Here is a 56,225-nt window from a genome sequence, read left to right as displayed (position 1 = left end):
GTGGGAGGAGGAGGGCAACCGGCTCACGCTGAGCGTCCTCGCCGCCCTGCCCACCGGCATCACCGCCCAGCGCTTCGTCACCGCGCCGGGTGAGACGGTGCTCGGCTTCACCGACCCCGACGAGGTGCAGCGCACCCTCCCGCTCTCCTACGGCGAGGAGGAACGCGACGTACCCCCGGTGGTCTGGCGTACCGGCAGCCGCTCGCCCGAGCCGCATCTGCTGATCATGGGCCAGCCCGGCAGCGGCACGTCCACGCTGGTGCGCTCCATCGCCCTCCAGGCGCTGCGGCACGGCGACGTCATGATCGTCGACGGCGGCGGCACGGGTGAGTACTCCTGCCTGATCGGCCGGGAGGGCGTGCTGGCCGTGGAATGCGCCCCGGCGGGGGCGGTGACCGGCCTGGAGTGGGCCGCGCAGGAAACCGAGCGGCGGCTGGTCGCGGTCAACCAGGCCCGGCAGGCGGGCAGTCCGCCGCCGGAGGACACCACACGTCCCCTGTGGGTCCTCCTGGACCGCCCGACCGTCTTCACCCACCTCGCGGAGGCGGAGCACCGCACCGACCCGCAGGCCCTGCTGCAGGTCCCGCTGCGGCACGGGCGGGCGGCGGGGGTGACGGTGGTGGTGGCCGAGCAGTTCGACAGCGCGGACAACCTGAGCGAGGCGATCGGCCAGCACACCCGCGCGCGGGTGGTCCTCGGCCCGTCGTCCCCCCAGCAGGTCGCCGCGTTCCTGGGCGCGCCCCCGCACACCACCCCGCCGGACCAGATCCCCCCGGGCCGCGGCTACGCCCGTCTGGGCTCCGGCCCGGTCCACCGCCTCCAGGTCCCGGCCACCCCGGACCCCTACGACGAGGCGACGCCGGAACCCGCCCGCCAGGCGGTCCTGTCCCTGCTGCCCGCCCGTACGACGCCCGCGGACGGGGAACCGGCCCGCTCGGCGGAGGTGGTCGCCCCCGCCGAACCGGCCGAGGCGATCCCGGCGGACCGCGCCTGACCCCGTACGGCGAACGTGCCCGCTCCGACCCCTCGGAGCGGGCACGTTGACGTCCGGCTGGGCTTCTACGCCACGAACGCCCCCGGCGCCTCGCCGCTCCCATTGACCCCGCTGACCCCCGACTCCACCAGCCGGGCCGCCGACGCCAGCCGGGCCGCCGCCTCGTCCGCCACCGCGCCCCCCACGGTGAACGGCAGCCGCAGGTACCCCTCGAAGGCGCCGTCCACGCCGAAGCGGGGGCCGGAGGGGACGCGGACGCCGACGCGCTCGCCCACCTCGGCGAGCCGGGAACCGGAGAGGCCACCGGCGCGGACCCAGAGGGTCAGACCGCCGGACGGCACCTCGTACTCCCAGTCGGGCAGCTCGCGGCGCAGCGCGGTGATCAGGGCGTCACGGTTCTCGCGGGCCTGGGCGCGGCGGAGCGCCACCGCCTGCTCCCAGCCGCCGCTGCTGAACAGCCAGTGCACGGCGAGCTGTTCGAGGACGGGGGTGCCCATGTCGGCGTAGGCGCGCGCGGAGACCAGGCTGCGGATGACGTCCGGGGCGGCGCGCACCCAGCCGATGCGCATCCCGGCCCAGAACGCCTTGCTGGCCGAGCCGACCGTGATGACGGTGGAACCGGCCGGGTCGAAGCCGCACATCGGGCGCGGCATGTTCCGGCCCAGCTCCTCCTCGAACCACAGCTCGCTCATCGTCTCGTCCGCCACCAGCACGGTCCCGGCCGCGCGGGCCGCGTCCACGAGACGGCGCCGCTGGTCCTCGTCGGCCAGCGCGCCCGTCGGGTTGTGGAAGTCGGCGACGACATAGGCGAGCCGGGGCGCGGCCTCGCGCAGCACCTGGCGCCAGCGGTCGAGGTCCCAGCCGCTGAGCCCCTCGGCCATGGCGACCGGCACGAGCCGGGCGCCCGCCTCCCGCATCAGCTGGAGGATGTTGGCGTAGGAGGGCGACTCCACGGCGATCCGCTCGCCCCGGCCCGCGAAGAGATGGCAGATCGCGTCGATGGCGCCCATCGCACCGGTGGTCACCATGATCTGCTCGGGCATGGTCGGGATGCCCCGCGCGGTGTACCGCTCGGCGATCATGGCGCGCAGCGCGGGCAGTCCGGCCGGATAGTCGCCGTGGGTGTGGGCGTAGGGCGGCAGGTCCTCCAGCGCGCCGGTGACCGCGCGGGTGAGCCAGGGCTCGGGCGCCGGGAGGGCCGCGCAGCCCAGGTCGATCAGGGAGCCGAGCGTCTCGGGCGGGAGGGGTTCCAGTCCGCGCGCGGGCAGCGGGTTGCCCGCCGGGACGGCCGTCCAACTGCCCGCCCCGCGCCGGGACTCCAGGAAGCCCTCGGTGCGCAGGGTCTCGTAGGCGGCGGCGACGGTGGTGCGGCTGACGGAGAGGGCGAGGGCCAGTTCGCGTTCGGCGGGCAGCCGCGCGGCCACGGGGACGCGGCCCTCCAGCACGAGCAGCCGGATGCCGTCGGCCAGGGCGCGGTAGGCGGGCGGGCGGCGCGTGCCGGGGCCGCCGGGGCGGTCCTGCTGGGAGCCGAGGAGCCGGGCGAGCTGCGCGGCACCCACCGCTGAGGTCCAATGTGCCATCGAGATCAGTCCACCTTCCCCGGATTGGCCATGGATGGCCCTCCGTCCCACGCCACAGAGTGGCACGAGTCAGGCCACCGTCACCACCCAGGGGGGTATCCCATGGCCACTCCGGACCGTCTCACCCGCCGGTTGTTCCAGCTGTACGCCGGACTCGCGCTGTACGGGGCGAGTTCCGCGCTGCTCGTCCGGTCGGGCCTCGGCCTGGAGCCGTGGAACGTGCTGCACCAGGGGCTCGCCGCCCGCACCGGCCTCAGCATGGGCGTGGTCCTGACCCTGCTCGGCGCCGCGATCCTGCTGCTGTGGATACCACTGCGCCAGCGCCCCGGCCTGGGCACGGTCTCCAACGTGCTGGTGATCGGCTTCGCCATGGACGCCACCCTGTCCATACTGCCCGGCGCGCACGCCATGGCGGCGCGGATCGCGCTGCTGGTCTCCGGGATCGTGCTCAACGGCGCGGCGACCGGCCTGTACATCGCGGCGGACTTCGGCCCCGGCCCGCGCGACGGCCTGATGACCGGCCTGCACCGCCGCACCGGCCGCTCGATCCGGCTGATCCGCACCTGTGTGGAGGTCACCGTGGTGGCGACCGGCTTCGCCCTCGGCGGCACGGTCGGCGTCGGCACCGTGCTGTACGCGCTGGCGATCGGCCCGCTCGCCCAGTTCTTCCTGCGCCTCTTCGCGCTGCGCCCGGCGCCCGCGACGACCAGGGTGGTTGCCTCCGGTGCGCCGGAGCGCGCGATACTGCGCCGGTGACCGAGCCGACACGCCATCCGTACCTGGACCATCCCGGCCCCATCGCCTTCGCCCACCGGGGCGGGGCGGCGGAGGGCACCGAGAACACCGTGGCGCAGTTCCGCCGGGCGGTGGAGCTGGGCTACCGCTACATCGAGACCGACGTCCACCTCACCGCGGACGGCACGCTCGTCGCCTTCCACGACGACTCCCTGGACCGGGTCACCGACGGCACCGGCCGCGTCGCCGACCTGCCGTGGGCGGAGGTCCGGCAGGCGCGGGTGGGCGGCAAGGAACCCGTACCGCTCTTCGCGGAGGTGCTGGAGACGTTCCCCGAGGTCCGCTGGAACGTGGACGTGAAGGCGGAGGCGGCGCTGCTGCCCTTCCTCGATCTGGTCGGCCGCGCGGACGCCTGGGACCGCGTCTGCCTGGGCTCCTTCTCGGAGGCGCGGGTGCGGCGCGCGCAGCGGCTGGCGGGGCCGAGGCTGGCCACCTCGTTCGGCACCCTCGGTGTGCTGGGGCTGCGGCTGCGCTCCTGGGGGCTGCCCGCCCCGGTGCGCGGCTCGGCCGTGGCGGCACAGGTGCCCGAGGCCCAGTCGGGCGTCCCGGTGGCCGACCGGCGCTTCGTGCGGGCGGCGCACGCGCTGGGGCTCCAGGTGCATGTGTGGACGGTCAACGAACCCGAGCGGATGCACCGGCTCCTGGATCTGGGAGTCGATGGCATCATGACCGATCACATCGACACGTTGCGCGAGGTCATGGAGGACCGCGGCGTCTGGGTCTGACCCGGTCCCGTGCCGCCTCCGCCGCCTTGGCACGGCACTGCGGCGGGGAAGCGAGGGCGCGGGGTGGGGATCGACACCGTGCGGGCGGGGGCGTCCGACGAGACGGCGGGGCTTCGGCGCGAGCAACGCGGCTGGTACTGGTACGACTGGGCGTGCTCGGTCTACTCCACGAGCGTCCTGACCGTGTTCCTCGGCCCGTACCTCACCGCGGTGGCCCGGCACGCGGCCGACGCCGACGGCTATGTGCACCCGCTCGGGATACCGGTGCGGGCGGGCTCGTTCTTCGCCTACACCGTGTCCCTGTCGGTGATCGTCGCGGTGCTGGTGATGCCCCTGGTGGGGAGCCTGGCCGACCGTACGGGCCGTAAGAAGCCGCTGCTGGCGGCGGCCGCGTACACCGGGGCGGCCGCGACCACGGGCATGTTCTTCCTGGACGGCGACCGCTATCTGCTCGGCGGGCTGCTGCTGGTGGTGGCCAACGCGGCGCAGTCGGTCGGGATGATGCTCTACAACTCCTATCTGCCGCAGATCGCCCCGCCCGCCGACCGCGACGCGGTCTCCTCGCGCGGCTGGGCCTTCGGCTACGCGGCGGGCTCCTTGATGCTGGTCGTCAACCTGGTGCTGTACTCGGCCCACGACTCCTTCGGGCTCTCCGAGACGGCTGCCGTGCGGATCTGTCTCGCCTCGGCCGGGCTGTGGTGGGGCGCCTTCGCGCTGATCCCGCTGCGCAGACTGCGCGACCGGCACGCGCGCGTGGAGGGCGCCGCCCCGACCGGCCTGCGCCAGCTCGCGGCGACGGTGCGGGACATGCGCCGCCACCCCCACACCCTCGCCTTCCTGCTGGCGTACCTCGTTTACAACGACGGCATCCAGACGGTGATCACCCAGGCGTCGGTGTACGGCTCGGAGGAGCTGGGCCTCGGGCAGTCCACGCTGATCGGCGCGGTGCTGCTGGTGCAGGTGCTGGCGGTGGCGGGCGCGCTGGCGATGGGCCGCCTGGCGCGGACCCACGGCGCCCGGCGCACGATCCTCGGCTCCCTGGTGGCCTGGACGCTCACCCTGGCCGCCGGGTACTTCCTGCCCGCCGGGGCGCCGGTGTTCTTCTACGTCCTGGCGGCCGCGATCGGGCTGGTGCTCGGCGGCAGCCAGGCGCTGTCCCGCTCGCTGTTCTCGCATCTGGTGCCGCCGGGCAAGGAGGCGGAGTACTTCTCCGCGTACGAGCTGAGCGACCGGGGCATGAGCTGGCTCGGTCCGCTGCTGTTCGGGGTGACCTACCAGCTGACCGGGAGCTACCGTTCCGCGATCGTCTCGCTGGTGGCCTTCTTCGTGATCGGCTTCGTCCTGCTGGCGCGGGTGCCGGTGCGGCGTGCGATCGGCGAGGCGGGGAATCAGGTCCCGGAGAGAATTTAGTGTTCAACACGAAAGGGCGGTAGTGTACGCGTTTGGCCTGCCAGGCGTACCGTTACTGCGCGTCAAAGACAGTGAAACGCTGGGTCATATCTGCGAGCAGATGTGACAAACCGGACGCCTGTGGGTAGAACAAGGGGCGGCTACGACGGCGACGCGCGGCCCGGAACGGGACTCCGGACGGGAATCTTTACCGCCGACCGGACGTTGACCGGATGACGACGACAGCGACACCTGTCCTGTGGGCGACAAGCCCGGGAGGCACGATTCATGAGTGAGCGAGCTCTTCGCGGTACGCGCCTCGTGGTGACCAGCTACGAGACGGACCGCGGTATCGACCTGGCCCCGCGCCAGGCCGTGGAGTACGCATGCGAGAAGGGGCATCGTTTCGAGATGCCCTTCTCGGTCGAGGCGGAGATTCCGCCGGAGTGGGAGTGCAAGGTCTGCGGGGCCCAGGCACTCCTGGTCGACGGCAACGGCCCTGAGGAGAAGAAGGCCAAGCCCGCGCGTACCCACTGGGACATGCTGATGGAACGGCGCACCCGCGAGGAACTCGAAGAGGTCCTCGAGGAGCGTCTGGCGGTGCTGCGTTCGGGCGCGATGAACATCGCGGTACACCCGCGCGACAGCCGCAAGTCCGCGTAGCTCTTCAGGGGCTGCGCCGGATCGAGCGCACAAAATAAGAACCGCGGGCGCCGTACATCCACACGATGTACGGCGCCCGCGGTTCTGTGCTGTCCGGGGCCGCTCAGCGGCTCAGCGGCGGCCGGGGCTCGTCGGTGGGGTCGTCGCGGCGCTCGTGGATGACCTCGCCCCGCACCACCTTGCCGTCCGGGCGGTGGATACGGGCCTGCTGGAAGGCGTCACCGAGGGAACCCTGCCTGGCCCCGCCCAGCTTGCGGCTCACCAGGTGCTCGGTGCGGCGGCGTACGAGGTGCTGCACCGGGGGCAGCAGCAGGAGCAGTCCGGCCACGTCGGAGAGCATGCCGGGGAGCATCAGCAGGAGCCCGGCGAGCATCAGCAGGCCGTTGCTGCCGCCGCCGGAGGAGGGCGCGGTGCCGCGGCGCAGCGCCTCGTCCAGGTTGCGGAAGGCGCGGCGGCCCGCCCGCTTCACCACGACCGCGCCCGCGACGAAGCCCGCGGCCAGGATCAGGAACACGGCGAGCCCCCCGGCCGCGTCCGCGACCAGGATGAGCAGCCAGATCTCCAGCACCAGCCACGCGGCGAGGGCGAGCGGCAGATACCTGCGCAGTGCCGAACGCTTGGGCCGCCCGGTCTGCCCGGTCCGCGGAGGGATGGATGCGCCAGTCGTCATGCTTCCAGTGTGCCTGGGCCCGGCTCAGTGCCGCACAAGGGGTGGATCATCCCCGCCCGCCGGGCCCGTACGGGTACTACTTGCCCCTGGCCTTGATCTTGCCGACGCGGTCGCCCACGCCCCACGCGGTGACCCGCCACAGGGCCTCCACGAGGATGTCCTTGCTCATCTTGGAGTCGCCGAACTCGCGCTCCACGAAGGTGATGGGGACCTCCACCACGTGATACCCGGCCTTGACCGCGCGGCGGGCCAGGTCGACCTGGAAGCAATAGCCCTGCGAGGCGACCTCCTCCAGACCGAGCCCCTGGAGCGTCTCGGCGCGGAAGGCGCGGTAGCCGCCGGTGATGTCGCGCAGCGGCAGGTCGAGCGCGATACGGGAGTAGAGGCTGCCGCCGCGGGAGATGACCTCGCGGGACCTGGGCCAGTTCACCACCCGGCCGCCGGGCACCCAGCGCGAGCCGAGCACCAGGTCGGCGCCCTTGAGGGCGGTCAGCAGACGGGGCAGTTCCTCGGGCTGGTGGGAGCCGTCGGCGTCCATCTCGACCAGCACGCCGTAGCCGTGCTCCATGCCCCAGCGGAAGCCCGCGAGGTAGGCGGCGCCCAGGCCCTCCTTGCCCTTGCGGTGCAGCACCTGGACGTGGTCGTCCGCGGTGGCCAGCTCGTCGGCCAGCTTGCCGGTGCCGTCCGGGCTGTTGTCGTCCGCCACGAGGATGTGCGCCTCGGGGACCGCCTTGCGTACCCGGCCCACGATGGCCTTGATGTTCTCCGCCTCGTTGTAGGTCGGAATGATCACCAAGGCCGTGCCGAGCGGACCGAACTGCCGCCCTCTGGCCTTGGCGGAGAGGGTCCCGTCGCCGTCGTTCACTGCTGCCCCTTCATGTCGTGCGCAGGCGTCCACCATAGTGGTCACGGCCTGCGCTGACGCCGCGGCACGGGCCGCGGGTGGTTTCGGAGGCCGACGACCGGGGCAGGAGCGTGCTTTCCGGCGACGGATGGGGGCCCGCGCCGCCCTTCGGGCCGGCCTGGGACCCGCTGGCTGCGGGTCGACCGAGAGCCGTTGTCTACTGAGCGCGCGGGCCCCATCCGGGTCACACCTTGCCGACCGGCCGGAGCGCTCCCTCGTCGGCGCGAGCACTGCGCCTGGCTGCCGTCGACGGTGCCCCGGTACGGCACACCGTCCTGACCCAGTGGCGCTGCGACGAGTGCGCGAACACTCCCCGGTCGAACGTCCGTTGGTGGACTCGGCCGAACCTACCGGCCCGCCGCCGTCGGCTGTCAACAGCCCCCTGGCCTGCGCGTACACCGGCGGGGGCACGGAAACGGCGGGGATGCGCAGGTCGGACGCCCGAGCGGGGCCACCCGTTCGGCGGGACGGCGGGACGGGAGATCACTCGCCCGGCCGTACGAACACCGTCCGCCCCCCGACCACCGTCCGCAGGCAGACCGGAAGTCCGCTGCCGGGGGTGAGGTCGGGCAGGCCGGGGGTGCCGGAGCGCGGATCGGTGGACCAGCGGGCCACCCGGTCGTCGGGGGCCTGCACGATCAGGTCGCCGGTGTGCCAGACCGCGTAGTCGGCGGGCGCGCCCGGCACCAGGACGCCCGCGTCGTCCCGGCCGACGGCGCGCCAGCCGCCGCGCGTGTGCGCGGTGAACGCGGCCCGCACCGAGACCCGGTGCTCGGGCGTGCGGTGGAAGGCGGCGGCGCGGACGGTGCCCCAGGGGTCGAGCGGGGTGACCGGGCTGTCGGACCCGAAGGCCAGCGGCACCCCGGCCCGCAGCAGGGCCGCGTACGGGTTGAGGGTACGGGCCCGCTCGACGCCCAGGCGGTCGGCGTACATGCCGTCGTCGCCGCCCCAGACGGCGTCGAAGGCGGGCTGCACGGAGGCGATCAGGCCCAGCTCGGCGAAGGCGGCGACGGTGTCCGGGGTGAGCATCTCGGCGTGCTCGACCCGGTGCCGGGCGGCCCGGACACGGGCGAGGCCGAGCTTCTCGGCGGCGGCGCGCACGCCCTCGACGACGGCGGTGACGGCGGCGTCGCCGATGGCGTGGAAGCCCGCCTGGAGCCCGGCCTCGGTGCAGGCGACGACGTGTTCGGCGACCGCGTCGGCGTCCAGGTAGGCGGTGCCGGTGTGCGGGGCGTCGGTGTACGGCTGCTGCAGGCAGGCGGTGTGGGAGCCGAGAGCGCCGTCCACGAAGAGGTCGCCCGCCGCGCCGACGGCGCCCAGTTCGCGGGCCCGGTCGACGTCCCGGTCGGCCCAGTAGCCGACGACGCGGGGGCCGGGCAGTTCGGCGGCGAGCTTCAGCAGGCCGGTGAAGTCGTCCTCGGAGGAGATCTGCGGGCCGCCGCACTCGTGCACCGAGCCGATGCCGAGGGAGGCCGCGTGGGCGAGCGCGGTGCGCTGGGCCTCGGCGCGCTGGGCCGGGGCGAGCGCGCCGAGGGCGGCCTCGCGGACGGCGTGGTGGTCGTCGGCGGTGAGCGGGGCGTCGGCGCGGCTCACCCCGGCCGGGACGAGGTCCAGCAGGGCGGTGCTGACGACGGCGGAGTGCACGTCGGCGCGGGAGAGGTAGAGCGGGCGGCCCCCGGTGGCGGCGTCCAGTTCCGCGCGGGTCGGCGGGCGGCCGCCGGGCCAGCGGGCGGCGTCCCAGCCGTGGCCCAGCAGGACCCGGTCGGCGGGGCGGGCGGCGGCGAACTCCCGGACCTGGGCGAGGGCCGCCTCCAGCGTCGGCGCGCCGGAGAGGTCGAGCCCGGTCAGGGCCAGTCCGGTGGCGGTGGTGTGGACGTGGGCGTCGGTGAAGGCGGGGGTGACCAGGGCGCCGTCGAGGTCGATCACCTCGTCCACCCCGTCGGCGAAGGCGTCTGCGGCGCCCTCGGAGCCCACCCAGGCGACCTGGCCGCGCTCCACCACCATCGCGGTGGCGAAGGGGTCGGCGGGGCTGTGGACCTCTCCTCGGCGCAGGAGGACGGTCTGGGGGTCGGCGGGCTGCTCACTCATGCCCACCAGTCTCTCCCGTTCGCCCGAGGCGCCCGGAACCGGGGCGCGTGTCGGGCGGGCTCAGGAGATCTTCGGCGGGCGTGCCTCGTACGGCGTGGACAGCACGACCGTGGTCCGGGTGGAGACCCCGGCCAGGGAGCGGAGCCGGGCGAGCAGCTCCTCCAGTTCGTGCGGGGTGGCCACCCGCACCTTGAGGATGTAGTTCTCGTCCCCGGCGACGCTGTGGCACGCCTCGATCTCGGGGACGCCCGCGAGCCGTTCGGCGATGTCGTCGGGGGCGCTGGGGTCGAAGGGCTTCACGGAGATGAACGCGGTCATCGGCAGCCCGACGGCCTCGGGGTCGACGACGGCGGCGTAGCCGCGGATGACGCCCCGCTGTTCCAGCCGCCGCACCCGCTGGTGCACGGCCGACGTGGACAGGCCCGTGGCCTTGCCCAGGTCCGTGTAGCTCATCCGCCCGTCCTTGACGAGCAGCTGCACGATCTGACGATCCAGCTCCTCCATGCCGCCAAAACCTACCGTGCCGTCCCGCGCGCGTGCGCGCGGGCGGGGTTCGGGAATCTTTGATGGCGCGGCTCGCGGCATCTGGGCGGATATCCACCGTTAGCCTGTGACGAACGCCACACCACGTGAACGCGCTGCGTGAGGTTCTCACGATTACCGCCGAGAACCTGCGGGAAGTGCTTGCTGTGGTCGAGGCCGCAGTGCCTTCACGGCCCAGCCTTAGGGGGAGAATCCCATGCAGAGTGTCAAGCGCCCCGTGCGTTCCGCCGCCAAGCGGCAGCAGTCGGTCGTCGAGCCCGAGCCGGAGGGCGTCGAACCGGATTCCGGTGACGCCTACGGTCTCGACGCCGACTACGACACCTTCGAGATGTACCGGGTGATCTGCCCGGACTGCGCGCAGGCCATCGCGCTGCTGGCGGACGAGGAGTCCCTGCCGGAACACGCGCTGTGCGCCTCGCCGTGGAACCCGTTCGGCCTGACGGCCTGTGCCGGTACGGGCCGCGCGGCGGCGGACGCCCGCCCCGCCGACGAGTCCTTCGAGCCGCAGGAGCAGGACACCGCCCTGCTGCTCACGCTCCCCCAGGGCCTGGACTGGCGTACGCAGCCGTTCTCGCACGTGGGCGGTCCGGGTTCGCGCCCGCTGCGGCTGCCGTTCATGCGCGGTCAGGCCGCCGCCTGAGCCCGTCGGGGCCGCAAGTCTTCCGGTGACCCCGCGGCGCGCTCGCGTCGCGGGGTCGGCGCTTTCCGGGCGGGGTGAGGACGGCGCTGAACTGACGCTCGATTCCCCGCGCCGGTGACCCGTCCCGGCGCGCTCGCGTTGGCCAGGCATGACTCCCACTCAGACGGCCACCGGGCGTCAGCGCCGCGTCTACCTGCCCCGGCCCGCGGATTCGGCTTCGTCGCCGCAGCACCCGGACCCGCCCATCTACACCGAGCTGATGCGGATCTGGGCCGACCGGGGCCGCACACTGCCGGGGCGCCATGACCCGGAGTGGGCCGCGCTGGCGGCCCCGATCGTGCGCAGGGGGCAGTTCAGCGACTCTCCGGCCCCGCCAGGTGACGAGCGATGACCATCCGCTGGATCTGGTTGGTGCCCTCGACGATCTGGAGCACCTTGGCCTCGCGCATGAGCCGCTCGGCCGGGAAGTCGGCGGTGTAGCCGTACCCGCCGAGGATCTGCACGGCGTCGATGGTGACCCGCATGGCGGTGTCGGTGCAGTGCAGCTTGGCCATGGCGGCCTGCTTGGCGAACGGCCTGCCCGCGTCCTTCAGCCGGGCCGCGGCCAGGTACAACGCCCGCCCGGCCTCGATCTGGGTGGCCATGTCGGCCAGCATGAAGCGCAGTCCCTGGAAGTCCGCGATCGGGTGGCCGAACTGCCGCCGCTCGGCCGCGTAGGACACCGCCTGGTCCAGGGCCGACTGGGCGACGCCGATGGCACAGGCCGCTATGCCGAGCCGCCCCGAGTCGAGGGCGGACAGGGCGATGCCGAAGCCCTGGCCTTCCTCGCCGATGCGGCGCTCGTCCGGGACGCGTACGCCGTCCAGGTGAACCTGGGCGGTGGGGCTGCCCTTGAGGCCCATCTTCTTCTCCGGCGCGGCCGCGCTGAGGCCCTCGGCGTCGCCGGGCACCAGGAAGGCGGTGATGCCGCGCGGGCCGTCCTCGCCGGTGCGGGCCATCACGGTGTAGAAGTCGGCGATGCCGCCGTGGGTGATCCACGCCTTGGTGCCGCTGAGCACCCAGTCGTCGCCGTCCCGGACGGCCCTGGTGCGCAGCGAGGCCGCGTCGGAGCCGGAGGACGCCTCGGAGAGGCAGTAGGCGCCGAGCAGGCCGCCGCCGAGCATGGCGGGCAGGTGCTCGACCTGCTGCTGCTTGGTGCCGTGGGTGGCGAGCGCGTACGAGGCGAGGGTGTGCACGCTGACGCCGAGACCGACGGTGAGGCGGGCCGCGGCCAGCTCCTCCAGCACCTGGAGGTAGACCTCGTAGGGCTGCTCGCCGCCGCCGTGCTCGGGGTCGTAGGGCAGGCCCAGCAGGCCCGCCTCCGAGAGCAGGGTGAAGACCTCGCGGGGGAAGCGTCCGGCGTCCTCCTCCTCGGCCGCCTTCGGCGCGATCTCGCGCTGTGCGATGTCCCGGACCAGGGCGAGCAGATCCCTCGCCTCGTCCGTGGGCAGTTGACGCTCCACCGGCTGCGTTTCGCGGTCGGACATGGCGTCGGACTCCTCCCTGTGCGGGCACATCGGCGGATGTGCGCCTTGGGTGGGGCGGCTCCGCGCGATCGCTCCGGTTGCGCCGAGGGTGCGCCTCCGGGTCTCGGAAGCGGCTGACCAGCGGCTTGTGCCGTGAGTATGCCCGATCGGGGACCTCCCGTCACCAGTTAACGACCGCTTACTTGAAGAATCCAGCCGGGACCGTTCCGGGGGTTCCGTCAGCCGTCGCGGCGGGCCGGTGGCGGGGCCGGGCAGGAGGGGTCCAGCTCCTCGATGGCGCGCAGGGTGCCGCCGAGCGTCTTCACCAGCAGCTCGCCGAGGGCGGCGCGGGTCAGCTCGGGGCGGCCGATCCACTCGAGCGTGGTGCCCTCGACGCTGCACACCCAGGAGAACAGTCCGGTACGGGCCAGCGGGCCGATGTCGGTCCTGCCGTACGCGCCGTCGGCGATGGTGGCGACGATGGCCTCGCGCACCCCGTCCCGGATGGCGTGCACCTCGGCGTCGAAGCCGACGCCGCCGCTGACGATGGTGCGGTACGCGGCCTGGTGGTGCTCGGCGAAGCGGAGGTAGCCGTCGATGGTGCGCTGGAGGCGGTCCACGGCGGGCAGCTCGGCACCGCTGGCGGCGAAGGCGACCAGCTCGGCGACGGAGTCCTGGACGATCGCCAGGTAGTAGCCGCGCTTGGAGCGGAAGTAGTAGTAGATCAGGCCCTTGGCGACATGGGCCTGGCGGGCGATGTCGTCCATGGACAGCGCGTCGTACGAGGTGTCCGCGAACAACGCGCGCCCGATGGCGAGGAGTTCGGCACGCCGGGCCGCGGAGCGGTCGGTGCCGCGCGCCCGGACGGGGGCGGCCGCTTGTTGCTGACGCACGCTCACAGTCTGCCCTGGTCTCGGCGTTCGGCGGGACCCGCGCAGTATGGCAGAGGGGGCGGCCGGGCCGGAGCCCGACCGCCCCCTCTGCGGGGTCAGCGCACGCCCACCGCCGCGAGCGCGCGGAGCTGGCGCGGGGTCGGGCGGGCCGGGAAGTACAGGTAGCAGACGCCGCCCGTACCGCTCTTGACCTGGCCGTTCGCGTCGTAGCGCTTGGTGCGCAGCCAGATGTTCTCCCACTCGCGCCGGGCGTAGACGCGGCGCACCTCGGGGTCGCTGGGTGAGGCCGGGTCGTTGGCGATGATGTCGCCGTCGGCGGTGAAGCCGATGACGGTCATCAGGTGGCCGGAGGTGCCGTAACCGGCGCCGGTCAGCTCGGTCTTGAGGAAGGACTGGGAGGTGATGGCCGGGATGCCCGCCGCGATCAGGGTCTCCAGGTCGGTGAGCGAGGTCAGCCGGGTCACCACGCCCTGGATGCCGGGGAAGGTCGCCGCGTAGGCGGCGTTGAACGGCCAGTTGCCGCAGCCGGTGTACTGGTGGTCGTAGGTGTACCGGGCCGCGTGGTCGACCTGCGGGTCGGCGTAGGAGGGGTCGACCCAGGCGAGCTGCTCCGGGGTGAGGCGGCCGCCCCAGTACTCGACGATCATCTGCGAGGAGGTCGGGCTGCACCACGCCTCGCCGCCGTTGTCGTACTCGGGGTACTGGCCCTTGTGGATCTCCTGCGAGTAGCGCGGGACGACGAGTTCGCGGGCGAGGCCGGGGGTGGACGCCGGGACGGTGAAGCGGTCGGGGACGTCGGAGCCCATCGCGCCGACCCGCCACACGGTCGGGGTGCGGCGGGTGCCCGGCGTCCGGTACAGGGTGAGGCGCAGCCGGTACGCCGTCGCGCGCAGGCCGGTGCTCGCGTCGTCGATGGCGAAGGTGTCGGTCCACACCGAGCTCTTGCCGTCGCCCTGGTCGTCCACCGAGGTCCGCTTGATGTCCTCGTCGCCCGCGGCCCAGCGGCCCATCACGTACCAGGGGGCGGTGGTGCCGTCGGAGTACGTGGCCTGGAGCTCGATCTGCAGCCAGGTGCCCGCGGGGGTGTCCGCGTTCCAGGAGGCGATCAGCTCGGTGGCGGGCACCCGGAGCCGGTGGAGCGGGGAGGTCCAGGTCGCGTACTCCCAGGTGGCGGTGGTGCCGGTGTGCGGGTCGGTGTAGTCGGTGCGGCCCTCGGGCGCGGCGACGGCGATGCCGGGGCGGCGGCCGGGGACGGTCCGGACGCCGTGTCCGGTGCCGCCGCGCCAGTCGAGGTACGTGGTCCAGGCGCGGTTGTCGACGGGACGGGCGGGCCCGCGGCCCGAGTCGTCGGCGTCGGCGGCCGCCGGTGCGGTGGCGGCGGCCGCGGGTACCGTTCCGGCGGCCGCCGCGACGGCGAATGCGGCGGCGAGAACGGTGCGGCGGGACGGCTGCTGGGCTCTGCTCATGGGCGCGACTACCCCCAGGTGTCCGGGTCGGGACGGTTCAGGTGCGTGGGCGTGCGCCAACTCGGGTGCACGGTTGTGCGCCAACTATGGGGCAGGCGGCATGCCCCTGCCAGCACTTCGACGGATGCCACGCCCATGAATATTGGTCTCCACCATTGATGACATGAGTGATGACATGAGCCCACCATGGCAGGCCCATGTCATCCAGACGTCATCCGCCGATGCCGGGCCGGGGACTCAGACCAGGTCCATCGCCGCGACCTCGTCGGGGCGGCCGTAGCTGACCGGTCCCTGGAAGCGGCGGCGGGCGGTGGTGAACCACCACACCGTGGCGATGAGCAGGACGGCCGCGAGCGCGATCGGCGCGTAGTTGAAGGAGTCCGCGGTGATCGGGGACGCCTGCGGGAGCATGAACAGGACGCTGCTGAGCAGGATCCAGGTCACCGCGACCCAGCCGATCGGCCGACCCCAGCGGCCCAGGTGCCAGGGACCGGGCTGGAAGTCGTCACCGAGCCGCAGCCGCAGGAAGATCGGCACCGCGTAGGCGAGGAACAGCCCGACCACGTTGACGCTGACGATCGCCGTGAACGCCGTGTGGGACCACCAGCCGGGCACCACCAGGGCGAGCGAGCACGCGACGGCGAGCCACACCGCCTTGACGGGCGTACGGGTGCGGGTGGAGACCGAGTGCCACCAGCGGGAGCCGGGCATGGCGCCGTCCCGCGAGAAGGCGAAGATCTGCCGGGTGTTGCTGGTGAGGTTGGCGAGGCCGCAGAAGAGCATGGCGCCGATGACGATGAGCAGCATGACCTTGGCGGCGCCGAGGCCGAGCCCGTCGATGAGAATCTGGACGGGCGGGGCGTCCGAACCGGCCACCTTGGTGTAGTCGCTAATGCTGTAGACCAGCGCGAGCATCAGGATCAGGCCGGTGATCGCCGAATAGCCGATGGCACGGGTGATCCCCTTCGGCGCGTTGACCGTCGCCTGGACCGTTTCCTCCGACATGTGGAAGCTGCCGTCGAAGCCGGTGAAGGTCCAGCTGGTGACCAGCAGGCCCAGCATGCCGCCGTAAAGGCCGTTGGTGAAGCCGGTGTTGTTCTCGAAATGCGTGACGAAGGACGCCGACTGGTGATGATCGGGAATCACGATGAGTGCGCCCACGATCACCACGAGTCCGATCAGCAGCCACCACACGGAAATCCGGTTCAGCACCGCGACGAGCTGGACGGTGTAGGTGTTGGCGAGGCCCTGGAGCACGATGATCAGCGCGGTGATCAGCACCGTCTGGTGGGCCGTGGGCTCGTACGACGGCCACTGCAGGGCGACGAACGCCTGGATGAAGGTGGCGGCCGCGTACCCCGTGGCGGCGGTGCCGCCGATCTGCCCGACGAAGTTCAGCCAGCCGGTGAACCAGGACCAGGCGCCCTTGTGCCGCTTGGCGAGTTTACCGGCGGAGAAATACAGCGCCCCGCTCGTCGGATAGGCGGAGGCGACCTCCGCCATGGCGGCACCGATGAACAGCACCATCACGGAGACCCCGATCCAGCCGAACACGAGAATACGGGGGCCACCCGCACTCAGGCCGAATCCGAAGGACGAGAAAATACCCGAGAGGATATTGATGATGGTGAAGGAGATCGCGAAATTGTCGAATGCCTTGAAACGACGCGTGAGTTTGCGCGGATAACCCATCGCGTGCAGGGTCGCGTCGTCGTCGAGCACGACCGGGCTCTCGGCCGCCGGAGCCTCGGCCCCTGGCGGCGATATCCGTTCCGACACTGATCTGCCTTTCTGTTGGGGGGTGGACGCGGTAGGTGGGGGTCTCAGGCGGGCCCGGGGACGGGCAGACCGCAGGCGCGCCGGGCGCGGGAGAGCTGCTCGGCGGGGTCACCGAAGGCGCTCCAGGGCATGCGCGAGGCGTACGGGCCCATCGCCGCGAAGACCGCGCGGGCCTCGAACTCGCTCTGGCCCATGACCAGCGCGTGCGCGAGGTAGGCCAGGTCGAGCACCGGGGTGAAGCGGCGGCCGGCCACCGCGGGCAGCCAGTTGCGGTAGGCGGCCAGCGCGGTGGAACGCCACTGCGGCTGCTCCCAGACCCGGTCGGCGAGGAGCTGGGTCGGGTTGTAGCTCTCCACCAGCGCGACCAGCGGCAGCAGCCGGAGCGCGGAGTCGGCGGGCGCGCGCTGGCTGAGGAAGGCGGCCACGTCCCAGGCGGCGTTGACCGAGCCGCCGTGCCGGGTGAAGAAGAAGGAGAGGAAGCGGTGGTGGCCCTCGCGGTGCCAGGGGTCCAGGGACAGGATGTGGGCGAACAGCCGCCAGGGGCCGGGCGGCGCGGTGAGCAGGCCCTGCGGTGCCGGTTCGCGCAGTTGGTGCAGCCGGGCCATGGCCAGCTTGGCGACCCAGGGCGTGGGGTCGCCGGGGGCGAGGGCGGCGGCGCGTTCGCAGGCGGTCAGCGCGATCCGCTCCAGCGCCTCGGCGCGCTCGTCGCGCGCGTCGGCGGCCCGCATCGCGCGCTGCACGGCCACCCGGGCCCACATCAGCGCGGCCTCGGGCGACGGTTCCTCGGCGAGCCAGCGCTCCACGAGGTCGGTGCCGGACGCCTCCGAGGCCAGCACCAGCGAGCGGTGGGCGCGCAGCGCGAAATCGGACCGGGTCTCGGCGAGGGCCTCGTAGGCGTAGCGATGACGTCCGGCGCGGACATCGACGCAGACGCTCGCCAGGACGCGGTCGTCGGCCGCCGGGTGCCAGACGTACTGCCCCTCGAATAACTCCGCGGCCATGCTCCCCTGTCCGTCCCGATACGACGCGTCGCAGTTGTGCAGGACGCACCTTACTCACCGGCCGACGCACCTGGAACGCCTAATTTCACATATCGGTCGGCGGATTCCGAGGGAAAATCTCCACCGTTTGACCTTCGGTCAGCGGGCGGTTCGGGAAGTCGCGTTTTTCCGGCCGCCGAGTACGCCCCCCATCGGCCCCTACTAGACTGTTTCCGGCAGAACTCCCCCACACCGCACCACACCTCAGGAATCGCCATTCACGACCTCGCCGGCCGCCTGCGCGGCCTCCCCCCGTCGCTGGGGCCGGTCCGGCTGGTCGGCGTCGACGGGCACGCGGGCTCCGGGAAGTCGACCTTCGCCGGACGGCTGGCCGCCGCGCTCGGCGGGGCTCCGGTGCTGCACCTGGACGACATCGCCAGCCATGCCGAACTCTTCGCCTGGACCGGCCGGTTCACCGCCCAGGTGATCGAGCCGCTGGGCCGGGGCGAGAGCGCGCGGTACGCCCCCTACGACTGGAACCTGCGCGCCTTCGGCCCGCCCCGCGTCCTGCCGCCCGCCCCGGTGATCCTGGTCGAGGGCGTGGGCGCGGGACGCCGGGAGCTGCGCCCACACCTCGCGGCGCTGCTGTGGATGGAGCTGCCCGCGCGGGAGTCCTGGGCGCGCGGCCGCCGCCGGGACGGCGCCGCGCAGCGGGAGTTCTGGGACGGCTGGACCGCGGCGGAGCGCGCGCACTTCGCCACCGACCCCTCGCGCCCCCACGCGCACCTCCTGGTGTCCGCGACACCGGAGGGGTACGAGGTGCTGCCCGGACCCGCGAGCCCCCTCTGACCGGACTCTGAACGGGCTCACCCCACCTGATTCATCACTCACGGTGATGACCCCACGGCTGTGTGCTGAACTTGTGAAGACGGCGACATCGGAAGTTCGTTCAGGCCCCCAACTCGGCTTGACCCGGCGCCCATCCAGGTCTTACGTTCTCTACACACAGTCCTTCGCGGACCGTCCGAAGACACGAAGCCCCCGATCGTTCCCCCGTGATCGGGGGCTTCGTACTGCCCCGAGCCGGTTTCCGGGGAGCCGGACGCACCGATCTGATCACCCTCGGTGACCGCGCCCCGTGCGCCCCGCATGCTCCCACCTCGTCAAACACCGTCTGCGGCACCCTTCGGCAGCCGGTCTCCCCACGGGTACGATGCCCTCGGTGCGACCTTCGAGCGGCTGCCTCGCGCACCTGCAACTCCGGTTCGCGGTAGCGCGGTTCGACCGCGGAGACCGCCGAGCGCCTGCCCGGCGGGCAACCAACGGGGGGCACGGTTCGTGGGGGACGTGATGGACTTCGGCACGCAGGGCCCCGAGGCCCCGGCCGACCTCGCCTGGCTGCGAGGCGTGGACGCCTACACGATGGGCGCCTATCCGCAGGCGGAGGAGGAGTTCCGCGCCGCGGCGCGGATGGACCCGGGGATGGCCGACGCCTGGCTCGGACTGCACGCGCTCCGGGTCGACACGACCACCGCGCTGCTGAGGATGTTCCGGCACCGCGACCGCTTCGGCGAGCAGCGCGCCCGGCACCGCCGCGCCCTCAACTCCTGGTACTGGCTCGGCTGGTGGGTGCAGCCGGTGCTGGAGAGCCCCCGCGACCTGCTGCTGGCGCACGCCTCGCACTGGCTGGACGGCCGCCATGTGCCGGAGCTGGACCGGGCGCTGGCCGGGCTGCCACCCGTGGACACCGACCCGCAGGTGCGGTTCCTGCACGCCTGCCGCGCCTATCTGGTCAAGGACTGGGACCAACTGGTCCGGCACACCGACCCGCTGCTGGACGACCCGCTGCTCGGGATAGAGGCGGGCCTGTTCGGCGGCATGGCCCGGGTCCGGCTGGAGACGTTCGGGCAGGCCGAACCGCTGCTCGCGGCCGCCCTGATGCGCTGCCGCAGCGAGCAGCCGCAGCGCAAGGAACTGCGGTACTGGCTGGCCCGCGCCCACGAGGGCACCGGCCGCAGCGCCGCCGCGCTGCCGCTGTACCGGGCCGTGCACCGGGTCGACCCGGCCTTCATGGACACCTCGGCCCGGCTCGCCGCCATCGCCGAGGGCGACGGGTACGACGACCCGGCCGACTTCGCGGCGATCACCCTGTCCGGCGCCGGACAGGACACGATGGACGGCCCCGACACCCTCGACCCGCTGTTCGGCACCGAGGGCCGCGATCTCAGGCTCTCCGAGCCCGATCTGCCGACCGGGCCGCTCCCCACGGTGCCGGACCGCACGGTCCGGGTGAAGAGCGGTGTCACCGCCTCACACCTGCCGGCCGGGCCGACCGATCCGGCCTTACTGGAGGAGGCGCTCGCGGAGCTGGAACGCATGGTGGGTCTGGAACCCGTCAAACGGCAGGTGAAGGCGCTCTCCGCGCAGCTGAACATGGCCCGGCTGCGCGCCGGGCAGGGGCTGCCGGTGCAGCCGCCGAAACGGCACTTCGTCTTCTCCGGCCCCTCCGGCACCGGCAAGACCACGGTGGCCCGCATCCTCGGCCGGGTCTTCTACGCGCTGGGCCTGCTCGGCGGGGACCACCTGGTGGAGGCGCAGCGGGCGGATCTGGTCGGCGAGTACCTGGGCCAGACCGCGGTGAAGGCCAATGAGCTGATCGACTCGGCCATCGGCGGGGTGCTGTTCGTGGACGAGGCGTACGCGCTGTCCAACTCCGGGTACGGCAAGGGCGACGCGTACGGCGACGAGGCGCTCCAGGTGCTGCTGAAGCGGGCCGAGGACAACCGGGACCACCTGGTGGTGATCCTCGCCGGGTACCCCGAGGGCATGGACCGGCTGCTGGCGGCCAACCCGGGCCTGTCGTCCCGCTTCACGACCCGCGTGGACTTCCCCTCCTACCGGCCCGCCGAACTCACCGAGATCGGCCGGGTGCTCGCGGCGGAGAACGGCGACGAGTGGGACGAGGAGGCGGTGGAGGAGCTGCGCTCCATCGCCGGGCACGTGGTCGACCAGGGCTGGATCGACGAGCTGGGCAATGGCCGGTTCCTGCGCACGATGTACGAGAAGAGCTGCGCGTACCGGGATCTGCGGCTGTCCATCTGTCCGGGCGCACTGTCCCGCGAGGACCTGGCCACGCTGCGGCTGCCGGACCTGATGCAGGCGTACGGCGAGGTGCTGTCGGGCCGGGCACCGCAGGACCCGTCGATGTGACGGGCCCCGCGGCTCACATGGCCCAGGGAGCCTAGGTGGCCTAGGTGGCCAGTGCCTGTTCCGGGTCCCCGCTCTTGCGCTGCCGGGCCGGGGCCGGGCGCAGAGACACCGGTTCCGTCCTCGGCGCGGGCTCCGGGGTGTCCGGGTGAGCCGGGTCGTGGACCTCGCCCACCAGCAGCTCCAGGGCGTCCTCCAGCGCGACCAGGCCCAGCACCCGGCCGGAGGCGTCCGCCACCTGGGCCAGATGCGTGGCGGCCCGGCGCATCACGGTCAGCGCGTCGTCCAGCGGGAGTTCCGCCCGCATCGTGGCCATCGGACGCCACACGTGCTGCGGCACGGCGCGGTCGGAGTCCTCCAGGTCGAGGACGTCCTTCACATGCACGTACCCCATGAAGGCGCCCGTGCCCGCGGCCACCGGGAAGCGGGAGTAGCCGGTGCGCGCGGTCAGCTCGACGATCTCCCCCGGCGTCACCGACGGGGGCACCGTGACGAGGGTCTCGCGCTTGAGGAGGACGTCGGTGACCGGGCGGGAGCCCAGCTCCAACGCGTCCTCGAGACGCTCCTGCGCCTCCGGGTCGAGCAGCCCGGCCTGGCCGGAGTCCTCCAGCAGGCGGTTGAGCTGCTCGCTGGTGACGACGGCCTCGACCTCGTCCTTGGGCTCGACGCGGAACAGCCGCAGGATGCCCTGCGCGCAGGCGCCGAGCGCCACGGTGACCGGCTTGCAGATCCGGGCGAAGTACACCAGGCCGGGGCCGAGCCACAGCGCGGCCTTCTCCGGCGCGGCCATGGCCAGGTTCTTCGGCACCATCTCGCCGATGACCAGGTGGAAGAAGACCACCGCGGCCAGTGCGATCACATAGCCCAGCGGGTGGATCACACCCTCGGGGACATGGGCCGCCTCGAACACCGGCTCCAGCAGCTGGGCCACGGTCGGCTCGGCCACCGCGCCCAGGGTCAGCGAGCAGACGGTGATGCCGAACTGGGCGGCCGCCATCATCTGCGGCAGCCGCTCCAGACCGTGCAGCACCTGGCGGGCGCGGGCGGTGCCGACCGGCTCGATCTGGCTGCGGCGGACGGAGACGAGCGCGAACTCGGCGCCGACGAAGAAGCCGTTGGCGAGGACGAGCAGCGCGGCGAAGAGGAGTTGGACGACGCTCATCGGGCGGCCTCCGTCGGCTGGGCGATGGGGGCCGTCCGGACCAGGCGGACCCGCTCGGCGCGGTAGTGGCTGACCTGGCGCACGGACAGCCGCCAGCCGGGCAGTTCGGCCCGGTCGCCGGGGGCCGGGATACGGCCGAGCAGATCGGCCACGAGCCCGGCGACGGTCTCGTAGGGCCCCTCGGGGGCGTCGAGACCTATGCGGGTGAGGACGTCGACACGGCAGCCGCCGTCCACGTCCCAGGCGGGGCGGCCGTCCTCGGGCGGGGCGGGGGCGACCTCGGGCACGACCTGGCGGTCGTGCTCGTCGCGGACCTCACCGACCAGTTCCTCGACGATGTCCTCCAGCGTGACCACGCCCGCGGTGCCGCCGTACTCGTCGACGACGACCGCGATGGGCTGCTCGCTGCGCAGCCGGGTCAGCAGGGGGCGCACCGGCAGGGTCTCCGGGACCAGCAGCGCCTTTCCGGCGATCCGGGCGACCGGCGTACGCAGGCGCTCGTGCGCCGGGACCGCCAGGGCGTCCTTGAGGTGGACCATACCGACGATCTCGTCGATCTTCTCCCGGTAGACGGGGAAGCGGGACAGGCCGGTGGCCCGGGTGAGGTTGACGACGTCCTCGGCGGTGGCCGAGTCCTGGAGCGCGCTGACCTTCACCCGCGGGGTCATGACGTGCTGGGCGGTCAGGTCGCCGAGGGACAGGGTGCGGACGAACAGGTCCGCCGTGTCCTGCTCCAGGGCTCCGGCCTGGGCGGAGTGCCGGGCCAGGGAGACCAGTTCGCCGGGGGTGCGGGCCGAGGCCAGCTCGTCGGCGGGCTCGACACCGAGGGCGCGTACCAGCCGGTTGGCGACCGTGTTGAGCACGGAGATCACCGGCCGGAACAGCCGCGAGAACACGCGCTGCGGGCCCGCGACGAACCCCGCGACCTGGAGCGGCTTGGAGACCGCCCAGTTCTTGGGGACCAGCTCACCGACGACCATCTGGATCGCGGAGGCCAGCAGCATGCCGACGACCACCGCGACACCGGAGGCCGCGCCCTCGGGGATGCCGAGCGCGCCGAGGGGGCCGCCGAGCAGGTCCGCGAGGGCCGGTTCGGCGAGCATGCCGACGACCAGCGAGGTGATGGTGATGCCGAGCTGGGTGCCGGAGAGCTGGAAGGAGAGTTCCTTCAGCGACTCCACGACCGTACGGGCGCGTGTGTCGCCCTCGGCCGCGGCCCGCTCGGCGTCCTGGCGCTCGACGGTGACGAGGCCGAACTCGGCGGCCACGAAGAAGCCGTTCGCGAGGATCAGCAGGAAGGCCGCTCCCAGGAGCAGCAGGGGGGTGCTCATGATGCCGCCGCCTCCGCGTGCCCACGGGCCGGGTGGTCCGCGGTATGTCGGCTGGGGGCGGCGCAGGTACTACAGGACGATCCGTCCATCGCCGGAGAGGGTCACTCCTCGGATAGCAGGGAAAACCTCCGCGCGCCGGGCGTGGCACGACGGAGGCGGAGGCGCGTGGAAAACGCCTCCGCCAACAGATTAGTCAAGACCGGGGCAGGTGCGGCAAGGGTGGCCGCCCCTGAATGGCCCCTGAGCGGGACCCCGAGGGGTCCCTGAGGCCGTCCGGGGCTTACGGGCGGGGCAGCTCCGGATCGCGCGGCGCCTGCTGCTCCACCAGAGTGCGCAGGGTCCGCGCGTCGGCGATGGCGCGCTGCTTGGCGACGCCGGGCTGGATGCCGAGCGCGGCCAGGCTGGTGCCGTCGCTGAGGTCGAGGAACACCCAGGGGTCGCCCGGACGCAGGTTGACCCCCACGATCTCGGCCCAGGCCAGGCGTCGGCTGCCCGCGATGTTGACGACGGTGACGCCCGACTGCTCGGCGACGACCTTCACCCGGGCCAGCCGGGCCAGCACCCAGGCCATCAGGGCCCCGGTGACGATGAAGCTGAGGCGCTCCCCCGGACCCATGTCCAGCAGCAGGGCGACGGCGGCGACGACCACGAAGATCGCCAACCCGGCGGTGAGCAGGATCACCCGCGTGCGCTCCGGCCGGAAGGTGACCGGGAGGGCGGGCTGGGCGGGGGGCTGGGGAAGCTCGGACATCTGGTGCGGGTTCCTCAGAGACGGCAGGCGTGGATGGCCGTGGTCAGGATGGCCCGGGCGCCGATGGCGTACAGGTCGTCCATGATCCGCTGGGCCTCCTTGGCGGGGACCATGGCGCGGACGGCGACCCAGCCCTCGTTGTGCAGCGGGGAGACGGTCGGGGACTCCAGGCCGGGCGTGAGCGCGACGGCCTTCTCCAGCTGCTCGACCCGGCAGTCGTAGTCCATCATCACGTAGGTCCGTGCGACCAGGACGCCCTGGAGGCGGCGCAGGAACTGCTGGACCTTCGGCTCCTCGGCGTCCGCGCCGGTACGGCGGATGACGACGGCCTCGGACTTCATGATGGGCTCGCCGAAGACCTCCAGGCCCGCGTTGCGCAGCGAGGTGCCGGTCTCCACCACGTCGGCGATGATCTCCGCCACGCCCAGCTCGATCGCGGTCTCCACCGCGCCGTCGAGGTGGACCACGGAGGCGTCGATGGCGTTGTCGGCGAGGTGGCGGGCGACGATGCCCTCGTAGGAGGTGGCGACCGTGCGGCCCTTGAGGTCGGCCGCGCTGCCCGCGGTGCCGGGCTTGGCGGCGAAGTGGAAGGTGGAGCGGGCGAAGCCGAGCGGCAGGATCTCCTCGGCGTCGGCGCCGGAGTCGATCAGCAGGTCGCGGCCGGTGATGCCGATGTCGAGCTGCCCGGAGGAGACATAGATGGCGATGTCCCGGGGGCGGAGGTAGAAGAACTCGACCTCGTTGACCGGGTCCACGGTCCGCAGTTCCTTGGACTCCCGGCGCTGCCGGTAGCCGGCCTCATGCAGCATGTCCCCCGCAGGTCCGGACAGGGAACCCTTGTTGGGGACGGCGATGCGCAGCATGAGGTCGGCTTCCTTCGTGTGACGGGGTGGTGCGGTGGGTGGGACGTGGGGTGCGAGGGATCACAGATGGGCGTAGACGTCGTCCAGCGAGATGCCGCGGGCGACCATCATCACCTGGACGTGGTAGAGCAGCTGCGAGATCTCCTCGGCGGCCGCTTCCTTGCCCTCGTACTCGGCGGCCATCCAGACCTCGGCGGCCTCCTCGACGACCTTCTTGCCGATGGCATGGACGCCCTTGCCGACCAGTTCGGCGGTGCGGGAGGTGGCGGGGTCGCCGGTGGCTGCCTTGTGCTGGAGCTCGGTGAAGAGCTCCTCGAACGTCTTATTGGACATGGTGGTCCTCACCCTACGCGGTCCGGGCGGTGTCTCAGTGCCAGGGTTCGGACACCGAGCGGAGCGTGGCCGCCGTGGCGACCGCCGCGGTGACCGCCTCGTGGCCCTTGTCCTCGTGGGAGCCCTCGATACCGGCCCGGTCCAGGGCCTGCTCCTCGGTGTCGCAGGTGAGGAGGCCGAAGCCGACGGGGACGCCGGTCTGCACCGAGACCTGGGTGAGGCCCTGGGTGACGCCCTGGCACACGTAGTCGAAGTGGGGGGTGCCGCCCCGGATGACGACGCCGAGGGCGACCACGGCGTGGTAGCCGCGGTCGGCCATCACCTTGGCGGCAACGGGGAGTTCGAAGCTGCCGGGGACCCTGATCAGGGTCGGCTCGTCGATCCCCAGGTCGTGCAGGGCGCGCAGGGCGCCGTTCACCAGACCGTCCATCACCTTGTCGTGCCACTGCGCCGCGATGACGGCGACCCGGAGGTCGCTGACGTTGCTGCGTACGGAGATCTCCGGTGCACCCTTGCCGCTCACGTTGCTCCTTCGTGCTGTTCGCGCTGTTCGCTTACTGGTTGCCGCAGGTGGACACGGCGGGGGTGTCCAGCCAGGGCAGGTCATGGCCCATCCGGTCGCGCTTGGTGCGCAGGTACCGGACGTTGTGCTCGTCGGCGTGGACCGGCATAGGCTCGCGGCCGGTGACCTGGATGCCGTGCCGGGTGAGCGCGTCGGTCTTGTCGGGGTTGTTGGTCATCAGGCGGACGTCGCGCACGCCGAGGTCGGCGAGGATCTGGGCGCCTGCCGCGTAGTCGCGGGCGTCGGCGGGCAGGCCGAGTTCCAGGTTGGCGTCGAGGGTGTCCCGGCCGCGCTCCTGGAGTTCGTAGGCGCGCAGCTTGGACAGCAGGCCGATGCCGCGTCCCTCGTGGCCGCGCAGGTAGACGACGACGCCCCGGCCCTCGGCGTGGATGCGGGCGAGGGCGGCGTCCAGCTGGGGGCCGCAGTCGCAGCGCAGGGAGGCGAAGACGTCGCCGGTGAGGCACTCGGAGTGGACGCGGGCGAGCACGCCGGTGCCGTCGCCGAGGTCGCCGTGGACGAGGGCGACGTGTTCGACGCCGTCGGGGGCCCGGTAGCCGTAGGCGGTGAAGGTGCCGTGGCGGGTGGGCAGGCTGGTCTCGGCCTCGCGGCGCACGGTGGGCGCGGCCACGGCCTGCTCGCGCCCGGCTCCGGCCTCGGGGGCGCGGAGGTGGGTGACGAGGTCGGCGATGGAGATGATCGTCAGGCCGTGCTTGCGGGCGAACGGGATCAGCTCGGGCAGGCGCAGCATCCGCCCGTCCTCGCCTGCGATCTCCACGATGGCTCCGGCGGGGCGGAGTCCGGCGAGGCGGGCGAGGTCGACGGCGGCCTCGGTGTGGCCGTCGCGGACGAGGACGCCGCCTTCGCGGGCGCGCAGCGGGAAGATGTGGCCGGGGCGCACCAGGTCGGTGGGCTGGGCGGTGCCGCTCGCCAGAAGCTTCAGCGTGGTGGCGCGGTCGGCGGCGGAGATGCCGGTGGTCACGCCGTGCAGGGGCGAGGCGTCCACGGAGACGGTGAAGGCGGTCTTCATCGACTCGGTGTTGTCCTCGACCATCTGTGGCAGCTTCAGCCGGTCGAGTTCGGCGCCCTCCATGGGGGCGCAGATCAGGCCCCGGCACTCGCTCATCATGAAGGCGACGATCTCGGGGGTGACCTTCTCGGCGGCGATGACGAGGTCGCCCTCGTTCTCCCGGTCCTCGTCGTCCACGACCACGACGGGGCGGCCCGCGGCGATGTCGGCGACGGCCTGCTCGACGGGGTCGAGGCGGAACTCTTCGATGCTGTCACCGGGGTGCAGCGGGGGTGCCGAGGTCATGCGGGCGTTCCTTCCAGGACGGGCCGCGTGTCCTTGCGGGAGCGCAGCCACCAGTCGCGCATGCCCCACAGGACGAGCGCGCCGTAGATCACGTAGACGAAGCCGGAGAAGGCGTAGCCGTTGGCGAAGTTGAGCGGGACGCCGACGACGTCGACCAGCAGCCAGGCGATCCAGAACTCGACCATGCCCTTGGCCTGGGCGTACATGGCGACGATGGTGCCGACGAAGATGTAGGCGTCGGGCCAGGGGTCCCAGGACAGCGACGGGTACGCGGTGAAGAGCAGCGCGACGGCGACGGTGCCCGCGGCGGCCGCGGCGGCCATGACGGCGCGTTCGCGCCAGGTGGCGAAGCGGGGGGCGATGTGGCCGTCGGCGGCCTTGCCCCGGCTGCGGCTCCACTGCCAGAAGCCGTAGACGGCGACGGCCATGACGACGACCTGCTTGCCCGCGCTGCCCGCGAGGTGGCCGTAGAACGCGGCGAAGAGGATCAGGCCGGAGACGATCTGGACCGGCCAGGTCAGGAGGGAGCGGCGCCAGCCGAGCGCGAGCGCGGCCAGGCCGAAGAGGTTGCCGATCATGTCCGACCAGAGGATGTGCTGGCCGAACAGGGTGAACGCCTCGGTGTTGAGCGAGTTCACGCGCCTGCCTCCTGTCCGGCCGCGAGCAGCCGCTCCACGTACTTGGCGATGACGTCGACCTCGAGGTTGACCGGGTCGCCGGGCTGCTTGTGGCCGAGCGTGGTCAGGGCGAGGGTGGTGGGGATGAGGCTGACGGTGAGGAAGTCGGGGCCCGCCTCGACCACGGTGAGGCTGATGCCGTCGATGGTGATGGAGCCCTTCTCCACGACGTAGCGGGAGAGGTGGGCGGGCAGCGAGATCTTGACGATCTCCCAGTGCTCGGACGGGGTGCGGGCCAGCACCTCGCCGGTGCCGTCGACATGGCCCTGCACGATGTGGCCGCCGAGGCGGGCACCGACGGCGGTGGGGCGCTCCAGATTGACGCGGGAGCCGACGGCGAGCGCGCCGAGGCTGGAGCGCTTGAGGGTCTCGGCCATCACGTCGGCGGTGAACTCGTCGCCCTCGTGGTCGACCACGGTGAGACAGACGCCGTTGACGGCGATGGAGTCCCCGTGGCGGGCGCCTTCGGTGACGACGGGGCCACGGAGCCGGAAACGGGAGGCGTCGCCGAGGTTCTCGACGGCGGTGACCTCGCCCAGCTCTTCCACGATTCCGGTGAACACGTCCCCGGTCCTCCTGCCTCTTCGGGCACGGACTCCGGGGGCCGGTCGATGACGACGGCATGGACGGGTGGAACGCACCGAGGTCACGACGCCGAGACGGACCCGTCCGGATACGGACGAGACCGGAAATACGGCGGCGCGCAGGATGCTGCTCGCCCGCCGCGCACTGCCTCCCATCCGGACTTTAACCGTCGGTCCAGGAATTTCACCTGGTCAACCGGCCGCTGGAAGCGGCCGGGTCGCGGACTGTAACCGCCGGTTCGGACTTTCACCGACCCCGGAGTGCGCTGCTTCTGGTACACGGCAAGTCTGCCACGCCCGCCCGTCGGCCATACAGGTGACCGGTGTGGGCTGCCTCACAGGCACACCGTCCGGGTGAACACCCGGCACAACACCCGCACATCACAAGGGAATTCAGGTTGGTCCGGACCTATTGACCGGAGTGGTCTAGTCCTTTTATGGTGCGACCGGACCCGGCGGCGGTGACGAAGGCCCTTGCCCGCCGCCGGGTCACCCCAGCCGCATGTCACATTCCCGTGAGTGGCGCCGTCCTAGGTCGTGGGGCGTGCCGCACGGGCCGCCCCCGACCCTTGAGGGAAGGCGAGCGGCATGACGACGATCCTGGTGACGGGCGGCACCGGCACACTCGGCCGGCTGGTGACGGAGAAGCTCCGGGCGGACGGCCACGAGGTACGGGTGCTCAGCAGGCACAGCGAGCCGTACGCGGTCGATCTGCGCGAGGGCGGCCCGGCGCTGGACGCGGCACTGGCGGGCGTGGAGTGCGTGGTGCACTGCGCCAGCTCACCGAACGGCGGCGACGAGAAGGCCGCGGGCCACCTGATCCGGGCCGCGCGGCGGGCCGGGGTGGCGCACCTGGTGTACATCTCCATCGTCGGCGTGGACGGGGTGCCGCTGCCCTACTACCGCGCCAAGCTCGCGGTGGAGCGGCGCATCGAGGAGTCGGGGCTCGGCTGGACCGTGCTGCGGACGACCCAGTTCCACGACCTGATGGTCACCTTCCTGAGCAAGCTGACCGCACCCCCGCTGGCCCTGCTCCCGGCCGCCCTGTCCGACCAGCCGGTGGAGGTGGCCGAAGTGGCCGCCCGCCTGGCCGAGTTGGCGCTCGCCGCCCCCGCGGGACGCGTACCCGACATCGGCGGCCCCGAGGTCCGCTCGGTCCCCTCCCTGGCCCGCGCCTACCTGGACGCCACGGGCAGGCGCCGCCGTCTGCTGGAGGTGCCTCTGTTCGGGCGGACGTACGGGGCGTTCCGCGCGGGCGGCCATCTGGCACCGGAACAGGCGGTGGGCAAGGGGACGTTCGAGGAGTACCTGGCGCGCCGGTTCGGCTGAGCGGCGACCGAGTCCTACGGCGCGAACAGCTCGTCCTGCGCCCGGTCGCGGGCCGTCAGGAGGGCGCCGCGCAGGACCGCCGTGCCGCCGAGCGTGCCGGGGCGGACCTCGGTGGACAGGGGCGACATGCGCTTCAGGCGGGCGCCGACCCGGGCCGCGAGCGCCTCTCCCCCGGCCTGGCCGACCTCGCCGCCGAGCACCACGCAGCCGGGGTCGAGGATCGCGGTCACGGCGGCGGCGCCGATGGCGAGGCGGTCGGCGAGGGCGTCAAGGAAGCGGGCGGCGGGCGCGGCGCCGTCGGTGACCGCCCGCGCGACCAGGCGCGCGGCGACCGGCCCGTCCAGCGGGCCCTCGACCGGCAGCCCGTGCTCGCGGGCGAGGGCGCCGATCGCGGCGGCGCCCGCCAGGGCGTGGAAGCCGCCGTCGCAGTCGGTCGCGGAGGGCAGCGAGCCGGTGCCGGGCACGGGCAGGAAGCCGATCTCGCCGGTACCGCCCGAGGCGCCCCGGCGGAGGTGGCCGTCGAGGACGACGGCGGCGCCGACCCCGTGCCCGAGCCAGAGCAGCACGAAGGTGTCCCGGTCGCGGGCGGCGCCCTCGCGCTGCTCGGCGAGGGCCGCGAGGTTGGTCTCGTTCTCGACGGTGACCCGCGCCTCCGGCAGCCGCCACTGGAGCGCGGCGACCAGGCTGCGGTGCCAGGCGGGCAGCCCGCTGGAGTCGCGCAGGTCGCCGGTGGCGGGGTCGACCAGTCCGGGCGCGCCGATGCCGACGGTGTGCAGCCCGGCCCAGACGTCCGGGCCCGCCTTCCGTGCCGCCTCCTCGACCGCGGCGACCGCCTGCTCCACGGCGGGTCCGGTGCCGCTCCCGGCGTCGATGGGCACGGCCACCTCGGCGAGCACCTGCCCGACGAGGTCGGAGACGAGCACCAGGACCCCGCCGGTGCGCACGTCGAGGGCGGCCAGGTGGGCGCGGTCGGCGGCGATGCCGTACAGCCGGGCGTTGGGTCCCCGGCGCTGTTCGCCCGACTCCCCCACCACCCGGATCAGGCCGGAGACGGAGAGGCGCTCGACGAGGTCGCTCACGGTCGGCCGGGAGAGTCCGGTGAGCTGCTTGAGCTGTCCCGCCGTCAGCGGGCCCTCCTGCTGCAACAGCCGCAGGGCGAGCCGGTCGTTGATGGCCCGTGCGGTGCTCGGTGATGCGGGCATGACGGGAATCCTCCCAGAGGCCGGGCTGCCGGACGCACTCTATCTATCAGGCAGGGTCCCTGATAGTTTGCGCGGGTGCCGAGGACGGTACAGCGGGCGACTCCCTGGGGAGGGACGTGAGCATGGGTGAGATGAGTCGGCCGGCCGGGGAGGTCAGGCGCGCCCGGTACGCCGTGGCCGCCGTGTTCGCCGTGCACGGCGCGGTGACGGGGTCCTTCGCCACCCGCGTGCCCTGGATTCAGGAGCATGCCGGGCTCAGCGCGGGCCAGCTCGGGTTCGCGCTCGCCTTCACGGCGCTCGGTGCCTCCGTGGCGATGCCGCTGGCGGGCCGGATCAGTCACCGCTTCGGCAGCCGTACGGCCCTGCGCGGGCTGCTCGCGCTGTGGACGCTCTCCCTGGTGCTGCCCTCGCTGGCGCCGAACCTGCTCACGCTGTGCCTGGGGATGTTCGCGTACGGCGCCGCCTCCGGCATGGCGGACGTGGTGATGAACGCGCTCGGCGTGGAGATCGAGCGGCTGCTCGGCAAGTCGATCATGTCGGGGCTGCACGGCATGTGGAGCACGGGCGCGCTGATCGGCTCGGCGGCGGGCACGCTCGCCGCCCACCTGGGCTCGGACGCCCGGGTCCACCATCTCCTGGCCGCCGCCGTGCTCACCGTGCTGGGCCAACTGGCCTGCGCCTGGGTGCTGGACGTACAGCCCGCCGAGGACGAGGAGCCGCCGCCGAGGTTCGCGCTGCCGCCCCGCTCGGCCCTGCTGATCGGCGCGGTCGGCTTCTGCGCGGTGTTCGCGGAGGGGGCCAGCCTGGACTGGTCGGCGGTGTTCCTGCGGGACCGGCTGGACGGCTCACCGGGCCTGGCGGCCGCCACGACGACCGGGTTCATGCTGACCATGGCCGTCGCCCGGATCGCCGGGGACGCGGTGGTGAACCGCTTCGGCGCGGTGCGCACGGTCCGGACGGGCGGTCTGCTCGCCGGGGTGGGCGGGCTGCTGGTGGTCCTCGCGGACCGGCCGCCGCTGGCCATGACCGGGTTCGCGCTGATGGGCCTCGGCATCGCGGTGGTCGTCCCGCTGTGCTTCGCGGCGGCCGGGCATTCGGGGCCCAATCCGAGTCAGGCCATCGCGGGCGTGGCCACCATCACCTACACCTCGGGGCTGGTCGCGCCGAGCCTGATCGGCGGGGTGGCGCAGGTGACCAGCCTGACCGTGTCGTTCATCGTGGTGGCCGTGCTGGCCTGCGCCCTGGCCGGGTTCGCGGGCGTGCTGCGCACCGCCGAGCGCGGGGGCTCCGAGGTCAGTCGGCAGGCCGCAGCAGTTCCCGGCCCGCCTGCCTGAACCCCTCGCTCCAGGGCGCGGGCCGCAGCGTGCCCGCGTCCAGCCGGACCAGGACGCGGGTGCCGCGCGCGTAGGTCGTGGCGCCGTCGGCCGAGCAGAGGCGGAAGCCGTAGGTCAGGCCCGTGGTGCCGAGCCGCTCCAGCCAGAGGTGGACGGCGTAGGTGCCGGGCCGGGTGACGGGCGCCTCATAGCCGATGACGAGTTCGCGGACCGCGTTGCAGGCATCACCGGCCGCCGCCCAGTCGCCGTCGAAGCGGACCCCGCGGGCGTTCCACAGCTCGGTCCAGGCGCGCTCGACCAGCAGCGGGTACCGGGCGTTGTGCAGGAGTCCGAGCGCGTCCAGATCGTCGAAGTGCACGGCGACGGGGACGAGTTGGCCGTAGGGGACGGTGGGGGCGGTCGGGGCTTCGGCGGTCACGGGTGGGGCTCCCGGGCGTGGCGGGCGGGGCGGCACGCGCCCCCGGACACCGCCATACTAAGCGACCGCTCAGGCCCCCTCGGAGGCAACTCCCCTGGTCAGACCGGGGTCCCCGGACACCCGTTCCCGGCGCGCGAGGGGCACCGCGGGCGCGAAGCGCACCTCCGTACCCCTGACAATGGTGCGGACCCTCTTCAGTACAGAGAAAGCGAAACCCCACCATGGACCTCGGCGTGCGCTGGAAGCTGCACGGGGATGGGAAGTCACCCGCACCCGGAGCGGTGGTACGCCCCGACGAACGGCTGACCTGGCCGCGCACGGTGGGCCTGGGCGCCCAGCACGTCGTGGCGATGTTCGGCGCCTCCTTCGTCGCCCCCGTGCTCATGGGCCTGGACCCCAACCTGGCGATCATGATGTCGGGTGTGGCGACGGTGATCTTCCTGCTCGCCACGCGCGGCCGGGTCCCCAGCTACCTGGGCTGCTCGCTGTCCTTCGTGGGTGTCGCCGCGGTGATCCGCGCGGACGGCGGCAGCAGCGCGACCGTGACCGGCGCGATCCTCGTCGTCGGCGTGGTGCTGTTCCTGGTGGGTCTCGCGGTGCAGAAGTTCGGCGCGCGGATCATCCATGCCGCGATGCCGCCGATCGTCACCGGCGCCGTGGTCATGCTGATCGGCTTCAACCTGGCCCCGGTCACCGCCACGACCTACTGGCCGCAGGACCAGTGGACGGCGCTGCTGGTGATGCTGTTCACCGGTCTGGCCGTGGTCTGCCTGCGCGGTTTCTGGTCGCGCATCGCGATCTTCCTGGGCCTGGTCTTCGGCTACCTGATCTCCTGGATCTTCGACCTGACCCTCGGCAAGATCCACTCGGCGGACGCCAGCGGCAAGATCACCGACCACTGGCGTCTGGACCTGTCCGGCGTCTCCCAGGCCGACTGGATCGGGCTGCCCACCTTCCACGGGCCGTCCTTCCAATGGTCCGCGATCCTGGTCGCGCTGCCCGTGGTGATCGCCCTGGTCGCGGAGAACGCGGGCCACGTCAAGGCGGTCGGCGAGATGACCGGCGACTCGCTGGACGACAAGCTCGGCACCGCGATCTCGGCGGACGGCGTCGCCTCGGTGCTGTCCACCGCGGTGGGCGGCCCGCCGAACACCACCTACTCCGAGAACATCGGCGTGATGGCCGCGACCCGCGTCTACTCCACGGCCGCCTACTGGGCCGCCGCCTGCTTCGCGCTGCTGTTCGGCGTCTGCCCCAAGTTCGGCGCGGTGGTGGCCGCGATCCCCGGCGGTGTCCTCGGCGGCATCACCGTGATCCTGTACGGCATGATCGGCCTGCTCGGCGCTCAGATCTGGCTGCACGGCAAGGTGGACCTGCGCAACCCGCTGAACCTGGTCCCGGCGGCCGCGGGCATCATCATCGGCGTCGGCAACGTCACCATGAAGTTCACCGACACCTTCTCGCTGAGCGGTATCGCGCTGGGCACCCTGGTCGTCATCACCGGCTACCACGCCCTGCGCGCCTTCGCCCCGGCGCATCTGAAGACGCAGCAGCCGCTGCTGGACGAGGGCACGTCGTCGTACGACAAGCCCGCGGAGGGTCCCGGCAAGCCGTAATGGCGGCCGTACCGGCCCGGCGTTCGCTCGTTCCGGCGAAGCACCGGGCCGGTCGGCCCACCGGCCGGTGCGCGGCTGCCACCCTTCCTCCATGGCGCTGCCGCGATACACCACCACCCCCGTCGACGCCGTCCTGGCCCGGATGCGCGCGCTCGGCTCGGAGCTGCCCGAGCGGGACGGGGTCGCCGTGTTCAACCGGGTCTACCTCACCGTCACCGAGGAGGTGGACCGGCGGCTGGACGCCGGGGAGTTCCCGGACCCGTGCGCGGCGGCCGCGCTGGACGTCCGGTTCGCGGAGCGGTACCTCGCGGCCGTGGACGCGGTCGCCGAGGACCGCCGTCCGCCCGCCTGCTGGCGCCCGCTGTTCCAGCTCCGCCGCCATCCCGGGGTGACTCCGCTGCAGTTCGCGCTCGCCGGGATCAACGCCCACATCGGGCACGACCTGGCGCTGGCCGTGGTGGACACCTGCCGGGCGCTGGGATGCGAACCGGCCGATCTGGAGGACGAGTTCGACCGGGTGGGCGAGGTGCTCACGGCGCTGGAGGAGCGTATCCGCGAGGATCTGATGCCGGGCCCCGACCTGCTCCAGATCGCCGACCCGATCACGCATCTGCTGGGGTCCTGGAGCCTGGAGCGGGCCCGCGACGCCACCTGGTCGGCGGCGCGCGTGCTGTGGGCGTTGCGCCGCTGCGGCGACGTGGCCGAGGAGTTCGCCGCCCGGCTGGACACGGCCGTCGGCTTCGCGGGGCGGATGCTGCTCACCCCGCTCCGCGACTGACCCGGCCGGAACTCACCCCTTCGGGTGACTTACGGAACAGCCGGGCGGGGGCCGCGCGTTGAAGGGACGTCCCGACGCGAAGGAGCACCGGTATGACGACCAGGCTCGGCCTCGGCCTTCCCCAGATGCGCCAGTACGACCTCGGCAGGGACGTGCCCGATGTGGCGCGCGCCGCCGAGGAGATCGGTTACGACAGCCTGTGGGTCTTCGAACGGGCCCTGGTCCCCGAGCCCGCCTCCCAGGGGCTGTACGGCATACCGGGCATGCCCTGGCCGGAGTACTACCGGGGCGTGGCCGACCCGCTGGTCACCCTCACCCTGGCCGCCGCCGCGACCTCGCGGGCCGAACTGGGCTCCAGCGTGCTCGTGGCCCCGCTGCACCTCCCGTTCCAGCTCGCCAAGTCGCTGGCCACGCTGGACGTGGTGAGCGGCGGGCGGGTCATCGCGGGCTTCGGCACGGGCTGGTCCCTGGACGAGTACGCGGCCTCGGGGGTGCTCCCCTTCGAGGAGCGCGGCACCGCGCTGGACGAGGTGATCGCGGTGTGCCGGGCGGTGTGGGGCCCCGATCCGGTCGTCCACCACGGCAAGACCACCGACATCGCCTCCGCGATCGTAGGCCCCAAGCCGGTGCGGCCGGTCCCGGTCCTGCTGGCGGCGACCAACCGGCGGGCGATGCGGCGCCTGGTGGAGCGGGCCGACGGCTGGCTGCCGGGCGCCTACGGTCCGGAACAGCTCGCCGCCCAGTGGCGCGACCTGCGCGAACTGGCCGAGGAGAGCGGCCGCACCGAGCCGGTCCGCACGGTCATCAGGGTGAACGCGCGCGTGACCCCCGAGCCCCGCACCGGCGCGGACCGCCCGCTGTTCGAGGGCACCACCGACCAGATCGTGGCCGACATCGCGGCGCACACCGGCATCGTCCCCGACGCGGAGATACTCCTCGACGTCCAGAGCGAGTCGCGGGACGCGGCCCAGCTGAAGGACACCGCGGCGGAGGTGTACGAGAAGGCGCGGGCGGCCGGGATCTGAGCCCCCGGCCGCCCCCGCTCCGGCTCAGTCCTCGGGCAGCTCGACCGGCGCGATCTCGTCGTACACGTCGCCGGGGCCCGGGTTGGTCGGGTCGGTCTCGCCGCCGAAGTGCCGCATGACGCCCCAGACCGCGTTCAGCGCGGTCTGGACCGCGCCCTCGGCCCAGCCTGCCGTCCAGGAGATGTCGTCACCGGCGAGGAACACGCCCCGCTTGTCCTCGGGCAGCCGGTCCTGCATGAAGTGGGTGAACAGGCGGCGCTGGTAGCGGTAGTGGCCGGGCAGGTTGGCCTTGAACGCGCCCATGAAGTAGGGCTCGTTCTCCCAGGACACGGTTACCGGGTTGCCGATGATGTGCTTCCGGATGTCGACCTTCGGGTAGATCTCGCCGAGCGACTTCAGCATGACCTCCATCCGCTCGTTCGCGGACAGCGGCAGCCACTTCAGGCTGTCGTCGCACCAGGTGTAGGAGAGGCAGATGACGGCGGGCTTGTCCGGACCCTCGTCCAGCAGGTAAGTACCGCGCGTCATCCGGTCGGTGAGCGTCATCGACATGACGTCCCGGCCGGTCTCCTCGTCCTTGTCCAGCCAGAAGGGGCGGTCCACCGGCACGAAGAGCTTGCTGGACTCCATGTAGTGGGTGCGCTCGATCGCGGTCCAGTGGTCGATCGGGAAGAGCGAGTCGTCGCAGGCGATCTTGGAGAGCAGCATCCAGGACTGGGCGGTGAAGATGGCCGCCTGGTAGGTCCGGATGTCGCCGTTCGCGTCGGTGACCGTGATCCGGTTGCCGGAGGTGCGGTTCAGCCGGGTCACCGCCGGGCGGGGCTCGCCGTTCACGTGCAGCGAGGCCAGCGAGGTGCCGTAGGGCCAGTGGACGATCTTCTCCGGCTCGCGCTCCCACATGCGCAGCGGGAGCTGCTGGGAGCCGCCGACGATGCCCCGGTGGTGGTCGTCGGCCTCGGTGTAGACGACGCGCAGGATCTCCAGGATGGAGTTGGGGAAGTCGGTGTCCCAGCCGCCGGTGCCGAAGCCGACCTGGCCGAAGATCTCGCGGTGCCGGAAGGACTTGAACGCCTCGGAGTCGCAGAGGAAGCCGTAGAAGGTCTGGTTGTCGAGCTTCTCGACCAGGTTCGCCCAGATCTCGCGGATACGCGGCACGTCACGCTCGCGCATGGCGCGGTTCATGTCGGAGAAGTCGGCGCCCTCCTCCAGGCACCTGTTCCACGCGGCGGCGACGTCCCGGTAGACCTGCGGCAGGTCGGCGACGGTCTCCGCGTAGTGCGACTCGCCCTTGAGGTCCACCACGGTCGACGGGGTGCCCTCGGCCAGCGGGTTGGGGAAGGGGCTGGTGCGCAGGCCGACGAGGTCGATGTAGTGCTGCAGGGCCGTGGAGGACGGCGGGAAGCGCATCGCGCCCATCTCGGCGGTCAGCGACTCGTCGCAGCCCTCGAACCCGACCGTGCGCAGCCGTCCGCCGAGCTGGTCGGCCTCGTAGACGACGGGCTTGAGGCCCATCTTCATCAGCTCGTACGCGGCGACGATGCCGGACAGACCGCCGCCGATGACGGCGACCTCGGTGCCGTGCTCGGTCGCCGGTATCTGGCCGATGCCCGCCGGATGGGCGAGGAAGTCGTCGTAGGCGTAGGGGAAGTCCGGGCCGAACATGGTGATCGGCGGCTGCTGCTCGTCGGCGTGCTCGACGGCGTTGGGCACCGTGGACGTCATGGGGTACGGACTCCTTGCGCGGAAGTACTGCGAGGAACTGTGGGGAGGGAGGTTCAGGCGGTGAGCGAGCCGTACAGACCGGGGCGGCGGTCCGTCAGGTACGGGTTGGCCTCGCGGGAGGCGGCCAGGAAGGCGGGGTCGGCGTCGGCGAACACCAACTCGGCCGAGGCCCGCCCGGCGCGGACGCGGGCCACCCCGTCGGGCCCGGCCAGCGTGGTGAGCCCGACGAACTCGAACTCCCCTTCCTGGCCGACCCGGTTGACGTAGGCCACGTACAGCTGGTTCTCGAAGGCCCGCACCGGGATCACCGACTCCGGCACGAACTGGTACGGGTGCATCTGCGCGGTCGGCACGATCAGCAGGTCGGTACCGGCCAGCGCGTGGGCGCGGACGTTCTCCGGGAACTCGACGTCGTAGCAGATCAGCAGCCCGACGGTGAGCCCGTTCAGCTCGGTCTGGACGACCTGCCGCTCGCCCGGCGTGAAGTGGTCGCGCTCGAAGCAGCCGAAGAGGTGGGTCTTGCGGTAGTTGGCGAGCCGGGCGCCCTCGGCGGAGATGATCTGCGCGGAGTTGTACACCGTGTCGCCGTCGCGCTCGGGGTAGCCGTAGGCGACGGCCAGGCCGTGCCGGGTGGCGATGTCGGCGACGGCGTCGGCCGACTCGCCGTCGGCGGGCTCGGCGAGGTGCGGGATCTCGCCGCCGATCGCGTACCCGGTCAGGAACATCTCCGGTGCGGCCAGCAGCCCGGCGCCCGCCTCGGCGGCACGGCCCGCGGCCTCGTCGAGGACCTTGAGGTTCTCGGCGACGGAGCCGGGGCGGCCGGAGCTCTGGAGCAGGGCGGTGCGCATGCGTGATCCTCACCGGAAAAAGGGGGGTTCGGGGGGCATCGAGAAGCCAGTTAGACGGTACGGTCGGCGCGCTCACCCGGACAAGAAGCACCCGTTGCGCGCCGGTGCGCGGTTCGTTGCGTCGACGTGGCACCGGGCGGCGATTCGTTGCGCCCGCCAGGGATGCACGCGCGTAGAAAGCGGCTACAGCTCGCGAAGGCGGCGCACGATCTCCCGCAGCAGTTCGGGGTCGGCGGCGTCGTGGACCGGGAGGCGGCGGGGCGCGTCGATGCGGATCAGGCCCTGTTCGGCGAGGTCACCGAGGAGGACGCGGACCACGGTGAGCGGCAGGTCGGCGTCGGCCGCCAGCTCGACCACCGGGCGCGGGCCGCGCCGGACATGGCCGAGCAGCTCCGCGCGGGGGTGGTCGACGCCGGGGCCGTCCGGGCCGGGCTCCAGTGCCGTGACCCGTGACATCAGGTCGATGGCGTGCCGCTCCGAGGGCCGGGTGCGGCCGCGGGTGACGGTGTAGGGGCGGACCATCGCCCCGGTGTCCTCCTCGTACCAGTACTCCTCGTCCACCGCCGGTCACGGCGCCGAGCGGGCCGCGGCGTCCAGATGGCGGCCGAGGCGGCGGACGAGGAGGGCCATCTCGTGGGCGAGCTGCCCCACGTCGGTGCGGGCCTCGCACAGCACGGCGAGCCTGCTGCCGTGTCCGGCGGGGGTGATGAAGAGGTAGGCGTCCTCCAGCATGACCATGGTCTGCCGGACCTCGCCGGAGGCGAACCGCTCCCCCGCCGAGTCGGCGAGCCCCTGGAGGCCCGAGCAGACGGCGGACAGATGCTCGATGTCGCGGCGGCGCATGCCGTCGGAGCTGCTGAGCGGCAGCCCGTCGGCGGTGAGGAGCACGGCCTGGCGGACATGTTCGGTGCGCGACACGAGATCGTCGAGCAGCCAGCCCAGGTCGGTGCCGGGCGCGCCCTGGGGCACGGCCGGGTTCTCCGGGTTCAGATCGTCACCGTACATCGTCGGTGTCCGTCCCTTCGTCGGCGTTGACATCGGCGTTGGCGTCGGCGTTGGCGTCGGCGGGAATGCCGTCGCGGCCGTCGCTCAGGCCCCGCTGGAAGGCGGCGAACAGCGCCCGCATCTCCTCGGGGTCGGCCGCGCCGAGCGGGGTGTCGTCGGCGGGCGGCGGGTCGGCGCGGAGTTCCGGGGCGAGGGACGCCTGCCGGGTGCGGGTGGGCAGCGCGGCGGTGCCCGAAGACGCCGGTACCGGTGTCCGCACCGGCCTGCGGGGGCTCGGGTGCGTGGGGGCCGGGCGGCTCGGGGCGGGTTCGACGGTCGCCAGCACTCCGGCCGGGAGCAGCACCGTGGCGGTGGTGCCTCCGTAGGGGGATTCCCCGAGGCTCACCTCGATGCCGTGCCGGGCGGCGAGGCGGCCGACCACGTAGAGGCCGAGCCGGTCGTGCCGGGTGGGGTCGAAGGCGTCGGGGTCGCGCAGGGTGCCCGTCGCCTCTTCGCACTGTCCGGCGTCGAGGCCGAGGCCCCGGTCGTCGACGCGCAGGACGAGGCGGCCGTCCTCGTGCTCGGTGCGCAGGGTGACCTCGGTGTGCGGGGGCGAGAACAGGGTGGCGTTCTCCAGCAGTTCGGCCAGCAGGTGCACCACGTCGGCGACGGCGTCGGCCGCGATCCCGGCCCCCGGCATCGGCGGCACGACCACCCGGGCGTACGCCTCGATCTCGCCGACCGCCGAGGCGACCACGTCCACGACGGGTACGGGTCCGCGCCAGCGGCGGCCGGGTGCGGCGCCGGAGAGGATGATCAGGCTCTCCGCGTGGCGGCGCATCCGGGTGGTGAGGTGGTCGATCCGGAACAGCTCGCGCAGCACGTCCGGGTCGTCGGTGCGGCGCTCCAGAGTGTCGACGAGCTTCAACTGCCGGTGCACGAGTGCCTGGTTGCGGCGGGCGATGTTGAGCAGCACCGCGGACAGCCCCCGGCGCAGGGTGGCCTGGTGGACGGCGGCCTCGACGGCGGCCAGCCGGGCGGTGTTGAAGGAGCGGCCGACCTGGCCGATCTCGTCGTCGCCCACCTCGTCGGCGGTCAGCGGCGGGGCCTCGGCGACCGCGTCGACCCGCTCCCCCGCGCTCAGGCGCCGCATCACGTCGGGGAGTTGACGGCTGCTGAGCAGGTCGGCCGCGTCGCGCAGGTTCTCCAGTCGGCGGGAGACGCGCCGGGCGCCGCGTACCGCGAGCCACAGGGAGAGGGCCGCCGCGGCCAGCCCGACCGCGCCGACGACGGCGGCCTTGGTCAACTCCCGGTAGGCGAAGGCGCGTCCGCGTGCGGCGGAGTGCTCGGCGGCGCTGGAGCACAGCCGCATGTAGCTGTGCACGGCCCGGTCCGCGACCGACCGCCAGGTGCCCGCGGCGACGGCCTGGTCCGCGCCGCCGACCCCGGCTGCGAGCAGCGCGTCCTCGGCACGTTCCAGCGCCCGGTGCGGTGCGCCGTCGCGGAACCTCTCGTACAAGGCGTAGGAGTCGGCGGGCAGGTCGGGGGCGTAGGTCCGCTCGAAGAGACGGCGGTCCTCGATGGCGGCGGTGAGCAGGGCGTACTGCGGTGCGGTCAGGGTGCCCGCGGCCCGTGCCCCGGCGACCAGGGCGTCCTCGCGGGAGACGAACTCCCGTACCCGCACCAGCTCGATGACGGTCTGGGACTCGCGGGCGAGCTGTCCGGCCTGGAGGGCGGTGAGCGCGGACTCGACGGCGAAGCCGGGTTCGACCAGGGCGTCGTACCGGGTGACGGCCTGGTCCCAGCCGATCCGCCGGGACAGTACGTCGCGGCGCAGCGCCTCCAGCTTCGTGGTGGCGATGGCCATGGTGTCCAGGGCCCGGCGCTGGCGGGCGGTGAGCCGGTCCCGGTCGCCGCTCGCCATGGCCCGCCGCATGGCGGTGACCGCGCGGTCGGTGCGGCGCTGCTGGGCGAGGAGGGCGGCCCCCGGTTCGCTCGCGCGCGGGTCGCCGAGGTGGGCGGCGGACATGCGGCGCTCGATCTGGATCTGCCCGATCGCGGTGTCCACGGGGGTGCCGTAGTCCTCGTAGACCCCCTGGAGCCGGATCAGGGCCCGTAACTCACCGGTGACGGAGACCATCGCGAAGCTCCAGAGCACGGTCAGGGCGAGGGCCGGGGCCAAGGCGAGGGCGATGATGCGGGCGCGGACGGTATGGGGACGCCAGACGGGCCGACGCATGCATCACCTGCCGGTTACCAGTCGGTAGAGAGTGCCGGACAACCTACGGGATCGCTCCAGGGAGCGCAATGGTTACCGTAGGTAGCCCGGCCTCGGCGGCAGGCCCCGCGATCAGCCCGGCGCGCCCGACGAGAAGCGCCGCAGCAACGGCGACAGCACCAGCACCGACTTGGTCCGCTCCACGAAGGGTTCCCCGGCGATGCGCTCCAGGACCCGTTCGAAGTGCCGCATGTCGGAGGCGAAGACCTGGGCGATGGCGTCCGCGTCCCCGGTGACGGTGGAGGCGGCCACCACCTCCTGATACCGCTCCAGACCGCGCAGGATGGTCTCCGGCGAGGTGTTGCTGCGGCAGTAGATCTCGATGTACCCCTCCGTCTCCCAGCCGAGGGCCGCCGGGTCCACCCGGACGGTGAACCCGGTGATGGCTCCGGTGGCCCGCAGCCGGTCCACCCGCCGCTTCACGGCGGGTGCGGACAGGCCGACCAGCTGCCCGATGTCCGCGTAGGAGCGGCGGGCGTCCTCGGCGAGGGCGTGCACGATGCGTTCGTCGAGATCGTTCAGCACAGGGGGTGGTTCACTTCGTCGGTACGGTCACTTCTCCTACGAAGTAGAACACGAGCCCCGCCCGTCCCCGCACCAGGAGCGCGCAGGTCGCGGGCGGGTGCGGGGTCAGCTCCAGCTGGCGTGCAGCGGCATGCCCTCGGCGTACCCGGCCGCGCTCTGGATGCCGACGATGGCCTTCTCGGTGAACTCCTCCAGCGAACCGGCGCCCGCGTAGGTGCAGGAGGAGCGGACGCCCGCGATGATCGAGTCCACCAGGTCCTCCACGCCCGGCCGGGCCGGGTCGAGGAACATCCGGGAGGTGGAGATGCCCTCCTCGAAGAGCCCCTTGCGGGCGCGGTCGTACGACGACTCCTCGGAGGTGCGGTTGCGCACCGCGCGGGCCGACGCCATGCCGAACGACTCCTTGTACAGGCGGCCGTTGGCATCCTGCTGGAGGTCGCCGGGCGACTCGTAGGTGCCCGCGAACCAGGAGCCGACCATGACGTTGGAGGCACCGGCCGCGAGGGCCATGGCCACGTCGCGCGGGTGGCGGACGCCGCCGTCGGCCCACACGTGCTTGCCGTACTTCTTCGCCTCGGCCGCGCACTCCAGCACGGCGGAGAACTGCGGGCGGCCCACGCCGGTCATCATCCGGGTGGTGCACATGGCGCCCGGTCCGACACCGACCTTGATGATGTCGGCGCCCGCCTCGATCAGATCGCGGACGCCCTCGGCGGACACGATGTTGCCCGCGACGATCGGCACCTGCGGGTCGAGCGCGCGCACGGTGCGGACCGCGCTGATCATCGACTCCTGGTGGCCGTGCGCGGTGTCGATGACGAGGGTGTCAACGCCCGCGTCGAGCAGCTGCTTGGCCTTGCCCGCCACGTCGCCGTTGATGCCCACGGCGGCCGCGACGCGCAGCTTGCCGTCGGCGTCCACGGCCGGGGTGTAGAGGGTGGCGCGCAGGGCGCCCTTGCGGGTGAGGATGCCCGCGAGGCGGCCCTCGGCGTCGACGGCCGGGGCATAGCGGCGGTTGGCCGCGTCCAGGGTGTTGAACGCCTTGCGCGGGTCGATGTCGGCGTCGAGCAGCAACAGGTCGCGGGACATGACCACTTCGAGCTGGGTGAAGCGGTCGACCCCGCTGAGGTCCTGGTCGGTGACGACACCGACGGGACGGTATTCGGCGTCCACGACGACCCCGGCGTTGTGCGCCCGCTTGGGCAGCAGGGCCAGCGCGTCGGCGACGGTCTGGTGCGGGGACAGCACGATCGGGGTGTCCAGCACGAGGTGACGGCTCTTGACCCAGGTGACGACCTCGGTGACGACGTCGATGGGAATGTCCTGCGGGATGACCACCAGGCCACCGCGCCGGGCCATGGTCTCCGCCATCCGGCGGCCCGCGATGGCGGTCATGTTGGCGACGACCAGCGGGATGGTGGTGCCGGTGCCGTCGGGAGAGCCGAGGTCCACCGCCTGCCGCGAGCCGACCGCGGAACGGCTCGGCACCATGAAGACGTCGTCGTACGTCAGGTCGTAGGCGGGCTGGATGTCATTGAGGAAACGCACGTGCCGCACATCCCGGTCGATCAGAGGTGACCCCCTGACGGGTGCGCCAGGGGGAAAGAGCACGTACCTCATTGTCCCATGCCAGGGGCCTGATCATGCCCCCGCTGAACCTCCAGGGACACCGGGTCACAGCTCGGAGGTTCCTCCAAGGGCGAGCATCACGTCGAGGAACGAGGTGCGGTCGACCGCCTCGGAGAACACGTCCCGCGCGATGCGCCACTCCTGCCCGTTCAGCTCGGCGAACGGCTCCCAGTTCCGTACGACGACCAGCAGCCCGCGCTCGATGGCGGCCGGGGGCCAGACGGTGGTGTCGGAGAGGGAGTCCAGCAGGGCGTCCCAGTTGCGGCCGAACCAGTCGGGCAGGTTCAGCACGGTCACGACCTGGTCCATCAGTCCGGCCTTGTCGCGGACCCCCTTGAGGTCGAGGGTGACCGCGACCCGGTCGACAAGGTCTTCACTCATCTCAGCACCGCCCGGAACGAGTTGTAATGATCATCGGTGTAGTAGAACTCCCCGCCGTCCCCGGTGATCATGCGCCGGGCACCCCGGCTCCCGACGCCCGGGGTGGGCACGGTGTACTCGTGGTAGTAGCCGCGCGGGTGCCCCGGCAGATGGCCCTCGAAGTTCCCGAAGACGATCCCGTCCCGTGCGTACGGGTAGGGGCCGCCCTGGTCGATGAGGGCGAGGGTCCGCCGGGCCTCGGCGGGCAGCCGGGACTCCGGGACGGTGGCCATGCCCTTGGCCCAGGCCGGGGCCGAGGCGGCGGGACCGGACTTCTGGGAGGCGGCCGGGGACTCGGTGGCCGTGTCCGTACCGGCGCAGCCGGCCAGCAGGACACCGAGGACGGCGAGCACACCGGCGAACAGGCGTGCCCGGCCGCTGTATCTCTGGAGGATCTGGGGGACGAACCGCGACAGCATGCCGCAGATGCTGCCACGGCGCGCCCGCCGTGGCAGCGTTCCGCCGGATTTCGGGCGGCCGGTCCTCAGACCCCGTCGGGGTCGGCGCGGCTGAGCGCGGCCTTCGGTGTGGGGCCCGCGGTGAGCAGGTAGTCCGCGGCCGAGGTGTCCGTCACCAGGCTGGTGACCAGCCCGGAGCGCAGCACCGCGTCGATCGCCGGGCCCTTGCGCTGGCCGCCCGCGATGGCCACGACCTCCGGGATACGGCGCAGCTGGTCGGTCTTGACCGTGATGCACCGCTCCCCCAGATCGCGTCCGATACGGCGGCCGTCGGCGTCGAAGAGGTGCGCGGACATCTCGGCGGCGACACCGAGCGAGGCGTAGTGCGCGCGCTCCTCGTCGCTGAGCATGTCGTGCACCGTGGAGATGCCCGGTTCCCAGGAGCCGATGGAGACGCAGGCGACCGTGACCTTGTCGAAGTACTCGAAGGCGCGGGCGATCCCGGTCTGGTTGCGCAGGGCGGCGGCGGTGGCCTCGTCCGGCAGCAGCATCGGCGCGTAGATGGGGTGGGCGTCGCCGCCGGACACCTGGGCGGCGCGGCGGACGGCCTCGACGGAGCCGCGCTCGGCGGTCCCGGCGTCGTACACGCCCGTCAGCTGCACCACCGTGCACGGCGGCAGCCGGTCGAGCGCGGCCGCCATGTGGATCGTGGAGCGGCCCCAGGCGAGGCCGAGGACAGCGCCCTCGTCGACGAGTTCACCGAGCAGGTCGGCGGCGACCTCGCCCAGGTTCTCCGGGTCGGGGGTCTCCTCGGCGTCGGCCGGGGACTCGACCACGACGGCGTGTCTGAGGCCGTACCGGGCGCGGAGCGCGTCCGAGCGCTCGGCGTCCAGCTCGGCCGGGACGCGGATCTCGATGCGTACGAGATCCCGTTCGAGGGCGGTCTCCAGGACCCGGGCCACCTTGAAGCGGCTGACGCCGAACTCCTCCGCGATCTGGATCTTGGACTTGCCCTCCAGGTAGAAGCGGCGGGCCATGGCCGCCGCCTGCACCAGCTCAGCGGGCCCCATCCGCATGGCTGACCGGCCCGCCGACATACCCGACACGGCGATCTCCTCACTGCTGTTCACACTCTGGATTCGCCGTTCATCCTCGCAGATCCGGCGCCGTCAATCCGCCCTGATGGGTGGCCTTCTCTCAACCGTTCACTTGCGTGTGGCTCAGTGGCCGCACGCCCAGGACGAATCGGCGATCGCCCGGTCCGCCTGCGCGCGCAGCACACGGACCGCCTCGGCCGGGTCCTGGGCGCCGTACACGGCCGATCCGGCGACGAAGACGTCCGCTCCGGCCTCCGCGCAGCGCTCGATCGTCTCGGCCGAGACACCGCCGTCGACCTGCAGCCACATCTGGAGACCGTGCTTGGCGATCAGGTCGCGGGTACGGCGGATCTTGGGCAGCGTGATGTCGAGGAACGCCTGCCCGCCGAAGCCCGGCTCGACCGTCATGATCAGCAGCATGTCCAGCTCGGGGAGGATGTCCTCGTACGACTCGATCGGCGTCGCGGGCTTCAGGGCCATGGCGGCGCGGGCCCCCTTGGCGCGGATCTCACGGGCGAGCCGGATGGGGGCGTGCGCCGCCTCGACATGGAAGGTCACCGAGGAGGCGCCCGCCTCCACGTACTGCGGGGCCCAGCGGTCGGGGTCCTCGATCATCAGGTGGCAGTCCAGCGGGATGTCCGTGGCGCGGGCCAGGGACTCCACGACCGGGGTGCCGAGCGTGAGGTTCGGGACGAAGTGGTTGTCCATGACGTCGACGTGGAGGTAGTCGGCGCCCTCGACCGCCTTCGCCTCGTCGGCGAGGCGGGCGAAGTCTGCGGACAGGATGCTGGGGTTGATCTGCGCGGCCATGGACCAAGCCTGCCATGCCCCTCCGGGGGGTGCGGGGTCAGGTCCTGGGTGGTGGGGGGCGGTTGTTCGGGTGCGGGCCCGGTGGGGGTTGTTCGCGCAGTTCCCCGCGCCCCTGGGTCGGCTGCCCTCAGCGGGGTTTCAGACGTGCCCCAAGTCCTTCACGCCGTGCGGCGGATCAGGGCCAGGTACATCGCGTCCGTGCCGTGGAGGTGGGGCCAGAGTTGGATGTCGGGGCCTTCGCCGAGGTCGGGGACGCCGGGGAGGAGGGGGCGGGCGTCGATCAGTTCGGTGTCGGGGTGTTGCTTCAGGAGGTCGGCGACCACCGCGCGGGTTTCGGCGAGGTGGGGGGAGCAGGTGGCGTAGCCGACGACTCCGCCTACGCGGACCGAGTCCAGGGCGGTGCGGAGGAGGGCGCGCTGGAGCGGGGCGAAGTTGTCCAGGTCCTCGGGGCGGCGGCGCCAGCGGGCCTCCGGGCGGCGGCGGAGGGCGCCGAGGCCGGTGCAGGGGACGTCCATCAGGACGCGGTCGAAGGTGCCGGAGCGCCACGGCGGGCGGGTGCCGTCGGCGGTGATCACCTGGTAGGGGCCGGGGTTGCCCGCCAGCGCCTTGGCGACCAGGCCCGCGCGGTGCGGCTGCTTCTCGGAGGCGAGGAGGGTAGCACCGCGTTCGGCGGCGAGGGCGGCCAGCAGCGCGGCCTTGCCGCCGGGACCGGCACAGCCGTCGAGCCACTTCTCGTCGGAGCCGTCCAAGGGCGCGTTGGCGAGGGCGAGGGCGACCAGCTGGCTGCCCTCGTCCTGCACACCGGCCCGTCCCTCGCGCACGGCCGCCACCGCGCCCGGCTCGCCGCCCTCGGTGAGCCGCACCGCGTACGGCGACCAGTCACCGGCCACGGCGGCGTCCTCGGTCAGCAGTTCCTCGGCGGTGGCCCGGCCGGGCCGCGCGACGAGGGTGACCTCGGGCCGCTCGTTGTCCGCCGCGAGCAGCTCCTCGATGCCCGCGCGGCCGCCGCCGAGGGAGTCCCACAGCGCGGAGACGACCCAGCGGGGGTGGGAGTGGACGACGGCGAGATGGTCCTCGGGGTCCTCGTCGTAGGGCGGCGCGACCAGTTCCAGCCAGCCGTCCAGGTCGTGCTGGGCGATCTTGCGCAGCACGGCGTTGACGAACTTGGCCCGCCCGTCGCCCAGCACCACGCGGGCCAGCTCGACCGAGGCCGACACGGCGGCGTGGGTGGGGATGCGCGTCCCGAGCAGCTGGTGGGCACCCAGGCTCAGCACGTCGAGCACCGGCGGGTCCACCTCGCGCAGCGGCCGGTCGACACACCGGGCGATGATCGCGTCGTACGTGCCCTGACGGCGCAGCGTGCCGTAGACCAGCTCGGTGGCGAGGGCGGCGTCCCGTGCGTCGAAGTCGCCGTTCTCCCGCGCCTTGCGCAGCAGCGGGGGCAGCACGAGGTTGGCGTAGGCGTCCCGTTCGTCCACCGCGCGCAGCGCGTCGAAGGCGAGGACGCGGACGGGGTCCTTCTGGGGGCGCCGGTAGGGCTTGGCGGGCCGCTGCGGCCGACGGGACTGCTCGCTCACGAAAGGTGCTCCGGATGTGCTTCAGGGGGGTGCGATCACCAGCGTACGTCGGCGGACCGTCACCCCCCACTCGCGGGGTGTCAGCCGCCGACCGTCTCGCCCTCGCCGATCCGGGCGCCGCGCGCCCAGTCGGCGGCCCGCATCGGCTTCTTGCCCTGGGCCTGCACCCACAGCAGTTCGACGGCGTACGAGCCGGTGCCCACATGCACGCTGTTCTTGCCGACGGCGAGCTGTCCCGGCGCCAGGTCGGTCCGCTCGGGCACGGGCGTGACCTGGACCAGCTTGAGCCGCTCGCCCCGGAACACGGTCCACGCGCCGGGGGCGGGCGTGCAGCCGCGCACCACCCGGTCGACGCGCAGCGCGGGTGCCGTCCAGTCGACCTTGGCGTCCTCGACCGTGATCTTCGGCGCGAGGGTGATGCCCTCGGCGGGCTGCGGTACGGCCTTCAGGGTGCCGTCCGCGATGCCGTCCATGGTGGCCGCGAGCAGCCCGGACCCGGCGAAGGCGAGCCGGGTGAGCAGGTCGCCGCTGGTGTCGGTGGGGCGGATCTCCTCGGTGACGGTGCCGTAGACCGGGCCGGAGTCCAGGCCCTCCTCGATGAGGAAGGTGGCGGCGCCGGTGATCTCGTCGCCCGACATGATCGAGTGCTGCACGGGCGCGGCCCCGCGCCAGGCGGGCAGCAGCGAGAAGTGCAGGTTGACCCAGCCGTGGGCGGGGATGTCGAGGGCGACGCGGGGCAGCAGGGCGCCGTAGGCGACGACCGGGCAGCAGTCCGGGCCGATCTCCTTCAGCCGCTCCAGGAACGCCGGGTCGCGGGGGCTGACCGGCTTCAGCACCTCGATCCCGGCCTCCTCGGCCCGCTCGGCCACGGGCGAGGCGACCAGCCTGCGGCCCCGCCCGGCGGGCGCGTCGGGCCGCGTGACGACGGCGGCCACCTCGTGCCGCCCGGAGGCGATCAGAGCGTCCAGGGCGGGAACGGCGACCTCGGGGGTACCGGCGAAGACGAGCTTCATGGGCGGGATCGAGCCTCTCGATCGACGGCGGACGGGCAGCGGACAAGTCTATGACCGGTGGCAGACCCCGGCGTACAAACACACTCCGCACGCCCCCACCCCGTGACCAGCGGAGCGTCCACGCGTTGGTCAAAAGAGAGTTGACCAACGCCCACCCTTTCAACGCCGGTTCGAGAGGCTTGTTCATGGCCGACCACGCAACCCACGACGCCCAGGCCCGTGCCAGCCTGCACTTGCTGGTGCGGGACATCGAGCGGGTCCGCCGGCAGGTGGACGCACTGCGCACCCTCACCGCCCAGCTCGGCAACGTCTACCGCCCCCGCCGCTCCGGCCCGTCCACCGGCTTCGTCGTCTACGGACGCGCCCCCGCCCCGACGGTCCGCCTCGCCCAGGAACTCCGGGACAGCGTCGAGACCCTGGTGACGGCGGCCGTCGACTTCGACCGCTCGCTCGGCTTCTCGTGGGACGCGGTGGGTTCCGCGCTCGGCGTCACCAAGCAGGCCGTGCACCGCCGTTACGGCGCCCGCCGGGCCGCCGCCCAGGCCGCGGCCGAGGCCGAGCGGGGCACCGAGCCCTCGGGCACCCGCACCATCAACACCGGCATGCCGACCGTCCCGGCGGCCCGCTCCATGCCGACCCAGCCGACCGCGGGCAGCTCCACCCTGCGCGACGACCCGCGGCCGCCCGCCGTCCCCGGCCCGCGCAGCAGCGGCTGACCCGTCTCACCCCGCGCCCTCCCGGCACCGACCGGGAGGGCGTTCGTACGCCCGCCCGCACGACCATGCCCCGTCTACCAGGACCTCAGCCGATGTCTGGCGGATCGACCCGCACCCGTACCGGCTCCGCGCTCCCGCGGGCCATCCGGGCCGCCTGGGCCGTCTTGAGGGCGGCGGCCAGCGCGGCGCCGCTGCCGGGCGGCACCCGGATCAGCGCCCGTTCCCACTGCTCCCCCGGCGGTGGCGCGCCGGGCCTGCGCGGGCGGCCGGGCAGGGTCGGGGGCAGCGGCACCGGGCCCAGCACCTCGGCGTCCGGGGGCGACTCGACGGCGGCGAGGAACTCGGCGACCGCCTCGGGCGTCCCGGAAACGGCCGCCATCCGCGACACCGGGGGAAAGCCCAGCTCGGCCCGCTCGGCCAGCTCACGCACCGCGAACCCGACGGGGTCCCACCGCACCAGCGCCTGCACGGGCCGCAGGGTCGGTTCGGCCACGACCACCACGGTCCCCCGCTCCCCCTGCGGCCGGACCAGTGCCGCCGCTCCGATCCACCGGCGCAGCGCGTCCTCGCCGGAGCGCAGGTCGGGACGGCCGAGCATGGCCCAGCCGTCGAGCAGCAGCGCGGCCGCGTAGCCGCCCTCGGCGACCGGCTCGGCGCCCGGTGTGCTGACGACCAGCGCGGGCGCGTCCGGCACGGTGTCGAGGACATGCTCACGGCCGGAGGTGCGTACGGGGACGGCGGGGAAGGCGCGCCCCAGTTCCTCGGCGGTGCGGCGCGCGCCGACGACCTGGGCGCGCAGCCGGAAGCCGCCGCACTCGGGGCAGTGCCAGGAGTGCTCCTCACGCCCGCACCACTCGCAGCGCAGCGCCCCGGCGTCCTGTGCCTGGAGCGGTCCGGCGCAGTGCGCGCACCGGGCGGGCGCCCGGCACTGGGCGCAGGCCAGGCGGGGCACGTAGCCGCGCCGGGGCACCTGCACCAGCACCGGGCCGGTCTTCAGCCCCTCCCGGACGGCCTGCCAGGCGAGGCTGGGCAGGCGGGCGGCGCGGGCGGCCTCGTCGCGGGCGAGGTCGGTGTCCCCGACGGTGCGTACCAGCGGGGCGGTGCGGCGGACCTGGTCGCGTCCGGCGGTCAGGGGCCGCGCCCAGCCGCTCTCGACGAGCTGGGCGGCCTCCACCGTGCAGCTCCAACCGCCCACCAGAAAGGCGCACTTGTCGAGGGAGGCGCGCAGCAGCAGGACGTCGCGGGCGTGCGGCTGGGGGGCGTGCTGTTCGCTGTGGCTGTCGTCGCCGTCGTCCCAGATGGCCACGAGGCCGAGGTCCTGGACGGGCGCGAACATGGCGGCGCGGGTGCCGACGACGGCCCGTACCGAGCCACGCCGTACGGCGAGCCACTGCGCGTACCGCTTCTCGGGTCCGGCGTCGGCGGTGAGCAGCGCGTGGCGGCCCTTGCCGAGCAGCTCGGTCAGCGCGGCGTCCACCCGCGCGGCGGTGCGCCCGTCGGGGACGACGACCAGCGCGCCGCGGCCCGAGGCGAGGGTGGCGGCGACGGCGCGGGCGATCTCCTCGCTCCACTCGGGTCCTGGCAGCGCGTTCCACACCGCGCGGGGTGAACCGCCGGACGCCAGGGCGTCGAGGAAGGCGGGACCGTGCTCGTAGCGGGTCCAGGTGCCCGCCTCCGGGGCGGGGGGCGCGGGGAGGGGCTCGGGGGAGGCGCGCTTCTCCGCGCGGGCGCTGCGCGGCGGTACGGCCAGTTGCAGCACGTCGGCGAGGCTGCCCGCGTACCGGTCGGCGACGGCGCGGGCGAGTCCGAGGAGTTCCTCGCCGAGCACCGGCTCCGGGGAGACGACCTGGGCGAGGGCGGCGAGCGGACCCGAGTAGTCGGACTCGTCACGCCGCTCGATCAGGAAGCCGTCGATCAGGCCGCCGCCCTCGCGGCGCCCGTCCCGCACCCGGTGCCGCCCGGCACCGAACCGCACCCGGACCCGCACGCCGGGCTGCGCCTCGGCGTCCAGCTCCTCGGGCACCGCGTAGTCGAAGTACCGGTCGAGATGGAGCACGCCCTTGTCGACGAGCACCCGGGCCACGGGCCGGTCCTTGGCGAGCGCGGCCCCGCGCCAGGTGCGCGGCTTGGCGCGCGGTACGTCGGCGCCGCGCACGCTCTCCCGGATGAGCGCGAGCTGCTCCGGCGGCGGCCCCTCGGCCCCGCCGTCCCCCGACCCGTTCTCGCTGCTCACGCTTGCATTCTTCCAAAGACCACTGACAGCGCCGTCCGCCGAGGTACCCGGAGCACGCCGAAGCCCGGCGTCCCCGAAGGGAGGCCGGGCCTCGGTTCACATGGTGCGGATCAGACGCCCGCGGCCTTGCGCAGCGCGTCGACGCGGTCCGTGCGCTCCCAGGTGAAGTCGGGGATCTCCCGGCCGAAGTGGCCGTAGGCCGCCGTCTGGGCATAGATCGGACGCAGCAGGTCGAGGTCGCGGATGATCGCGGCCGGGCGGAGGTCGAAGACCTCGTCGATGGCCTTCTCGATCTTCTCGGGCTCGATCTTGGCGGTGCCGAAGGTCTCCACGAAGAGACCGACCGGCTCGGCCTTGCCGATCGCGTACGCGACCTGGACCTCGCAGCGCGAGGCGAGGCCCGCCGCCACGACGTTCTTGGCGACCCAGCGCATCGCGTAGGCGGCCGAGCGGTCGACCTTGGACGGGTCCTTGCCCGAGAAGGCGCCGCCACCGTGGCGGGCCATGCCGCCGTACGTGTCGATGATGATCTTGCGGCCGGTCAGACCCGCGTCACCCATCGGGCCGCCGATCTCGAAGCGGCCGGTGGGGTTGACCAGCAGGCGGTAGCCCTCGGTGTCGATCTTGATGCCCTCGTCCAGCAGGGCCTTCAGCTCGGGCTCGACCACGAACTCGCGGATGTCGGGCGCGAGCAGCGACTCGAGGTCGATGTCGGAGGCGTGCTGGGAGGAGACCACGACGGTGTCGAGACGGACGGCCTTGTCGCCGTCGTACTCGATGGTGACCTGGGTCTTGCCGTCGGGGCGCAGGTACGGGATGGTGCCGTTCTTGCGGACCTCGGAGAGGCGCTTGGACAGGCGGTGCGCCAGGAAGATCGGCAGCGGCATCAGCGTCGGCGTCTCGTCCGAGGCGTAACCGAACATCAGGCCCTGGTCGCCCGCGCCCTGCTTGTCCAGCTCGTCCTCATCGCCCTCGACCCGGGACTCGTACGCCGTGTCGACGCCCTGCGCGATGTCCGGGGACTGCGCGCCGATGGACACCGAGACGCCGCAGGAGGCGCCGTCGAAGCCCTTCTTGGAGGAGTCGTAGCCGATCTCCAGGATCTTCTCGCGCACCAGCTGGGCGATGGGCGCGTAAGCCTTGGTCGTGACCTCTCCGGCCACGTGCACCAGGCCGGTGGTGATCAGCGTCTCGACGGCGACGCGGGACGAGGGGTCCTCGCGGAGCAGCGCGTCGAGAATGGTGTCGCTGATCTGGTCAGCGATCTTGTCGGGGTGACCTTCGGTCACGGACTCCGAGGTGAACAGGCGACGGGACACAACGCTCCCTGGGGTTGCAGCGGCTGCTGTCTGATCATTGAAGGACCACGTCGGGAGCTGCGCCCAACGTCGTCCGTGAACAGTTTATCGGTCGCACCTGCCCGCAAGGCCACCCGTTCTCGCCCAGCGAGAACGCTGTGACCTGCGGCACAGGCATTCTGCCCGCAGGCGCGCGGCGTTGGCCAGAGCCGCCACGCGCCATCACGGTGTGAAAAAAAGACTCCGGGTGGCCGAAAACGACCGTCCCGTACGGCCCAGCGGGATCAGCCCAGCCGGGCCGCCACCAGGTCCCAGACGGTGTCGGCGAGAGCTTCCTTCGGTCCGTGCGGGACGGCCGTCTCGGTACGGTCGGCGCCGAGGACCACCGCCTCGTTGTCCGCCGAGCCGAAGGTCCTGCGCTCCCCCACCTCGTTCACCACGAGCAGATCGCAGCCCTTGCGGGCCAGCTTGGCGCGGCCGTTGGCGAGCACGTCGTCGGTCTCGGCGGCGAAGCCGACGACGACCTGGCCGGGACGGGCGCGCTCGGCGGCGACCTCCGCGAGCACGTCCGGGTTGCGCACCAGGGCGACCGGTTCGGGTTCCTGGCCGTCCTTCTTCTTGATCTTCCCGCTCGCGTAGACGGCCGGGCGGAAGTCGGCGACGGCGGCGGCCATGACCACCGCGTCGGCGTCGGCCGCGGCCTTGAGCACCGCCTCGCGCAGCTGCACGGCGGTGCCGACGCGCACGATGTCCACGCCCGCCGGGTCGGGCAGCTCGGCGTTGGCCGAGACCAATGTCACGCGGGCCCCGCGCGCGGCGGCGGTCCGGGCGAGGGCGTACCCCTGCTTGCCGGAGGAGCGGTTGCCGAGGAAGCGCACCGGGTCGAGCGGCTCACGGGTGCCGCCCGCCGAGACCACCACATGGCGCCCGGCGAGGTCGGGCTCGGCAACCCCCCGCGCCAGCACCCGGCGGCACACCTCGAAGATCTCGGCCGGGTCGGGCAGCCGCCCCTTGCCGGTGTCGACACCGGTGAGGCGGCCGACGGCGGGCTCGACGACGACCGCGCCCCGGCGGCGCAGGGTGGCCACGTTCTCCTGGGTGGCGGGGTGCTCCCACATCTCGGTGTGCATCGCCGGGGCGAAGACCACCGGGCAGCGCGCGGTGAGCAGCGTGTTGGTGAGGAGGTCGTCGGCGAGTCCGTGCGCGGCCTTGGCGAGCAGGTCGGCGGTGGCGGGCGCGACGACCACGAGGTCGGCGTGCTGGCCGATGCGGACGTGCGGGACCTCGTGCACGCTGTCCCAGACCTCGGTGGAGACCGGGTTGCCCGACAGCGCGGACCAGGTGGCGGCGCCGACGAAGTGCAGCGCGGAGGCGGTCGGCACCACCCGCACGTCATGGCCCGACTCGGTGAACCGTCTGAGCAGCTCACAGGACTTGTACGCGGCGATGCCACCGCTGACGCCCAGTACGACCTTCGGCTTGTCCACCGTCTGCACTGTCTTTTCCCCGCTCTCCCCGGACGTTCGAGAATCCATGACACCCATGACACACCACAGGCCCGGCAGGGTGACTGCCGGGCCTGTGGATAAGTCAGCCGCGATCTGAAAGTACGACCGCGACCGGAAGGAACTACTGGGCCGGGCCCTCGATGGCCTCGGAGGTCAGCAGACCGGCGTTGATCTCCCGCAGGGAGATCGACAGCGGCTTCTCGTGGACGTGGGTGTCGACGAGCGGACCGACGTACTCGAGGAGACCCTCACCGAGCTGCGAGTAGTACGCGTTGATCTGACGGGCGCGCTTGGCCGCGTAGATCACCAGGCTGTACTTCGAGTCGGTGGCCTCGAGGAGCTCGTCGATCGGAGGGTTGATGATGCCCTCGGGCGCGGTGATGGAAGAGGACACGCTCTGCCTTCCGATGGGTGGGAAAGAATCAGTCGGTGTGCATCGCCGTGACCGATGGGTCCGATGGAGGGACGGCGGTCACGATCACACAACGTCCATCAAGGCTAGCAGCTCCCCGGCCACGTCCTCGACGGAGGTGTTGACCAGGGTCACGTCGAACTCGGGCTCGGCCGCCAGTTCCGTCCTGGCCGCCTCCAGCCGACGCTCGATGACCTCGGGCGACTCGGTGCCGCGACCGGTGAGCCTGCGCACCAGCTCCTCCCAGGAGGGCGGGGCCAGGAACACCAGCTGGGCGTCGGACATCGACTCGCGGACCTGCCGGGCGCCCTGGAGGTCGATCTCCAGCAGCACCGGCTCGCCCTTCTCCAGCCGCTCCAGCACGGCCGCGCGGGGCGTGCCGTAGCGATTGCCGGCGAACTCGGCCCACTCCAGCAGCTCGCCGTTGGCGATCAGCTTGTCCATCTCCTCGTCACTGACGAAGAAGTAGTGGACACCATGCTGCTCGCCGGGGCGCGGCTTGCGGGTGGTCGCGGACACCGACAGCCAGACGTCGGGGTGTGCTTTGCGCATATGGGCGACGACCGTGCTCTTGCCGACCCCGGAGGGGCCGGAGAGCACGGTCAGCCGCGGACGTGCGTCCGGGGGTACGGGGGACGTCCCCCGGAATGTTCCAGCCA

At 72.8% G+C, this 56,225-nt stretch carries 53 protein-coding genes and 1 riboswitch (2 of these 54 cut by a window edge); of the genes, 14 read left to right on the top strand and 39 right to left on the bottom strand.

Annotated features, from left to right (window positions below):
• A protein-coding gene (locus ACI2LY_RS29855; RefSeq protein ID WP_404709827.1) for a hypothetical protein crosses the window boundary here: on the top strand, nt 1–994 show its 3' portion. It extends 614 nt beyond the left edge of the window; only the last 994 of its 1,608 coding nucleotides appear in the window; the start codon falls outside the window, past its left edge; its stop codon occupies nt 992–994.
• Between the two features lie 65 nt (nt 995–1,059).
• Here ACI2LY_RS29855 and ACI2LY_RS29850 read toward each other — a convergent pair whose 3' ends face one another.
• Entirely contained in the window at nt 1,060–2,574 is a 1,515-nt protein-coding gene (locus ACI2LY_RS29850) for a PLP-dependent aminotransferase family protein (protein WP_404709826.1), read from the bottom strand.
• A 102-nt stretch (nt 2,575–2,676) separates the two neighbouring features.
• Between ACI2LY_RS29850 and ACI2LY_RS29845 the strand changes: the two genes are divergently transcribed.
• The 4 genes from ACI2LY_RS29845 (at nt 2,677) to ACI2LY_RS29830 (ending at nt 6,146) form a co-directional block, all read left to right on the top strand.
• Nucleotides 2,677–3,330: a YitT family protein gene (locus tag ACI2LY_RS29845; protein WP_404709825.1), complete on the top strand. Its 654-nt coding sequence runs from the start codon at nt 2,677–2,679 to the stop codon at nt 3,328–3,330.
• Nucleotides 3,327–4,094, top strand: coding sequence for a glycerophosphodiester phosphodiesterase (locus ACI2LY_RS29840; RefSeq protein WP_404709824.1), 768 nt, complete (start codon nt 3,327–3,329; stop codon nt 4,092–4,094). Before ACI2LY_RS29845 ends, ACI2LY_RS29840 begins: the two co-directional genes overlap by 4 nt.
• 63 nt (nt 4,095–4,157) lie before the next feature.
• Entirely contained in the window at nt 4,158–5,504 is a 1,347-nt protein-coding gene (locus tag ACI2LY_RS29835; protein WP_404709823.1) for an MFS transporter, read from the top strand.
• A gap of 267 nt (nt 5,505–5,771) precedes the next feature.
• The gene (locus ACI2LY_RS29830) at nt 5,772–6,146 is read left to right on the top strand and encodes an RNA polymerase-binding protein RbpA (protein WP_042173984.1); all 375 of its coding nucleotides are present in this window, start codon (nt 5,772–5,774) and stop codon (nt 6,144–6,146) included.
• Between the two features lie 103 nt (nt 6,147–6,249).
• Here ACI2LY_RS29830 and fxsA read toward each other — a convergent pair whose 3' ends face one another.
• From fxsA to ACI2LY_RS29810, 4 genes are all read right to left on the bottom strand, one after another.
• Complete coding sequence (fxsA, locus tag ACI2LY_RS29825; protein WP_404709822.1) at nt 6,250–6,816, bottom strand: FxsA family membrane protein; 567 nt, start codon at nt 6,814–6,816, stop codon at nt 6,250–6,252.
• A 76-nt stretch (nt 6,817–6,892) separates the two neighbouring features.
• Nucleotides 6,893–7,681, bottom strand: coding sequence for a polyprenol monophosphomannose synthase (locus ACI2LY_RS29820; protein ID WP_404709821.1), 789 nt, complete (start codon nt 7,679–7,681; stop codon nt 6,893–6,895).
• Between the two features lie 522 nt (nt 7,682–8,203).
• Nucleotides 8,204–9,808, bottom strand: a complete 1,605-nt coding sequence (locus ACI2LY_RS29815) for an amidohydrolase (protein ID WP_404709820.1) — start codon at nt 9,806–9,808, stop codon at nt 8,204–8,206.
• 60 nt (nt 9,809–9,868) lie between these two features.
• Nucleotides 9,869–10,312: an Lrp/AsnC family transcriptional regulator gene (locus ACI2LY_RS29810; protein ID WP_030810457.1), complete on the bottom strand. Its 444-nt coding sequence runs from the start codon at nt 10,310–10,312 to the stop codon at nt 9,869–9,871.
• 235 nt (nt 10,313–10,547) lie between these two features.
• Here ACI2LY_RS29810 and ACI2LY_RS29805 point away from each other — a divergent pair, with 235 nt between their 5' ends.
• The gene (locus ACI2LY_RS29805) at nt 10,548–10,991 is read left to right on the top strand and encodes a hypothetical protein (protein ID WP_393599770.1); all 444 of its coding nucleotides are present in this window, start codon (nt 10,548–10,550) and stop codon (nt 10,989–10,991) included.
• 353 nt (nt 10,992–11,344) lie between these two features.
• On the opposite strand, the gene ACI2LY_RS29800 is transcribed toward ACI2LY_RS29805, so the two are convergent.
• The 5 genes from ACI2LY_RS29800 to ACI2LY_RS29780 all read right to left on the bottom strand — a co-directional run bounded on the left by ACI2LY_RS29800 (nt 11,345) and on the right by ACI2LY_RS29780 (nt 17,635).
• Nucleotides 11,345–12,517: an acyl-CoA dehydrogenase gene (locus ACI2LY_RS29800; protein ID WP_389004569.1), complete on the bottom strand. Its 1,173-nt coding sequence runs from the start codon at nt 12,515–12,517 to the stop codon at nt 11,345–11,347.
• Between the two features lie 218 nt (nt 12,518–12,735).
• Nucleotides 12,736–13,389, bottom strand: a complete 654-nt coding sequence (locus ACI2LY_RS29795) for a TetR/AcrR family transcriptional regulator (protein ID WP_404709819.1) — start codon at nt 13,387–13,389, stop codon at nt 12,736–12,738.
• A gap of 95 nt (nt 13,390–13,484) precedes the next feature.
• On the bottom strand, nt 13,485–14,855 hold the full coding sequence (locus ACI2LY_RS29790) for a peptidase C39 family protein (protein ID WP_404709818.1): 1,371 nt from the start codon (nt 14,853–14,855) through the stop codon (nt 13,485–13,487).
• 237 nt (nt 14,856–15,092) lie between these two features.
• A complete protein-coding gene (locus tag ACI2LY_RS29785; RefSeq protein WP_404709817.1) occupies nt 15,093–16,634 on the bottom strand; it encodes an amino acid permease in 1,542 nt (513 codons plus the stop codon).
• 44 nt (nt 16,635–16,678) lie between these two features.
• The gene (locus ACI2LY_RS29780; protein ID WP_404709816.1) at nt 16,679–17,635 is read right to left on the bottom strand and encodes a hypothetical protein; all 957 of its coding nucleotides are present in this window, start codon (nt 17,633–17,635) and stop codon (nt 16,679–16,681) included.
• A 255-nt stretch (nt 17,636–17,890) separates the two neighbouring features.
• On the opposite strand from ACI2LY_RS29780, the gene ACI2LY_RS29775 reads away from it, so the two are divergent.
• Together ACI2LY_RS29775 and ACI2LY_RS29770 are read left to right on the top strand one after the other, a co-directional pair.
• Nucleotides 17,891–18,463, top strand: coding sequence for a uridine kinase (locus ACI2LY_RS29775; RefSeq protein ID WP_404709868.1), 573 nt, complete (start codon nt 17,891–17,893; stop codon nt 18,461–18,463).
• Between the two features lie 501 nt (nt 18,464–18,964).
• Nucleotides 18,965–20,824 carry an AAA family ATPase gene (locus ACI2LY_RS29770; RefSeq protein ID WP_404709867.1) on the top strand — a complete coding sequence of 620 codons (1,860 nt, stop codon included), beginning with the start codon at nt 18,965–18,967 and terminating at the stop codon, nt 20,822–20,824.
• Nucleotides 20,825–20,864: 40 nt separating this feature from the next.
• Here ACI2LY_RS29770 and ACI2LY_RS29765 read toward each other — a convergent pair whose 3' ends face one another.
• The 9 genes from ACI2LY_RS29765 to ACI2LY_RS29725 all read right to left on the bottom strand — a co-directional run bounded on the left by ACI2LY_RS29765 (nt 20,865) and on the right by ACI2LY_RS29725 (nt 28,375).
• A complete protein-coding gene (locus tag ACI2LY_RS29765) occupies nt 20,865–21,983 on the bottom strand; it encodes a hemolysin family protein (RefSeq protein WP_404709815.1) in 1,119 nt (372 codons plus the stop codon).
• Entirely contained in the window at nt 21,980–23,314 is a 1,335-nt protein-coding gene (locus ACI2LY_RS29760) for a hemolysin family protein (RefSeq protein ID WP_404709814.1), read from the bottom strand. Before ACI2LY_RS29760 ends, ACI2LY_RS29765 begins: the two co-directional genes overlap by 4 nt.
• A 280-nt stretch (nt 23,315–23,594) precedes the next feature.
• Nucleotides 23,595–24,065 (bottom strand): PH domain-containing protein, encoded by a 471-nt coding sequence (locus ACI2LY_RS29755; RefSeq protein ID WP_389004581.1) that lies wholly within the window; start codon nt 24,063–24,065, stop codon nt 23,595–23,597.
• 14 nt (nt 24,066–24,079) lie between these two features.
• Nucleotides 24,080–24,928 (bottom strand): ATP phosphoribosyltransferase, encoded by an 849-nt coding sequence (gene hisG / locus ACI2LY_RS29750; protein ID WP_404709813.1) that lies wholly within the window; start codon nt 24,926–24,928, stop codon nt 24,080–24,082.
• 60 nt (nt 24,929–24,988) lie between these two features.
• Nucleotides 24,989–25,261, bottom strand: a complete 273-nt coding sequence (locus ACI2LY_RS29745) for a phosphoribosyl-ATP diphosphatase (protein WP_006378313.1) — start codon at nt 25,259–25,261, stop codon at nt 24,989–24,991.
• A gap of 34 nt (nt 25,262–25,295) precedes the next feature.
• Complete coding sequence (ribH, locus tag ACI2LY_RS29740) at nt 25,296–25,784, bottom strand: 6,7-dimethyl-8-ribityllumazine synthase (RefSeq protein ID WP_404709812.1); 489 nt, start codon at nt 25,782–25,784, stop codon at nt 25,296–25,298.
• 31 nt (nt 25,785–25,815) lie between these two features.
• Nucleotides 25,816–27,135, bottom strand: coding sequence for a bifunctional 3,4-dihydroxy-2-butanone-4-phosphate synthase/GTP cyclohydrolase II (locus tag ACI2LY_RS29735; protein WP_404709811.1), 1,320 nt, complete (start codon nt 27,133–27,135; stop codon nt 25,816–25,818).
• The gene (locus ACI2LY_RS29730; protein WP_404709810.1) at nt 27,132–27,773 is read right to left on the bottom strand and encodes a nicotinamide riboside transporter PnuC; all 642 of its coding nucleotides are present in this window, start codon (nt 27,771–27,773) and stop codon (nt 27,132–27,134) included. The genes ACI2LY_RS29735 and ACI2LY_RS29730 overlap by 4 nt, the downstream gene beginning before the upstream one ends.
• The gene (locus ACI2LY_RS29725; protein ID WP_404709809.1) at nt 27,770–28,375 is read right to left on the bottom strand and encodes a riboflavin synthase; all 606 of its coding nucleotides are present in this window, start codon (nt 28,373–28,375) and stop codon (nt 27,770–27,772) included. Before ACI2LY_RS29725 ends, ACI2LY_RS29730 begins: the two co-directional genes overlap by 4 nt.
• A gap of 159 nt (nt 28,376–28,534) precedes the next feature.
• A riboswitch (FMN riboswitch) is annotated at nt 28,535–28,665 on the bottom strand.
• A gap of 319 nt (nt 28,666–28,984) precedes the next feature.
• On the opposite strand from ACI2LY_RS29725, the gene ACI2LY_RS29720 reads away from it, so the two are divergent.
• Nucleotides 28,985–29,725 (top strand): SDR family oxidoreductase, encoded by a 741-nt coding sequence (locus ACI2LY_RS29720; RefSeq protein ID WP_404709808.1) that lies wholly within the window; start codon nt 28,985–28,987, stop codon nt 29,723–29,725.
• A gap of 14 nt (nt 29,726–29,739) precedes the next feature.
• Here ACI2LY_RS29720 and ACI2LY_RS29715 read toward each other — a convergent pair whose 3' ends face one another.
• Nucleotides 29,740–30,927: an ROK family transcriptional regulator gene (locus ACI2LY_RS29715; RefSeq protein WP_404709807.1), complete on the bottom strand. Its 1,188-nt coding sequence runs from the start codon at nt 30,925–30,927 to the stop codon at nt 29,740–29,742.
• 122 nt (nt 30,928–31,049) lie between these two features.
• On the opposite strand from ACI2LY_RS29715, the gene ACI2LY_RS29710 reads away from it, so the two are divergent.
• Nucleotides 31,050–32,261: an MFS transporter gene (locus ACI2LY_RS29710; protein ID WP_404709806.1), complete on the top strand. Its 1,212-nt coding sequence runs from the start codon at nt 31,050–31,052 to the stop codon at nt 32,259–32,261.
• Here ACI2LY_RS29710 and ACI2LY_RS29705 read toward each other — a convergent pair.
• Entirely contained in the window at nt 32,221–32,679 is a 459-nt protein-coding gene (locus ACI2LY_RS29705; protein WP_404709805.1) for an acyl-CoA thioesterase, read from the bottom strand. The two genes, ACI2LY_RS29710 and ACI2LY_RS29705, sit on opposite strands and share 41 nt — an antisense overlap.
• Before the next feature lie 221 nt (nt 32,680–32,900).
• On the opposite strand from ACI2LY_RS29705, the gene ACI2LY_RS29700 reads away from it, so the two are divergent.
• The 3 genes from ACI2LY_RS29700 (at nt 32,901) to ACI2LY_RS29690 (ending at nt 36,098) form a co-directional block, all read left to right on the top strand.
• Nucleotides 32,901–34,295, top strand: a complete 1,395-nt coding sequence (locus ACI2LY_RS29700) for a uracil-xanthine permease family protein (RefSeq protein WP_404709804.1) — start codon at nt 32,901–32,903, stop codon at nt 34,293–34,295.
• Nucleotides 34,296–34,386: 91 nt separating this feature from the next.
• Entirely contained in the window at nt 34,387–35,073 is a 687-nt protein-coding gene (locus ACI2LY_RS29695; protein WP_404709803.1) for a DUF5995 family protein, read from the top strand.
• A gap of 92 nt (nt 35,074–35,165) precedes the next feature.
• Nucleotides 35,166–36,098: an LLM class F420-dependent oxidoreductase gene (locus ACI2LY_RS29690; protein ID WP_404709802.1), complete on the top strand. Its 933-nt coding sequence runs from the start codon at nt 35,166–35,168 to the stop codon at nt 36,096–36,098.
• 24 nt (nt 36,099–36,122) lie between these two features.
• Here the strand turns inward: ACI2LY_RS29690 and ACI2LY_RS29685 are convergent, their stop codons facing one another.
• The 13 genes from ACI2LY_RS29685 to fmt form a co-directional block, all read right to left on the bottom strand.
• On the bottom strand, nt 36,123–37,820 hold the full coding sequence (locus tag ACI2LY_RS29685; protein ID WP_404709801.1) for a flavin monoamine oxidase family protein: 1,698 nt from the start codon (nt 37,818–37,820) through the stop codon (nt 36,123–36,125).
• 53 nt (nt 37,821–37,873) lie between these two features.
• Nucleotides 37,874–38,668 (bottom strand): carbon-nitrogen hydrolase family protein, encoded by a 795-nt coding sequence (locus ACI2LY_RS29680; RefSeq protein ID WP_404709800.1) that lies wholly within the window; start codon nt 38,666–38,668, stop codon nt 37,874–37,876.
• A 183-nt stretch (nt 38,669–38,851) separates the two neighbouring features.
• A complete protein-coding gene (locus ACI2LY_RS29675) occupies nt 38,852–39,229 on the bottom strand; it encodes a DUF742 domain-containing protein (protein ID WP_404709799.1) in 378 nt (125 codons plus the stop codon).
• A gap of 6 nt (nt 39,230–39,235) precedes the next feature.
• Complete coding sequence (locus tag ACI2LY_RS29670) at nt 39,236–39,673, bottom strand: roadblock/LC7 domain-containing protein (protein ID WP_393915410.1); 438 nt, start codon at nt 39,671–39,673, stop codon at nt 39,236–39,238.
• Nucleotides 39,663–41,891, bottom strand: coding sequence for a nitrate- and nitrite sensing domain-containing protein (locus tag ACI2LY_RS29665; RefSeq protein WP_404709798.1), 2,229 nt, complete (start codon nt 41,889–41,891; stop codon nt 39,663–39,665). The genes ACI2LY_RS29670 and ACI2LY_RS29665 overlap by 11 nt, the downstream gene beginning before the upstream one ends.
• Before the next feature lie 111 nt (nt 41,892–42,002).
• Nucleotides 42,003–42,455 (bottom strand): Lrp/AsnC family transcriptional regulator, encoded by a 453-nt coding sequence (locus ACI2LY_RS29660; RefSeq protein WP_030810550.1) that lies wholly within the window; start codon nt 42,453–42,455, stop codon nt 42,003–42,005.
• 105 nt (nt 42,456–42,560) lie between these two features.
• Nucleotides 42,561–44,003, bottom strand: a complete 1,443-nt coding sequence (locus ACI2LY_RS29655; protein WP_404709797.1) for a GuaB1 family IMP dehydrogenase-related protein — start codon at nt 44,001–44,003, stop codon at nt 42,561–42,563.
• A gap of 126 nt (nt 44,004–44,129) precedes the next feature.
• Nucleotides 44,130–44,465: a barstar family protein gene (locus ACI2LY_RS29650; RefSeq protein ID WP_393915413.1), complete on the bottom strand. Its 336-nt coding sequence runs from the start codon at nt 44,463–44,465 to the stop codon at nt 44,130–44,132.
• Nucleotides 44,462–44,923, bottom strand: coding sequence for a ribonuclease domain-containing protein (locus ACI2LY_RS29645; RefSeq protein ID WP_404709796.1), 462 nt, complete (start codon nt 44,921–44,923; stop codon nt 44,462–44,464). The genes ACI2LY_RS29650 and ACI2LY_RS29645 overlap by 4 nt, the downstream gene beginning before the upstream one ends.
• Nucleotides 44,924–44,988: 65 nt before the next feature.
• Nucleotides 44,989–46,032 carry a sugar-binding transcriptional regulator gene (locus ACI2LY_RS29640; protein WP_404709795.1) on the bottom strand — a complete coding sequence of 348 codons (1,044 nt, stop codon included), beginning with the start codon at nt 46,030–46,032 and terminating at the stop codon, nt 44,989–44,991.
• Nucleotides 46,033–46,122: 90 nt separating this feature from the next.
• A complete protein-coding gene (gene rpe, locus ACI2LY_RS29635; protein ID WP_404709794.1) occupies nt 46,123–46,809 on the bottom strand; it encodes a ribulose-phosphate 3-epimerase in 687 nt (228 codons plus the stop codon).
• Between the two features lie 158 nt (nt 46,810–46,967).
• Nucleotides 46,968–48,386 (bottom strand): RsmB/NOP family class I SAM-dependent RNA methyltransferase, encoded by a 1,419-nt coding sequence (locus tag ACI2LY_RS29630; protein ID WP_404709793.1) that lies wholly within the window; start codon nt 48,384–48,386, stop codon nt 46,968–46,970.
• A gap of 80 nt (nt 48,387–48,466) precedes the next feature.
• Nucleotides 48,467–49,399, bottom strand: coding sequence for a methionyl-tRNA formyltransferase (fmt, locus tag ACI2LY_RS29625; protein WP_404709792.1), 933 nt, complete (start codon nt 49,397–49,399; stop codon nt 48,467–48,469).
• 185 nt (nt 49,400–49,584) lie between these two features.
• On the opposite strand from fmt, the gene ACI2LY_RS29620 reads away from it, so the two are divergent.
• Nucleotides 49,585–50,115 carry a hypothetical protein gene (locus ACI2LY_RS29620; protein WP_404709791.1) on the top strand — a complete coding sequence of 177 codons (531 nt, stop codon included), beginning with the start codon at nt 49,585–49,587 and terminating at the stop codon, nt 50,113–50,115.
• A gap of 85 nt (nt 50,116–50,200) precedes the next feature.
• Here the strand turns inward: ACI2LY_RS29620 and ACI2LY_RS29615 are convergent, their stop codons facing one another.
• The 5 genes from ACI2LY_RS29615 to gmk all read right to left on the bottom strand — a co-directional run.
• Entirely contained in the window at nt 50,201–52,348 is a 2,148-nt protein-coding gene (locus ACI2LY_RS29615; RefSeq protein ID WP_404709790.1) for a primosomal protein N', read from the bottom strand.
• A 110-nt stretch (nt 52,349–52,458) separates the two neighbouring features.
• Nucleotides 52,459–53,667 (bottom strand): methionine adenosyltransferase, encoded by a 1,209-nt coding sequence (gene metK / locus ACI2LY_RS29610; RefSeq protein WP_389004620.1) that lies wholly within the window; start codon nt 53,665–53,667, stop codon nt 52,459–52,461.
• Nucleotides 53,668–53,930: 263 nt separating this feature from the next.
• Nucleotides 53,931–55,133 carry a bifunctional phosphopantothenoylcysteine decarboxylase/phosphopantothenate--cysteine ligase CoaBC gene (coaBC, locus tag ACI2LY_RS29605; RefSeq protein WP_404709789.1) on the bottom strand — a complete coding sequence of 401 codons (1,203 nt, stop codon included), beginning with the start codon at nt 55,131–55,133 and terminating at the stop codon, nt 53,931–53,933.
• A 142-nt stretch (nt 55,134–55,275) separates the two neighbouring features.
• Complete coding sequence (gene rpoZ / locus ACI2LY_RS29600) at nt 55,276–55,548, bottom strand: DNA-directed RNA polymerase subunit omega (RefSeq protein ID WP_039649019.1); 273 nt, start codon at nt 55,546–55,548, stop codon at nt 55,276–55,278.
• An 84-nt stretch (nt 55,549–55,632) separates the two neighbouring features.
• On the bottom strand, nt 55,633–56,225 hold the 3' portion of the coding sequence (gene gmk, locus ACI2LY_RS29595) for a guanylate kinase (RefSeq protein WP_389004622.1). Its footprint extends 1 nt past the window's final position; 593 of the gene's 594 nt are visible here — the last part of the coding sequence; the start codon is cut by the window's right edge — 2 of its three bases fall inside, at nt 56,224–56,225; its stop codon occupies nt 55,633–55,635.

It is taken from the genome of Streptomyces sp. NPDC002176, from assembly GCF_044903645.1.
Lineage (GTDB): Bacteria > Actinomycetota > Actinomycetes > Streptomycetales > Streptomycetaceae > Streptomyces.
Note: the sequence above shows the minus strand (reverse complement) of the source record. Positions and strands in the feature narration are given on the sequence as shown.

Coding starts and splice junctions, on each gene's coding strand:
- ACI2LY_RS29850 (WP_404709826.1), bottom strand. CDS start 2,574: ATGGCACATTGGACCTCAGCGGTGGGTGCCGCGCAGCTCGCCCGGCTC.
- ACI2LY_RS29845 (WP_404709825.1), top strand. CDS start 2,677: ATGGCCACTCCGGACCGTCTCACCCGCCGGTTGTTCCAGCTGTACGCC.
- ACI2LY_RS29830 (WP_042173984.1), top strand. CDS start 5,772: ATGAGTGAGCGAGCTCTTCGCGGTACGCGCCTCGTGGTGACCAGCTAC.
- fxsA (WP_404709822.1), bottom strand. CDS start 6,816: ATGACGACTGGCGCATCCATCCCTCCGCGGACCGGGCAGACCGGGCGG.
- ACI2LY_RS29815 (WP_404709820.1), bottom strand. CDS start 9,808: ATGAGTGAGCAGCCCGCCGACCCCCAGACCGTCCTCCTGCGCCGAGGA.
- ACI2LY_RS29810 (WP_030810457.1), bottom strand. CDS start 10,312: ATGGAGGAGCTGGATCGTCAGATCGTGCAGCTGCTCGTCAAGGACGGG.
- ACI2LY_RS29805 (WP_393599770.1), top strand. CDS start 10,548: ATGCAGAGTGTCAAGCGCCCCGTGCGTTCCGCCGCCAAGCGGCAGCAG.
- ACI2LY_RS29800 (WP_389004569.1), bottom strand. CDS start 12,517: ATGTCCGACCGCGAAACGCAGCCGGTGGAGCGTCAACTGCCCACGGAC.
- ACI2LY_RS29790 (WP_404709818.1), bottom strand. CDS start 14,855: ATGAGCAGAGCCCAGCAGCCGTCCCGCCGCACCGTTCTCGCCGCCGCA.
- ACI2LY_RS29780 (WP_404709816.1), bottom strand. CDS start 17,635: ATGGCCGCGGAGTTATTCGAGGGGCAGTACGTCTGGCACCCGGCGGCC.
- ACI2LY_RS29770 (WP_404709867.1), top strand. CDS start 18,965: ATGGACTTCGGCACGCAGGGCCCCGAGGCCCCGGCCGACCTCGCCTGG.
- ACI2LY_RS29765 (WP_404709815.1), bottom strand. CDS start 21,983: ATGAGCGTCGTCCAACTCCTCTTCGCCGCGCTGCTCGTCCTCGCCAAC.
- ACI2LY_RS29760 (WP_404709814.1), bottom strand. CDS start 23,314: ATGAGCACCCCCCTGCTGCTCCTGGGAGCGGCCTTCCTGCTGATCCTC.
- ACI2LY_RS29755 (WP_389004581.1), bottom strand. CDS start 24,065: ATGTCCGAGCTTCCCCAGCCCCCCGCCCAGCCCGCCCTCCCGGTCACC.
- hisG (WP_404709813.1), bottom strand. CDS start 24,928: ATGCTGCGCATCGCCGTCCCCAACAAGGGTTCCCTGTCCGGACCTGCG.
- ACI2LY_RS29745 (WP_006378313.1), bottom strand. CDS start 25,261: ATGTCCAATAAGACGTTCGAGGAGCTCTTCACCGAGCTCCAGCACAAG.
- ACI2LY_RS29735 (WP_404709811.1), bottom strand. CDS start 27,135: ATGACCTCGGCACCCCCGCTGCACCCCGGTGACAGCATCGAAGAGTTC.
- ACI2LY_RS29720 (WP_404709808.1), top strand. CDS start 28,985: ATGACGACGATCCTGGTGACGGGCGGCACCGGCACACTCGGCCGGCTG.
- ACI2LY_RS29715 (WP_404709807.1), bottom strand. CDS start 30,927: ATGCCCGCATCACCGAGCACCGCACGGGCCATCAACGACCGGCTCGCC.
- ACI2LY_RS29710 (WP_404709806.1), top strand. CDS start 31,050: ATGGGTGAGATGAGTCGGCCGGCCGGGGAGGTCAGGCGCGCCCGGTAC.
- ACI2LY_RS29700 (WP_404709804.1), top strand. CDS start 32,901: ATGGACCTCGGCGTGCGCTGGAAGCTGCACGGGGATGGGAAGTCACCC.
- ACI2LY_RS29695 (WP_404709803.1), top strand. CDS start 34,387: ATGGCGCTGCCGCGATACACCACCACCCCCGTCGACGCCGTCCTGGCC.
- ACI2LY_RS29690 (WP_404709802.1), top strand. CDS start 35,166: ATGACGACCAGGCTCGGCCTCGGCCTTCCCCAGATGCGCCAGTACGAC.
- ACI2LY_RS29685 (WP_404709801.1), bottom strand. CDS start 37,820: ATGACGTCCACGGTGCCCAACGCCGTCGAGCACGCCGACGAGCAGCAG.
- ACI2LY_RS29680 (WP_404709800.1), bottom strand. CDS start 38,668: ATGCGCACCGCCCTGCTCCAGAGCTCCGGCCGCCCCGGCTCCGTCGCC.
- ACI2LY_RS29670 (WP_393915410.1), bottom strand. CDS start 39,673: ATGTACGGTGACGATCTGAACCCGGAGAACCCGGCCGTGCCCCAGGGC.
- ACI2LY_RS29665 (WP_404709798.1), bottom strand. CDS start 41,891: ATGCGTCGGCCCGTCTGGCGTCCCCATACCGTCCGCGCCCGCATCATC.
- ACI2LY_RS29650 (WP_393915413.1), bottom strand. CDS start 44,465: ATGAGTGAAGACCTTGTCGACCGGGTCGCGGTCACCCTCGACCTCAAG.
- ACI2LY_RS29645 (WP_404709796.1), bottom strand. CDS start 44,923: ATGCTGTCGCGGTTCGTCCCCCAGATCCTCCAGAGATACAGCGGCCGG.
- rpe (WP_404709794.1), bottom strand. CDS start 46,809: ATGGCCGCGCAGATCAACCCCAGCATCCTGTCCGCAGACTTCGCCCGC.
- fmt (WP_404709792.1), bottom strand. CDS start 49,399: ATGAAGCTCGTCTTCGCCGGTACCCCCGAGGTCGCCGTTCCCGCCCTG.
- ACI2LY_RS29620 (WP_404709791.1), top strand. CDS start 49,585: ATGGCCGACCACGCAACCCACGACGCCCAGGCCCGTGCCAGCCTGCAC.